Here is a 57,671-nt window from a genome sequence, read left to right as displayed (position 1 = left end):
CAGCACGGCAGCGAGACAACGGCGGTCGGAATGCCGGCCTGTTGCAGACGCTCGCGTGCCGTGACGGCCAGCGCCACTTCCGAGCCCGTCGCCAGCAATGTGACGATGCGTTTTCCGCCTTCGGCTTCGGCGAGCACATAGCCGCCGCGCGCACACAGGTTGTCGGTGGTGTGGCGTGTGCGCACGAGCGGTAGCGTCTGTCGCGCGAACACCATCGTGCTGGGCCCGCTGCGATGTTCGTAGGCAAGCGCCCAGCATTCGGCTGCCTCGACGGCGTCGGCGGGGCGAAACACCCGCATGTTCGGCATCGCGCGCAGCGACGCCAGGATTTCCACCGGCTGGTGCGTCGGCCCGTTCCTGCCGACGCCGATCGAATCGTGGCTGAACACGAACTTCACGGGAAGCCCCATCAGCGCGGCCATGCGCATCGCGGGCCGCTCGTAGTCGGAGAACGCGAGGTAGGTGACGGCCAGCGGTATCACGCCGCCGTGTGCGGCCATGCCGTTCGCCATCGCGCCCATCACGTGCTCCCGCACGCCGCAATGCACGTACGCGCCGCCGCGATCCTCGGCGGTGAATGCGTGCAGGCTGCGCTTGTGGCTCGTGGGTGCCTCGAGGTCCGCGCAACCGACCATGCGCTCCGGCAACCGCGCGAGCAGGTCGTTGATCTCGGCGGAAATCATGATGCCGGCCTGGCCTTCGCCGCGCTCGACCGCCTGTTGGCGATAGTCGTCGAGCACGCGTTGCCAGCCGTCGGGCAGCCGGCCGGCGTGAATGCGCTCGAATTCGGCGCGGGCATCGGCGGGCAATGCGGCGAGACGTTCGTGCCATGCGCGATAGTCGCCCTGGCTGCGCTCGCCGGCAGCACGCCACGCGTCGAGCACGTCGCACGGAATCTCGAACGGTGCATGCGGCCAGCCGAGTTCGTTGCGCGCGGCATCGGCGTCGGCGTCGAACAGCTTGCCGCTGTGTCCGCCGCGCTGTCCCTGCAGGCGTGCGATGCCGCGGGCAATGACGGTGCGGCACGCGAGCAGCGACGGGCGCGGATCGCGCCGGGCTTCGTCGAGCGCGGCGGAAACGGCCTCGATGTCATGACCGTCGACCTCGATCACGTGCCAGCCCGCGACACGAAACCGCTCGCTCACGTCCTCGCTGATCGACAGCGACGTGCTGCCGTCATCGGTGATGCGGTTGTCGTCCCAGCAGAGGATCAGCTTGCCGAGCTTCAGGTGTCCGGCGAGCGAGATCATTTCCTGGCCGACACCTTCCTGCAGGCAGCCATCGCCGACGAACGCATACGTATGGTGATTCACGAGGCCGTCGCCGAATTTCGCGTTCAGGTAAGCCTCGGCGACGGCCATGCCGAACGCGTTCGCGATGCCCTGGCCGAGCGGGCCCGTCGTCACCTCGATACCGGCGGTCGTATCGAATTCGGGATGCCCCTCGCAATGCGAGCCCATTTCACGGAAGGTCTTGATCTGGTCGATGCCGAATTGCGCGTAACCCGTCAGATGCAGCAGCGCGTAGAGGAGCATCGAGCCGTGCCCGTTGGACAGCACGAAGCGGTCACGATCGGGCCACTGCGGATCGGCGGGATTGAACTTCAGATGTCGCGTGAACAGTGCCGTCGCGATGTCGGCCATGCCGAGCGGCACGCCTTGGTGGCCTTCGCCGGCGCGCACGATCGCGTCGATGGCAAGAAACCGGATGGCGTTGGCGAGCGGTCGCATGTCGCCCGACGGCATGAGAGTGGACATGACTTCTCCTTGCCGCGTCGCCCTGTCGGGCGGCGGCTGTCACATGATCAATGGTGGAAAGCGGGAAGAGCGCCGCGCCGGTTGCCCTGACGCAGCGCAAGGCGTCAGTGCAGGAAGCCGATCGAGATCCACGGCACGGCGGCCACGACGATCAGTCCGATCACGAGTGCCGCGATGTAGCCGACGATCGGCTTCATGCCTTCGTCGGGATGGATGCGGCTGACCGCGCAGGCCGAGTAGTAGCCGACGCCGAACGGCGGCGCGAAGAGGCCCACGCCCATCGACAGGATCACGACCATCGCATAGTGCACGTCGTGAATGCCCATCTGCCGCGCGATCGGGAACATCAGCGGGCCGAACAGCACGATCGCGGGGATGCCCTCGAGCACGCTGCCGAGCACGATGAACACCAGCACGGACGCCACCATGAACATCGCCGCGCCGCCCGGCAGGGCCGCCATCGATTGCGCGAGCTGCCCGGAGAAGCCCGACTGCGTGAGTGCCCACGCCATGCTCGTGGCCGCGCCGATGATCAGCAGGATCGCGCCGGACAACGCGGCGGTGTCGATCAGCATCGGCTTCAGGCGCGCCCACTCGAAACGCCGGTAGATCAGCAGGCCGGCGAGCACGGCATAGGCGATGCCGATCGTCGACACCTCGGTCGCCGTCGCGACACCTTCGACGACGGCGAGGCGAATCACGAACGGCAACGCGAGTGCGGGTATCGCGATGGCGAACTTGCGCACGATCTCGCCGCGGGTCGCACGACGCACGCCCGACAGGTCGTCGCCGCGATAGCGCCACCAGACGACGGCGCACAGCGTGATCCCGAGCACGACGCCCGGCAGCATGCCGCCCGTGAAGAGCGCCGAGATCGAGACACCCGTCACCGAGCCGAGCGTGATCAACACGAGACTGGGCGGAATGGTCTCCGTCTGTGCGCCCGTGGCCGCCAGCAGCGCGACGAGGTCGCCGGGCTTCGCGCCGCGTGCCTTCATCTCGGGGAACAGCACGGGCGCGACCGCCGCCATGTCGGCGGCCTTCGAGCCGGAGATGCCCGACACCAGGTACATCGCGCCGACCAGCACGTACGACAGGCCGCCGCGCACGTGGCCGAGCAGGCTCGCGAGGAACGCGATCATGGCATTGGCCATGCCCGTCATCTCGATCAGCTGCCCGAGAAACACGAAGAGCGGCACCGACAGCAGGATCAGGTGCGACATGCCTTCGTCCATCCGCCCGACCACCACGCTGAGCGGCGTACTCGTCGTGAGCGCCAGATAGCCGAAGGTCGCGAGCCCGAACGAGAACGCGATCGGCACGCCGGACAGCACGCACAGGGCGACGAGGCCGACGAAGAAGATCAGCAGGTTCAGGTTGCCGAGATCCTGCAGCAAGGGACTCAGCGCCACGAAACCGCCGCCGATCGCCGTCACCAGCGCAAGCGCCGCGAGTGTCATCTGCCAGTTCGCCGTGCGAATCAGGCGCAGGCACGCGACGACGAGCATCAGTACCGAACCGGTGGGCAGTGCCGCGGCGCGCCATGTGTTCGAGATCTCGAGCGCCGGCGTCGTGATGATGCCTTCGTCCTGCGCGAACTCGATGGCGGGCCCGATCACCAGTACGAGGAACGCGACCGGCGCGGCGATGGCGACCACGTCGAGAAAGGCGCGGACGGAGGGCGAGGCCTTGCCGACCAGCGCCGTCATGCGCATGTGCTCGCCGCGGCGCAGCGCGACCACCGCACCGAGCATCGCGAGCCACAGGAACAGCATCGACGCGAGTTCGTCGGACCAGATGAGCGGCGTATGCAGCAGATAGCGGCTCGTGACGCCCGCCAGCAGCACGCCGATCTCCGCGACCACCAGCAGCGCGGCCGGAATCTCGACGAGATGCCCGAGCACGGCGTCGATCGCATCGACGACGCGGCGCGGCGACGGATGAGGGAAAGTGACCGTGTGCATGGTGTTCATACCAGTTTGCCGACGTACTTTTCGAGCAGGTTCCAGCCCTGGTCGCCATACTTCGCTTTCCAGTCGCCATAGAAGCTCGTCTTGCGCAACGCGTCGCGGAACGCCTGGCGGTCGACGTCGACGACGTTGATGCCCTTGGCCTTCAGGTCGTTGCGCAACGAGCCGTTCAGCTTCGCGATGTCCGCGCGTTGCAGGAGCCCGGCCGCCTCGAATTCGCGGGTGACGATCGCACGCATGTCGGCGGGCAGCTTTTCCCACGCGCGGCGATTGCCGAGGATCCAGTAGCCGTCCCACACGTGGGACGTCATGCTGATGGATTTCTGCACTTCGTAGAGCTTGGCTGTCGCGACGATCGGCAGCGCATTTTCCTGACCCTCGACCACACCCGTTTGCAGCGCCGAGTACAGCTCGTTGAAGTTGATCGGGGCAGGGCCCGCATCGAGCGCCTTGAACAGCGACGTGAGCATCGGCGCCTGCGGCACGCGGATCTTGAAGCCCTTCAGGTCTTCCGGCTTCCGGATGACGCGCGTCGACGAGCTGACCTGTCGGAAGCCGTTGTCCCACGGGCGCGACACGGTGACGATGCCGGTCTTTTCGATCTGCGCGCGGATGTAGGCGCCGAGATCGCCGTCCATCGCCTTCCAGACGGTGTCGTAGTCGGGGAACGCGAAACCCGTGTTGACGATGCCGGCGGCGGGCGCGAGCGTCGCGAGAATCGACGATGCCTGGTTGAAGAACTCGACGCCGCCGCTTCTTACCTGCGACAGCAGGTCGGTATCCGAGCCGAGCTGATTCGCGGGGAAGACCTTGATGTCGAGCTTGCCGCCCGTCGCCGTGCGAATCTTGTCGCAGGCCTGTTGAGCGCGGATGTTGACCGGGTGCGTCGGGTCCTGGCCCGTCGCGAGCTTGTACGAGAATTCGGCGGCCGACGCGTTGCGAATCGACAGGCCCCAGAGCGGCGCCGCCGCGGCGACGGTCGCGCCCGCTTTCAGGAAGGTGCGTCGGTTGATGCCGCTGCGAGTGGTCGAGCGGTTGCTCATGATGTGCTCCTCCAATACGGATTTGTGATGTATCGGTGCGTTCTACCCGGACAACACGCTCTCTGGCGCGTTTGTCTTTGCCCGGCGGCTGCCTGCCGCGCGCGGCGGGCCGGGCCCCGCCGCGCGTCTCGTTCGCGTCAGCCGTGAATCAGCATGCCGCCGTTGACGTCGATGACGGCGCCCGTGATGTACGACGAAATCGGCGACGCGAGAAACAGGAATGCGCCCGCGACGTCGTCGGGATCGCCGAGGCGGTTCAGCGGAATGCCCGCGAGAATCTCGCCGCGCTTGTCGTCGCTGATCTTGCCGGCGTTGATGTCGGTCTGGATCAGGCCGGGCGTCACGCAGTTCACGCGAATCCCGTCGGCGCCGAGCTCGCGCGCCATCGCTTTCGCGAGGCCGAGCACGCCGGCCTTCGCCGCCGAGTAGTGCGGGCCGCCGAGAATGCCGCCGCCGCGCTGCGCCGAGACCGACGACATGCAACCGATCGAGCCGCTCTTCTGCTTCTTCATCTGCGGCACGACTGCCTGCGACAGATACAGCACGCCGCGCAGGTTCACGTCGAGGATGCGGTCCCAGCTTTCGGCATCGATGTCGAGCAGCTTCACGGCCTGCGTGATGCCGGCGTTGTTGATGAGCACGTCGATCGAACCGAAATCGGCGACGATCTGTTCGACGGCGGCCTGGCACGCCTGCCGGTCGGTGACGTCGCATGCATAGCCGCGATGCCCGGCGCCGATCGACGCGGCCGCATCGCGCGCTGCCGATGCGTCGAGATCGAGGATCGCGATTTTTGCACCGTGCTTCGCGAACATGCGAGCGGTGGCCATGCCGATGCCGCGCGGCGATGCCGCGCCGGAAATGACGGCGACCTTGCCGTCGAGAAGACGAGACTCTGACATGATGCGGTTCTCCTGATAGGGGGTTCGGTATGCGTTGTCGTGATGGCGGGTGACCCGGTTCAGCCGAGCCAGCGCTTGATGGTGTCGCTCATCGTTTCGGTCGAGATGCCGTAGCGGTCGTGCAGCGTCGGCAGCGCGCCGGCGTCGAGGAACGCGTCGGGAAGCGCGATCTGCCGGAACGGCGGGGTGACGCCGGCGCCGAGCAGCGCGCGCGCGACTGCTTCGCCGAGGCCGCCGATCACCGTATGGTTCTCGGCGACGATCACCATGCGGCCCGTGCGCTTCGCCTCGCGCAGGATGGTCGCGGTATCGAGCGGCTTGATGGTCGGCACGTGCAGCACGCCGACGCCGATGTTGTCCTCCTCCAGCGCTTTCGCGACTTCCAGCGAGCGCATCGTCATGATCCCGGACGAGATCAGCAGCACGTCGTTGCCGTCGCGCAGCAGCTTCGCCTTGCCGAGCTCGAAGCGGTAGTCGTATTCGTCGAGCACGGCGGGCACGTTGCCGCGCAGCAGGCGTGCGTAGACGGGGCCCTTGTGCGCGGCGATCGCCGGCACCATCTGCTCGATGTCGAGCGCGTCGCACGGATCGATCACCGTCATGTTCGGCATCGCGCGCATCAGTGCGAGGTCCTCGGCGGCCTGGTGGCTCGGGCCGTAGCCCGTCGTGAGGCCCGGCAGCGCACAGACGATCTTGACGTCGAGGTTGTCTTCCGCGATGGTCTGATGGATGAAGTCGTACGCGCGGCGCGTCGCGAACACCGCATAGGTCGTGACGAACGGCTGCGCGCCTTCGTGCGCGAAACCGGCCGCGGCGCCCATCAGCAACTGCTCGGCCATGCCCATCTGGTAGTAGCGCTCCGGAAATTCCTTCGCGAAGATGTGCAGGTCGGTGTACTTGCCGAGGTCGGCCGTCATGCCGATCACGTTCGTCTTCACGCGCGCTAGTTCCGACAGCGCATGGCCGAACGGCGCGGGGCGCGTGATCTGGCCTTCGCCCGCGATCGACGCGATCATCGCGGAGGTCTTCAGGCGCGGCTTCTTCGCGACGGTGCTCATGCTTGCCTCCCGGCGTCGAGCGCATCGAGCGCGAGCTTCCACTCGTGCGCGTCGACGCGGATGAAATGGTTCTTCTCGCGTGCTTCGAGGAACGGCACGCCGCAGCCCATCTTCGTATCGCAGACGATGATGCGGGGTTGCGCGCCGGAGTGCCGGCGGGCGTTGTCGAACGCGTGCGCGACGGCTTCGATGTCGTTGCCGTTCACGCGCTGCGTGTACCAGCCGAACGCCTCGAGCTTGTCGACGAGCGGCTCGAACGCCATGATCTGCGTCGACGGGCCGTCGGCCTGCTGGTTGTTCACGTCGACGATCGCGATCAGGTTGTCGAGCTTCCAGTGCGCGGCCGACATCAGGCCTTCCCAGATCGCGCCTTCGTCGAGTTCGCCGTCGGAGAAGAGCGTGTAGACGAACGCGTCCGAGCCCTTGCGCTTGAGGCCGAGGCAACGGCCCACCGCGATCGTCAGGCCCTGGCCGAGCGAGCCGCCGGACATCTCCATGCCGGGCGTGTAGCTCGCCATGCCGGACATCGGCAAGCGGCTGTCGTCGCTGCCGTAGGTGTCGAGTTCGTCCGCGGGGAGGATGCCGGCTTCGAAGAGCGCGGCGTACAGCGCGATCGCGTAGTGGCCGTTCGACAGCAGGAAGCGGTCGCGTCCTTCCCATTCGGGATCGTCGGGGCGGTAGCGCATCGCGCCGAAGTAGGCGACGGACAGCACGTCCGCAATGTCGAGCGCCTGGCCGATATAGCCTTGCCCCTGTACTTCGCCCATCAGCAACGCATTGCGGCGGATGCGGTAGGCGTGTTCCGCGAGTTGGGCGGTGCGCCCGGCTTCGCTCGTATTCACGCGTGTCTCCTTCTTGCGGCGCCCGGCCTGTACAAGGCCGCGCGCCGGGTGATTCGTGGCGGGATGTTTCGTCCTGCTCGCAGATTCGGGTAATCCCTTGCTTCAGGTGTGCTGCGAGTGAGAGAAAGCGTATCCGCTTGAATCGATCGGCTCAAACGAATTAAAGTGGCTCATCGCTGAATTCAATTCATCCGAGCGCTGCAATGCACAACAAGGTCACACTCAAGTCGATACAGGCTTTCGAGGCCGCCGCGCGGCTTTCATCGTTCGCGCTCGCAGCAGACGAACTGTTCGTGACACCGTCCGCGATCAGTCATCAGATCAAGCTGCTGGAGGACCAGTTGAGCGTTCGCCTCTTTCATCGCGTGCATCGCGCGGTGATCCTCACCGATACGGGGCGGCGGTATGCGGAGGAGATCGGCGCGGCGTTCGCGCGCATCGACAAGGCGACGCGCGACATCGGACGCGTGGAGAAGAGCGACATCCTCACCGTGCATGCGACGCCCAGCATCGCGACGCAATGGCTGATGCCGCGGCTCGCCCGCTTCAGCGCATTGCATCCGGATATCGACGTGCGGCTCAATGCATCGTCGGCGCCGGTCGACCTGATCAAGGAATCCGTCGACATCGATATCCGCTACGGCGCGCGGCGGCTGCAGCCGGCCGGCACGATGGTGCTCGACCTGCCGCTCGAGACGATCGTGCCGCTTTGCGCGCCGCGGATCGCGAACGGCGAGCATCCGATTCGCACGGTCGCGGATTTGCGGCATCACACCCTCATCCACAGCGAAGGGTGCCTGGTCGGGTGGCGGGACTGGATGCGGCTGCACCGCAAGGTCGTGCTCGACATCACGCGCGGTCCGCGTTTCGATCGCTCGTTCATGGCGATCAGCGCGGCGGTGGACGGGATGGGCGTGTGCCTGGAAAGTCTGCTGCTCGTGCAGCGCGAACTCGAAATGGGCACGCTGGTGGCCCCGCTCGGGTTCGACGGATTGCGCGTGAACGGGTACACGCTCAATCTGCTGAAGTCGCGGGCGGACTTGCCGAAGCTGAAATGCTTTCAGGACTGGCTGTTTGCCGAGCTGGAAGGGCACGAATAGCATTCAGCGCGGAAGCGGCGATCGCGCGTCACGACATTCCCCGGCGTGCCACGCCATGTGACGAAACTCGGCACCGTGTTGCTCGCGAAGATCGCCGGGATGGAGTCGCGGCTGGCGACGGTGAAACGCTGAACGGGGGGCGCGCGCCGCGCATGGCGCGAAGCACATGTTCCGCCTTTATCTATTTTCGAGATAGTCCATATTCCGGATATCGCGTTGCGGGATAGCACGCGCCACCGCCAAACTTGCGCAAAATCAATTCCACCCGGAGACATTCATGCGTACGCAAGTCGGCATCATCGGCGCTGGGCCCGCGGGCCTGCTGCTTTCCCATCTTCTTCATCTGCGCGGCATCGAGTCGGTCGTCCTCGAGTCGCGCAGCCGCGAACAGATCGAATCCACCATCCGCGCCGGCGTGCTCGAACAGGGCACGATGGACGTGCTGGCCGAATCGGGCGTCGGCGACCGGATGAAAGCGGAAGGCGCGCTGCATCACGGCTTCGAGCTGGCATTCGAAGGCAAGCGCCGCCGCATCGATCTCACCGAACTGACGGGCAAGGCGATTACCGTCTATGCGCAGCATGAGGTGCTGAAGGATCTCGTGGCCGCTCGTGTCGCGGCCGGCGGTGCGCTGTATTTCAACGTGTCCGGGACGACGATTTCCGGCATCGACACCGATGCGCCGTCGATCCGCTTCGTGCACGACGGCGTCGCACAGACGCTCGACTGCGACTTCGTGATCGGCTGCGACGGCTCGCAGGGCGTGTCGCGCACGATGATCCCCGCCGCGCTGCGGCAGGACTACGAGCGGGTCTTTCCGTTCGGCTGGTTCGGCATTCTCGTCGACGCACCGCCGTCGTCGGACGAATTGATCTATGCGCGTCACGAACGCGGCTTCGCGCTCGTCAGCACGCGGTCGCCGAACGTGCAGCGCATGTATTTCCAGTGCGACCCGAAGGATTCGGTCGACAACTGGTCCGACGATCGCATCTGGGCCGAGATGCATGCGCGCGTCGACTCCGCCGACGGCCAGCAGGTCGTGGAAGGCCGGATCTTCCAGAAGAACATCGTCGGCATGCGCAGCTTCGTGTCGACGACCATGCAGCACGGCCGCCTGTTCCTGGCCGGCGACGCCGCGCATATCGTGCCGCCGACGGGCGCGAAGGGCCTTAATCTCGCGGTGTCGGACGTGCGCATCCTGACGTCCGCGCTGCAGGCGTTCTACGACGAAGACCGCACCGACCTGCTCGACGCGTACAGCGAAACCGCGCTGCGCCGGATCTGGCGTGCCGAACACTTCTCGTACTGGATGACGCGCATGATGCATCGCCTCGACGACGCATCGCCGTTCGAGCAGCGTCTGCAGGTCGCGGAGCTCGAGCATGTGACGACATCGCGCCCGGCGGCGATGGCGATGGCCGAAAACTACGTCGGCGCGGTTGCGGTCTGACGCGCGGCCACCGAGTCGGCTGTCCCGGTCGCGGCATCCACGAGCCGCGACCGGCCCCGAAGCGAGAAACGGACCGGCTCACGACCGACCGGGCATCAGGTCGCGATAGGCCGATTCCCTGAACTCGCCCGGCGTCATGCCGGTCTGCTTGCGGAAATAGCGGCTGAAGTACGCGCTGTCCGCAAAACCCATCTCGTGCGCGATCTGCTTCACGCTCAGATTCGAATAAACCAGATCGCGCTGCGCTTCGCGAATCAAGTGCGCGTTGACGACCGCCGTCGTCGAGATCCCCAATTCCTCCCGGCAAACGCGCGCAAGCTGCGCGGCCGTCACGCCGAGCCGGTCCGCATAGAATTCCACCGGCCGATGCTCGCGAAAATGCGTGTCGATCAGTTCGCGAAAACGCCGCAGCAAGGTTCCGCGCCGGTCGGTGCCGGCATGCGACGGCGCTGCCGCGAGATCGCCCAGGCGCGCGACATGAACGACGAGCGCGACCAGCAATGCCATCCCGGCCGCGCCGCGCCCGCGTGACGTGCTGCGGAATTCCTGTTCGAGCAAGGCGAACAGCGGCATCAGCATCGCCACGCTTGCGTCCGCCCCCTTGACCGGGATCACCGCCGCCCGTTGCAGGATCGACAGCGCACCCGGTGCGGCGGTCTTGACCAGCGTTTCCAGCGCGCGCTGCACGACCGTGATCACGAGCCCGTCGATGTGGGGCGAGAACTCGAACGCATGGACCGTCTGCGCGGGCAGCAGCACGAGGCACGGCGGCGCGAACGTGTGCTTCTCGCTCTCGATCACGACATGCCCGTGCCCGCCGCGGATGTACAAAATCTGCAATAGCGCATCGTGACGGTGCGCGGCGATATGCCAGTCGTTCGGCCGGCTGCGCTCCGGTATCCATTCGAAGTTGAACGCGTCGTACCAAGGCGGACGAGCTGATTCGCCATACAGATCGTAGTTAGGGATTCTCCTCATGCCGCGCGGCCTCCTGTGTACAAATTGTCCTGTTGCTTGCGGCGTTTGTCCAATTTCCGCGCGATGCGCGCTTCTATACTTTTCTCATCGACGTAGCGCTTGCAGTTAACCCATCGCGCGACGTTCGGGCAGCGTGTACCGGATCGATCCGGACATTTCCAGCCTATTTCAAAAGGAGACCTAATGATATCGCAAGCAGACATTCGACAGCGGGACTGGCTTCGTCTCGACGGGCAGGTGTGTGTCGTGACCGGGGCGGCGGGGGGCATCGGTACGTCGATCGTCGAGGCGTTCGTGGCGGCCGGCGCGCGGGTCGCACTGCTCGACCGCGACGCGGACGGGACCATCGCGCTCGCCGAGCGGCTGAGCGCGGCAGGCGGCGATGTCGTCGCAATCGGGTGCGACATCGGAGACCCCGCCAGCGTGACCCAGGCCGCCGAACGCGTGGAGCGCGATCTCGGTCCCGCGGACGTCCTCGTGAACAACGCCGGCCTGTTGCGTGCCGGCGGCATCGAGACCATCGGCCTCGACGCGTGGAACGCGATGCTGCAGGTCAATCTCACCGGCTACATGCTGTGCTCGCAAGCGTTCGGGCGCGCGATGCTGGCGCGCGGCTCGGGCGCGCTGGTGCATGTCGCGTCGATCGCGGCCCGGTACCCGCAGACACATAGCGGCGCGTATAGCGCGAGCAAGGCGGCGGTCGCGATGCTGGCGCGACAACTCGCGGCGGAGTGGGGGCCGCGCGGCATTCGCAGCAACACCGTGTGCCCCGGGATGATCCGCACGCCGCTGTCGGAGTCGTTCTATGCGAGCGGCGATATCGAGGCGCGCCGCAGCGCGATGACCGCGAGCCGCCGCATCGGCCGGCCGGACGACATCGCGAACGTCGTTGCGTTTCTCGCCAGTCCGCGTGCCGCGTATGTGAATGGCGCGGAACTGGTGGTCGACGGCGGCCTCGACGCGATGCTGATGGATCTCGTGCCGCGGCCGGGCTACGAGGCCGGCGCCGACGCACGCTGATTCAACGACCTTGCCGTGCCGCACGCGCGGCTCGAAGCCCGGGCTGGGCGAAGCGGCGGCGCGGTTATTCCAGAGACGGAGGAAGACATGATCAACCATCAGCAGCGTTCGACGCACGTCACGTGCGATCTGCTCGTGATCGGATCGGGAGCGGGCGGCTTGTCCGCCGCCATTACCGCACGAAAGGCAGGCCTCGACGTGATCGTCGTCGAGAAGGAAGCGTGCTTCGGCGGCACGACCGCGTTTTCCGGCGGCGTGCTGTGGATTCCCGGCAATCACCACGCGAGCGCCAACGGCGTGCACGATACGCGCGACGCCGCGCGCACGTATTTGCGCGGCGAAACGGGCGCGTTCCGCGACGATGTGGCGATCGAAGCCTTTCTCGAGCACGGCCCGCGCATGCTCGAATTCTTCGAGCGCGAAACGGACGTGAAATTCGTCCCGACGCTGTATCCCGACTATCACCCGAACGTGCCCGGCGGGGTCGACATCGGCCGCTCGGTCGTCGCCGCGCCGTACGATGCGCGCCGGCTCGGGCGCGATCTCGAGCGCCTGCGCCCGCCATTGAAGACGATCACGTTCATCGGGATGATGTTCAATTCGTCGAATGCGGACCTGAAGCACTTCTTCAACGCGACGCGCTCGCTCAAGTCCGCCTGGTACGTGACGAAGCGGCTTGCCGCGCATCTGAAGGATCTCGCGCTGTACCGGCGCGGCGTGCAGATCACGAGCGGTAACGCGCTCGCGGCGCGACTCGCGAAGTCCGCGCTGGACCTCGGAATCCCGATCCTGACGAACACGCCGGCCCGCGAACTCGTGACGGACGGCGGACGCGTCGTCGGTGCGGTGGTCGGGGAGGACGGCGCGACGCATCGCATCACCGCGCGCCGTGCGGTCGTGCTTGCGAGCGGCGGCTTCTCGCACGACGTCGCGCGAATCGCGCGTGCTTACCCGCACGTCGCGCGCGGCGGCGAGCATGTGTCGCCCGTGCCGACCGGCAACACCGGCGACGGCGCGACGCTCGCCGAGCGGGCCGGCGGCCGTGTGGAGATTCGCTATCCGCAGCCGGCTGCATGGATGCCCGTTTCGCGCGTGCCTCTCGGCGAAGGCCGCTTCGGGGTGTTTCCGCATCTGCTCGATCGCTACAAGCCGGGCGTGATCGGCGTGACCCGCCGCGGCACGCGTTTCACGAACGAATCGAATTCGTACCACGACGTCGGCGCGGCGATGATCGCCGCATGCCGCGACGAAACCGAGACGGCGATGTGGCTGGTGTGCGATCGCGCGACGATCCGCAAGTACGGGCTCGGTTTCGCGAAGCCCGCACCGGTGCCGCTTGGGCCGCTGCTGCGCAACGGCTATATCGTGCAGGGCCGCACGCTGGCGGAACTCGCCCGGCGGGCCGGCATCGATGCGGCGAATCTGGAGGCGACCGTGCGGCGCTACAACCACGACGCCGTGCGCGGCGAGGATCCCGAATTCGGTCGCGGCACGACATCGTTCAACCGCTATCTGGGCGACGCCGATCATCGTCCGAATCCGTGCGTGGCGCCGCTCGGCGACGGGCCGTACTACGCGCTGAAGGTCGTGATGGGCGATCTTGGTACCTTCGACGGAATCCGTACCAATGCGGTCGGCCAGGTGCTCGCCGCCGACGACCGGCCGATCGCCGGCCTGTACGCGGTCGGCAACGATCGCGCCAGCATCATGGGCGGCAACTATCCGGGCGCGGGGATCACGCTCGGCCCGATCATGACGTTCGGCTACCTGAGCGCGCGCCATATCGCGGGGCTCACCGACCTCACCGACCTCACCGACCTCACCGAACCGATGCAGCCCGCAACCGCGGCGCATCCCGCCGACACGCGCGCGACCGCCTGAACCCGGAGCAGACCATGACTACCGCGAAAGCATTCGTCGACCATCGCATCTACACGATCCGCCCACGCGGCATGGCGGAGTTCATCGAGATCTTCGACCGGCTCGCGATGCCGATCCAGGTGAAGCATCTCGGTGCGCCCGTCGGCTTCTACATGAGCGACATCGGCGCATTGAACCAGGTCGTCCATCTGTGGGGCTACGACAGCATCGCCGACTACGACGCACGGCGCACCGCGCGCGATGCCGATCCGGACTGGCCCGCGTATCTGCAGGCGTCCGGTCATTTGATCGTTGCGCAGGAGAGCCGCATTATCCGCCGCGTCGCGTTCCCGAGCCTCGCGTACCTGACGCGCTGATTCCATGACGACGACATCATCGGAACACGACATGAACGACACACGCTTGGCGAGGGTGGCCATCGTGACGGGCGGCGCGGACGGCATCGGCCGGGCGTGTGCGCCCGGCTGACCTGCACCGCGCATCCGAAACCGGATTCACAACGAAACATGACCATGGAGATGTCCGCGCGCATGCGGCGCATCCGCGCCGTCTTGCGCCCGGACCGAAGGAGACACACGATGAAAACCCCAACGCGTACACTCGACGTGCAGTCGTTCATCGACGCCGAGCGCTTTTCCCCCTGTCAGTGGCTGATCCTGATCCTGTGCTTTCTGGTCGTCGCCGCCGACGGCTACGATACGGCCGCGATCGGCTTCATCGCGCCCGCGCTGACGCACGACTGGGGCATCGCGCGCAGCGCGCTCGGCCCGGTGATGAGCGCGGCGCTGGCCGGGCTCGGCATCGGCGCGCTCGCGGCCGGACCCTGCGCCGACCGCCTCGGCCGCAAGACCGTGCTCGTGCTGTCGGTGGCCTGCTTCGGCGCGTGGAGCATGGTGTCCGCGCACGCGCAGTCGATCGAAGCGCTGACCGCCTTTCGCTTCCTGACCGGGCTCGGCCTGGGCGCGGCGATGCCGAACGCCGTCACGCTGATGTCGGAATATGCGCCGGCGCGAATCCGCGGCGTGGCCGTCAACGCGATGTTCTGCGGGTTCTCGTGCGGGCTCGCGGCGGGCGGCATCACGTCGGCATGGCTGATTCCCCATTTCGGCTGGCAAAGCGTGCTGACCGCGGGCGGCATCGGGCCGATCGCGCTGGCGATCGTGCTCGTGATGCTGTTGCCCGAGTCCGCGCAGTATCTTGCGGGACGCCAGGGCACGCATGCGCGCATCGCGAGAATCCTCGCGCGGATCGCGCCGAACGAGCGCTTCGACGACTGCACGTTCGCGGCCGCCGGCGCGCGCCCGCAGGCTGGCGGGGCGTCCGCGCTCGCACAGGTGCTGTCCGCGCAGTTTCGTTCGCGCACGCTGATGCTGTGGGCGGCCTACTTCATGGGGCTGCTGATCTATTACCTGCTGACCAACTGGATGCCGACGCTGCTCCGCGACGCGGGCTTCAGCGCCGAAGGCGGTGCGCTGATGACGTCGCTGTTCCCGCTGGGCGGCGTGCTCGGCAACCTCGGTGTCGGGTGGCTGATGGATCGCTTCAATCCGAACCGGACGATCGTCTGCGCGTATGTCGTGGCCGCGCTGCTGGTGCTCGTGGCGAGCCGCACGATCGGGCATGCCGCGTGGCTCGGCACGCTGATCTTCCTGTGCGGCACCGTGGTGACGAGTGCGGTGACGTCGATGTCGGCGTATGCGGCGAGCCTGTATCCGACGCGGTGCCGCGCGACGGGCGTGGCCTGGATGCTCGGGATCGGACGGATCGGCGGCGTGGCCGGGGCCTTCGCCGGCGCGCTGCTGATGGGCCTCGGCTGGCGCTTCGGCGATGTGTTCAGCCTGCTTGCGGTGCCGGCGCTCGCCGCGGCCGGTGCGTTGTACGCGATCGGTCATTGCCGCACCGAAATCACGGAACAGGAGCGGGCGAGCGGGGCGGCCGTGCAGCAACACTGATGCGGCGGGCGCCCGTCGAGCGCGCGCGGATGCGCGATCGCCACGCGGGGCGCGGACAAGAAAAAAGCCACGGATCGCTCCGTGGCTCTTCCTTTCCATCACGCGACCGTGTCACGGCCGCATATCGCACGGCATCGTGCGAGCGCGCTTACGCGATGCTCTTCGACCAGTTCGCATACCAGTTGCGGAACAGCGTGTACTGCGCTTCCGCGTAGTTGCGTTGCGCGTCGCTCAGTGCATCCGTTTCGTTGAAGTGCAGCGTGTATTCCTTGTCGCCGTTCAGCACCATCAGGTGCTTGTAGAACAGGACCAGGTCGCAGCCTTCGTCGAACGACGACAGCACGGCCAGCGCGGCTTCCAGTTCCTTCGCACGCACGCGCGCCACGGCATCGCCTTGCGCGGCCTTCTTGCACAGGTCGACCAGTTGCAGCACTTCGCGCGGCAGCGCGTTGCCGATGCCGGTGATCGCGCCTGCCGCGCCGCAGTTCACGAAGCCGTGGAAGACTTGCGTGTCGACGCCGGCCATCAGCGTCACGCTGTCGTCCTGCGACGTGATGTTCTCGGCTGCGTAGCGCATGTCGGCGGCGCCGCCGAATTCCTTGAAGCCGATCAGGTTCGGGTGCTGGCGACGCAGTTCGAAGAACAGGTCGGCGCGGGTCGCGAAGCCGTAGTACGGGCTGTTGTAGATCACGGCCGGCAGGTTCGGCGCGGCGTTCAGGATCGCGGCGAAGTGCGCCTTCTGTGCGGCCGGCGATGCGCCGCGCGACAGCACGCGCGGGATCACCATCAGGCCGTGTGCGCCGACCTTCGCGGCATGCGCGGCGTGCGACACGGCTTCCTTCGAATTGACCGCGCCGGTGCCGACGATCGTCGGTACGCCGGCTTCGACCAGACGCGCGACGCCTTCCTGGCGCTGCGCTTCGGTCAGCAGCGGCCAGTCGCCCATCGAGCCGCAGTACACCACCGCGCGCATGCCGAGTGCCACCAGTTCCTTGCCCTTCTTCACCAGCGCGTCGAAATCCGGCTGACGGTCAGCGGTGCACGGCGTCATCAGGGCCGGAATGGTGCCGGTAAAAATGTTGTCGCTCATCTCGTTTCCTCACATTCAGATAGGGTCAACTGCCATTGCTGGCAACGTGGGCGGTACGCGCGCTCGCCGTCTCGTCGGTGCTTCACGTGATCCGGACGGCGGCTGGCCACCTCTTGTTTGCCTCGGTGCCGAAACGTTGCCTCCGGTTTCGCCCGAGAGTCAGCCATCGACGAGTGCATTCTAGCCGGATCGCATATTTTATACAATATAAAATTAAAAGGGCGCGACGAAGGTCGTCGTTCCGGGGCGTCGGGGAGGGCGGAGAACCGCGCCGCGGCAGCCTTCGGCAGGGATGGTGGGCGATTCCGGCGAAGCAGGCCGATGTGCGTCCCGGCCTCGTCTGACGGCGTTCGAAGCCTGACGGGTGTGCCGCAAGCCTGATCCCCGCCGCACTTTTATCCGACCGGAGTCACTCACCCCGCAGGCGCCCGGCCCTGTCGTCCAATACCGTCCGGCGTGTCGCATTTCTGCCGAAGGCATTTTTGAGATTGCGTGGATCGCGTATTGAATATTGTATAAAATCGTTCGGCGCGCTTACTCGCGAACCAGCCCGTCAAGGGAAATGGAAGACAACGAGAGGAGATTCGGAGATGACAAGTCAGGTCGGCGAGGCAGTCTCGCCTGGTGGTGCGGCAGCCGTGCAGGACACGGCATCGAAGCGGGAGTTGAAGCGAGTCGTCGCGGCGTCGATGGTCGGGTCGGTGGCGGAGTGGTACGAGTTCTTCCTGTATGGCACGGCGTCGGCGCTGGTATTCGGCACGCACTTCTTCAAGAAGACGGGCAACCCGATCGACGGTTTGCTCGCCGCGTTCGCGCTGTATGCGGTGGGGTTCGCCGCGCGTCCGATCGGCGGGCTGGTGTTCGGCTACTACGGCGACAAGTTCGGCCGCAAGTATCTGCTGCAGGTCAGCCTGATCGTGGTCGGCATCACGACGTTCCTGATGGGCTGCCTGCCGACCTTCGATGCGATCGGCTACTGGGCGCCGGTGCTGCTGGTGTCGCTGCGCCTGATCCAGGGCTTCGCGTTCGGCGGCGAGTGGGGCGGCGCGATCCTGCTGGTCAGCGAACACAGCCCGGACAACCGCCGCGGCTACTGGGCCAGCTGGCCGCAGGCCGGCGTGCCGGCCGGCAACCTCGTTGCGACGATCATCCTGCTGGTGCTGTCGAGCTCGCTGTCCGAAGCCGACTTCCTGGCGTGGGGCTGGCGCGCGGCGTTCTGGTTCTCGGCGGTGGTCGTGCTGATCGGCTTCTGGATTCGCCGCAAGGTCGACGACGCGCCGATCTTCAAGGAAGCGCAGGCGCGCCGCGCGCGGAAGCAGGAGAAGCAGCTCGGCGTGGGCCACGTGCTGAAGTATCACTGGCGGCAGGTGCTGATCGGCATCGGCGCGCGGTTTGCCGAGAACATTCTGTATTACATGGTCGTCACGTTTTCGCTGACCTACCTGAAGCTGGTCGTCGGCTTCGACACCACGCGGATCCTGAAGCTGATGTTCGCGGCCAACGCGATCCATTTCTTCTTCATTCCGCTGATGGGGCTGATGTCGGACCTCGTCGGCCGCAAGCCCGTGTACCTGACGGGCGCCGTGCTGACCGCCGGCTGGGGTTTCGTCGCGTTCCCGATGATGGACACCGGCAACGACTGGATCATCATGGCCGCGATCGTGCTCGGTCTGTTCATCGAATCGATGACCTATTCGCCGTATTCGGCGCTGATGACCGAGATGTTCCCGACCAACGTGCGCTATACCGCGCTGTCGCTGTGCTACCAGGTCGCGCCGTTGATGGCCGGCTCGCTCGCGCCGCTGATCGGGCTGTCGCTGCTCGAGCGCTATCACTCGTCGACGCCGATCGCGCTGTACCTGGTCGCCGCGGCGGTGATCTCGATCGTGTGCGTGGGGCTTGCGAAGGAAACGCGTGGGAAGTCGCTGCGTGAGGTTGATGCGGAGGCTGGGCGGCGGACCGGCGTGTGACGTATGCGACCGAAGCCTGGTTGGACGCACGGAAGCCACCCGCAAGGGTGGCTTTTTTGCGGTTCATCGCGGATTGCCGGGGAGCGCGGCAATCATGCCCGCGAATTCTCCTGCAATCACCCGGATGTAGTCTAAGCTGCTTGCATCAGGTACGACGTGCATGAACGATCGACAGGAGGTTCGTATGCTCGTTGTCACGAAGCGCAATGCGTATTTTGTTCACCTTCTATCGATCTGGTTGACGCTTCTGGTTGTCGGCTTGCCTCGAATGGTCTGCGCGCAAGTGGCGCGAATGGAGGTGATCCCGTTTCAGTCCATCACATTGACCGACGAGGCGTTTTTGAGCGGTCACGGTTCTGGAAAACCCGTGACGGTCGCTGGTGAACTCCGAGTTCCGCGCGGCGGAACCGAACGTTTTCCGGCGGTGATCCTGCTCCATGGTTCTGGCGGTGTGTCCGGATATGTAACGGACTGGGAGCAGGAATTTCTTGCGATGGGTGTTGCCACGTTCGTGATCGACAGTTATTCCGGGCGTGGCGTCGTCAATACGAACGATGACGAATCACAGTTGGGTCGACTGGTAGAAACCGAGGACGCGTACCGCGCGCTGGTGCTGCTTTCAAAACACCCACGGATCGACCCGGACAGGATCATGCTGATGGGTTTTTCAAGGGGGGCGCAGGCTACGCTTGTTGCCAGTCTGAAACGGATTCAGCGCGCTCATGATGCACTACGCGGGAGCGAATTCGCCGGGTATGTAGCGCTCTATCCAAATTGCAGTTGGAAATATCGCGACGACGCAAACGTTGCTGACAAACCGATTCGTGTCTTCCAGGGAAGTGCCGACGACTACGTTGCTGCTTGCCGTGCATATGTCGCCCGAGTCAGGGCAAACGGGAAAGATATTCAGTTTACCGAGTACCCTGACGCAGGCCATGTGTTCGATTGGCGAGCGCTGACGCAACCCTTGAAGCTTCCACAAGCACAGTCGACCCGAAACTGCCAGTTGGAAGAAGTAGACGATGGCCAGATCATCAATGTGAAAACGAAGCGACCTTTTTCGTACAGTGATCCGTGTGTCGAACGGGGATATACCCTGGCTTACAACGCGAAGGCATCGTCCGAAGTCAGTCGTGCGGTTCGAGTGTTGGTCATTGACGTCCTGAAACCGCGCTAGCCCAACCGATTGCCGAGCGAGGCGATCGAACGCTCCGCCTCGTGTATACCTCGGCTCCAGTCGGTAACGTGCTCGGACCGTGGTGTACGCGTGCGCAGCTTCGCGACAGGCATCGCATAGGGTCGAGCGCGCATTGGGGGGCGCTCGAAACGCTCGTAATCATCCGCCTGATCCTCGGCGCGATTGCCGGCTCGCGGTCGGGCTGTTTTCATGCCCGCGTCGGTCGCCGCTCAGGTGAGCTTTGGTGCTGACGTTCGCCACAGCCGGCGAGAAACGCGCTCGCAGACGCCGCCGTGTCGGCAAGGCGATATGTGTTCGCACTGAATACTTGTCCGCGAGTGACCGTACCGGGCGACCGGTTGACTAGGATATCTGCCGTCGTGCATCTGACGAGCCGACCGTCGGCAACGTGTCGGGTACTGCCACACACGTCAGGCGACTGTTGGCCTGCACCGGTCATTGGCGTCATTTCCCTCAACGTCCGAATGCGTGCGTGTCGCCGACATCGCATGCTGTAGAGCAGCACCCGCCCTGGGCGGGTGACCCACATTGCGATCGGACGCTCGCTCACACTCTCCGGAAAAGGGAATCCACGCGCAACACAGGGTCATGCCGCAACACGAGTGTTCGCGGCACGTGAACGACGAACCATCGGTGAACGCGTCATTGTCAAGACGACTGTCGCGCCTGCGAGCAACAGCAGGCCAGCAATGCCGAATGCCCAGTTATAGCTGCCTGTGGCATTGATCACATAACCGGTTGCGATCGGCGCAACCATGCCAAAGGCATTGCCGCCGATGACCACGAACGCCATCGCCTTCGCGATGTCTCGAGAACTGGGCAGCAGATCGTTCAACAATGCGAAGTTCAGCGATGTCGTTGAGGCGATACCGGTCAGCGTGATCGAGAACACGACGAGCAGTGTCGCGAGGTTCGACGTGAAAGGCACTGCAAGAATCGCTGCGCCAGTGAGCATCGCAAGCGCAACGGCGTTGCGACGTCGACCGGTTCCGACGCCCCCCTTCTTGAGGTAGTGATCGCTCAGTCGACCGACCAGAATACACAGGACGACGGATGCGGCATAGGGAACCGCCGCAAAGAAGCCCGTATGCGTCAGGCTCAAATGGCGGGTTGCCTGCAGATAACTGGGCAGCCAGGTCAGAAACAGATATTGCGTGTAGACGTTGCAGCCTTGCGTGATGGCGAGCCCCCAAAGGGTCGGCGAGCGCATCAGCGCGAGCAGGCCCGTCGTCTCTGTCACGGGGCCCTCTGTACTGACAGGCTTTGCGTCGCGCTCGCGCACGATCTTTTCACGCTCTTCTCCGCTCAACCAGCGTGCCTTCTCCGGAGCGTCGAAGAACACAAGCCACGCGGCGAGCCATACAAAACCGATTCCCCCGGCGATGACGAACGAGACTCGCCAGCCGAACAGCGAGACGAGCGTACCCAGCAACACGGAACAAATGGCCGGACCGGCATATGAACCGCTGTTGAACATTGCCGTCACCATGCCGCGCTCGTTGGCCGGTATCCATTGGCGAATGACCTTCGCGCCTGCGGGGTTGCTGGTGGATTCTCCAGCGCCCATCACCAGGCGTGCGGCCATGAGCGTCACGAAGCTTGTTGCCGCGCCTGTCAGCGCCGTTGCGGCAGACCACACGAAGATCCCGATTCCCGCCATGCGCTTGGTGCCGAAGCGGTCGATCAGAAAGCCCATCGGAAGCAGGAACAACGCATAACTCCAGATGAACGACGAAAACAGATATCCCATGCCGACAGCCGTCAGCTTGAATTCGCTCGCGATCGGTTTGGCTGCAATCGAGAGCGCGATACGGTCCATGTAATTGATCATGGACAGGGAAAAGAGAAAGACGGCTATCCAGCCTCGGCGGTACGGCATGCTTGTCTCCAATGTTCCGGAACCTCGGACGCCGGAGTGGCTCAGGGTTCGCTGTTTAGCATTTTGTTATAACAAAACGCAATTATGATGATAAAAAAAGCGGTCGGCGAGGACCGCGGGAAGGGCAAGGAAAATTACGTCCGCGGCGTGAAGACCTCCTGTGCGTGAACCTTGGCGCGTCGAGCGCCCTCGATATGGTCGCGCAACAGCGCCGCCGCGCGGAGCAGATCGTGCTGGGCGATTGCGTCGAGTATCGCGAGGTGTTCAAGGGCCTGTTCCTGCCTGGGCTTGCGGGCTCTGGCCTGTCGGTACTCGACGAGGCGGCGCAGCCGATCCATCCGGCGGACCGATTGCGCAATGAACCGGTTGCCGGACCATTTCGCAATCGTTTCGTGGAACTCGCTGTTTGCTTCGAACAGTTCTACCGAATTCATGGTGAGGTAGCCGCCTTCGGCAATGAAGCGCTGCCGGCGGCGAAGCTCCTCCAGCTCGACACGGTTCGCGCTGAAAGTCGGCGACATGACACCGGTCGGCTCGATCGCGGCACGGAACAGATAGCTCTCTTCGTACGCTTCCACGGAATCGATCATCGGCATGAACTGCCAGCCGTGGCCGACTTGCCGCTCGATCCAGCCCTCCTCCTGCATACGCGACAGCACCCGGCGCAGCTCGCTGCGCGACACGTCGTACTGGCGCATCAGGTCGGCTTCAGTCACGACGTCGGGCAGGCAATGCGCGAGGCGGTCCTCCGCGATCTTCAAGTAAAGCGGATCGTCCGGCTCGTTGAAGAACTGCGCGGCGACCTCCGTCACGTCTCGCGCAGGCTTGGCCATGAAGAAGCCGCGATTCGGGTCGTAATAGATCACACCGAGCGAAACCAGGTGATGCAGGGCAACGTTGACGGGCGTGCGGGATGTGCCGATTTTCTCGGCGAGGATCGATTCCGCCAGCCGGTCGCCGATGGCGAGATCCTCGCGCCTGGCCAGGGCCAGGATTTCCCGTGCGACGCGAGTCTGAAGCGGCGTAAGTGGAGTGGCGGGCGATTCTGTGGACGGTTCCATGTCGATTGGGGGCAGCAAATGACCGTTCACGACCGCCGGATGCGGCGGTGCAACTGAAAAGCCGGGTTGTGATTTTGCCATTGGCTGCTCCCATCGGTGACTGGGCGACGTCCTGAGGTCAGGGTAATTCCCAGGCGAGACTGCATTTGCTTATTGCGTTTTATGATCATAAAATGCACTACATCGAAACGCAAGCCGCTGAGCATTGCCTAGGAGAAAACCCCGATGTCCCGTACGCTTCCCCACCAGTCTGTCGAATACGTCAGCGTCGCCGACGCGATGCAGTCCGTTGATCCGGCTTCCTTTGCACGCATGCCTTACAGCGTCCGAGTGTTCGCCGAAAACATCATTCGCAGGCAGCCCGCCTCGGAGGCTGGCCGCTACCTTCAGGCATTGTCCGAGCGTCGCCACGACGTCGACTTTCCGTACTATCCGGCTCGCGTCGTATTGCAGGACCTGCTCGGCACGCCGGCGTTGGTGGACCTCGCCGGCATGCGCGACGCGATTGCGGAAGCAGGCGGAGACCCGACGACCATCAATCCGGTCGTGGCGACACATCTGGTCGTCGATCACTCGCTGAACGTGGAGGTCGCCGGGCACGATCCGGACGCGATGGCCAAGAACATGGCGATCGAGCAAACGAAGAACGCCGAACGCTTCGAATTCCTGGCCTGGTGCAAGCAGGCGTTTTCAAATCTCGACGTGTTGATGCCCGGCAACGGCATCCTGCATCAGGTCAACATCGAATATCTGTCGCCGGTCATTCAACTGCAGGACGGCGTGGCATTTCCCGATACGCTTGTCGGGACGGACAGCCACACGACGATGATCAACGCGGTCGGCGTGCTGGGCTGGGGAGTCGGCGGTATCGAGGCCGAATCCGTCATGCTCGGGCGCGCGGTGTGGCTGCGGCTGCCGACCATTGTCGGGGTGGAACTGAATGGATTCCGCCAACCGGGCGTGACAGCGACCGACCTGGTGCTCGCCATTACGGAATTCCTGCGCAAGCAGAAGGTCGTCGGTACGATCATCGAGTTCTACGGCGCCGGCGCCCGCGCAATGACACTGAGCGATCGTGCAACGATCTCGAACATGGCGCCAGAATTTGGTGCAACGGCTGCAATCTTCGCCATCGACGAAAAGACGCTCGACTTCATGCGTCTGACCGGGCGCTCCGATGCCCAGATCGCGCTGACGGAAAGCTATGCGAAGGCGCAGGGGCTGTGGGCGGACGATTTCGCGGGCGCCGAATACGATCGCGTTCTTTCGTTCGATCTGTCGGCGGTCGGACGCGCGCTCGCGGGGCCGTCGAACCCGCACGATCGCGTGCCGCTCGCGAGCCTCGTCTCCAGAGGCATCGCCCGACCGGACGCAACGCCCGCAGGGTTACACGCGTCCTCGTCGGCGACGCCGCTCGACGATGGTGCGGTCGTCATCGCTGCCGTCACGAGTTGCACGAACACGTCCAATCCGCGCAACATGATCGCGGCAGGATTGGTGGCCCGCAAAGCGGTCGAGCTGGGACTCGAGCGCAAGCCATGGGTCAAGACGTCTCTTGCTCCGGGATCGAAGCCGGTGGAGCGCTATCTGCGCGAGGCGGATCTGATGGCGCCCCTCGAGACGCTCGGCTTCGGCATCATCGGGTTCGGCTGCACGTCGTGCAACGGGATGTCGGGGCCGTTGCCGAAGGAGATCGAGGACGACATCGTCAGCCGTAACGTGCATGCCGTTGCGGTGCTGTCGGGTAACCGAAACTTCAACGGCCGCATTCATCCTCGCGTCAAGGAGGCGTTTCTTGCTTCCCCGCCGCTGGTGGTCGCTTACGCGATTGCCGGGACGATCAACGTTGACATCGAGAACGGTGTCATCGGAACCGACCGATCAGGCAATCCGGTCTATCTGAAAGACCTCTGGCCGAGCGACGAGGAGATCGACAGCTTGCTCAATGCAAGCCTCCATGGCGAGCAGTATCTGCGTATCTATGCGGAAATGTTCCGCAAGACCGAGCAGCTCGATGGAGCCGGTGCCGTTCCGGCACGCTTCCCCTGGCGTGAAAACAGCAACTACATCCGCCGTCCGCCATATTGGCAGCCGAGCCTGACCCAACCGGCTCGTTTCGACGGAATGCGTGCCATCGGCGTGTTTGGCGACAACGTGACGACCGATGATCTGTCTCCGTCGGGCGCGATTCTGCCGGAGAGTGCAGCCGGTGAGTACCTGATCGCGCATGACGTGAGTCCCGCCGAGTTCAATTCGTACGGCACCCGCCGTGGTGACCACCAGGTGGCAATTCGCGCGACGTTCGCGAACAACCGCCTGCACAATGAGATGGCCGGCGGCCAGGAAGGGTCGATTACCCGGATGGAACCGGAGGGCACGACGATGCGCCTGTTCGACGCGGCCGAGAAGTACATGGAGCGTGGCCAGGAGCTGATCGTGATCGCGGGCAAGAATTACGGCTCGGGATCGTCACGCGACTGGGCGGCGAAGGGCGTGCGGCTGATCGGCGTGCGTGCAGTCGTCTGCGAGAATTTCGAGCGCATCCATCGTTCGAACCTGGTCGGCATGGGCGTGTTGCCGCTCGAGTTTCCCGATGGAACCGACCGGACGACGTTGCGGATCGACGGCTCCGAAGTATTCGCGATCGACGGGCTGAGTGGTCCGGTCGCGCCGTCGATGCCGCTGTCGCTGCGGATCACGCGCAAGAACGGGGAAGTCGCCAGCGTGCCGGTCCAATGTCGCATCGATACGGAGGAGGAAGCGGAAATCTTCAATGCAGGCGGCCTGCTTCCGCGGATCGCCGACGAAATTGGCAAGGCAGCCTGATCATGTCTCGCACGTTCGCCTACGTGGGCTGCCGTACCACGCGGGAGCGCAATGCGCGAGGGACCGGTATCGTCGTGTACGAGGTAGACGATACCGGCGCCTGGGCGCACCTGCAGACGCTCGAACCGCTCGTCAACCCGAGCTTCCTGGCATTCAACGCCCGCCAGGATGTGCTCTATGCCGTGCATGGCGACGGAAGCTCGGTCAGCGCGTATCGCGTCGATCCGGCAACGGGACGCATTGCGGCGCTGAACGATCAGCCGTGCGAGGGACGCAATCCGGTCCATCTCGCGTTGTCTCGCGATGGCACATCGCTGGTTGTGGCGGGTTACGCGACGGGGACGGCGAGCAGGCTGGCGATTGCCGACGACGGCCGACTGGGCGAGGTCATTGCGCCGGTGCTCTCGTTGACCGGCAAGACAGGCCCGCATCGCATCGAGCAGACCGGATCCCACCCGCATCACATTTCTCGATACGTCACACGCCGCTTCGATACGGACTGGCATATCGTCCCGGACAAAGGCCTCGACACGGTCTTCGCCGTTTGTTGGGCCGAGGGCGCGGGTTCGCCGGTCGTGCGGAGCGCGCGCTGCCGCGAAGGGGCGGGGCCGCGCCATGCCGCGTTCCATCCGGAATTGCCGCTGATTTATGTGTCGAACGAACTCGACTCCACAGTCACCACGTGGTCATTCGAGCCGCAGACCGGGCAACTCGAACCGCTCAGCACGGTTTCGATCATCCCCGCAGCGTTCCACGGGCAGTCCCGTGCCGCCGGCATAGCGATCGCGCCGGATGGACGCGCGCTTCACGTGACCAATCGCGGGCACGACAGTGTCGCGACCGTGGCGCTGGACGCCGCGACAGGGCTGCCCGCGAGCGTTCACTGGACGTCCGCACTGGGTGTATGTCCGCGTTTTCTCTGCTTGAGCCCCGACGGTCGCTATTTGTACGTCGCCAACGAGCATTCGCACACGATCGTCCAGTACGCCGTCGATGCGGCGATGGGCCGACCGGTACCGACTGGTCGCGTCATCGAGACTGGCAGTCCGGTCTGCATCCTATTCAAGACAAACGAGGAGTAATTCATGGGGCAGTACAGCATCCCTGCCGTCTACATGCGAGGAGGTACCAGCAAAGGCGTCTTCTTTCGTGCCGACAACCTGCCGGCGGACGCCGCTCGGCGTGACGAAATCCTGCTTCGGGTGATTGGCAGCCCGGACCCGTACGGCAAGCAGATCGACGGGATGGGCGGCGCGACTTCGAGCACGAGCAAGGTCGTCCTGGTGGGGCCGTCGACGCGACCGGATTGCGATGTCGATTACTGGTTTGGCGCGGCATCCATCGAGAACCCCGTCATCGACTGGTCGGGCAATTGCGGGAATCTGACATCGGCGGTCGGCCCCTTTGCGATCGCTCAGGGCCTCGTCGACGCACCTGAAAACGGCGTGGCGACGGTGCGCATCTGGCAGGCGAACATTAACGCGAAAATCATCGCCCACGTGCCGATGAAGAACGGTGAAGTCGTCGAGGAAGGCGATTTCGAGCTCGATGGCGTCACGTTTCCCGCAGCCGAGATCCGAATCGAGTTCCTTGATCCGGGCGGTGCTGAAGAGGGCGAGGACGTGACAGGCGGCATGTTTCCTACCGGCCGTTCGATCGACTCGATCGACGTACCCGGTCACGGCGTATTCGAGGTCACGCTGATCAATGCCGGCAATCCGGCGATATTCATCGATGCGGAAGCGCTCGGCCTGCGCGGGAACGAGATGCAGGCGGAAGTGAACGGCAACGCCGCGCTGTTGGCCAAGTGCGAGGCAATCCGCGCACACGCTGCCGTGCGAATGGGGTTGGCTGCGACGGCTGAGGAAGTGACGTCACTGCGGCCTCACACGCCGAAACTGGCGTTTGTCTCGATGCCCGCGGAATACGTTGCATCGAGCGGCAAGCGCGTCGATCCGCACGTGGTGGATATCAACGCGCGCATTCTGTCGATGGGCAAGCTTCATCATGCGATGACGGGTACGGGTGCCGTCGCGCTGGCGGTCGCGGGCGCCATTCCCGGTACGATCGTCAACCGCCTCGTGAGCGGCAGAACGCTATCGCAACTCCGGTTCGGCCACCCGTCAGGAACGATGGCAGTGGGCGCGGAAGCGGAGCAGCGTGACGGAACCTGGGTCGTGACCAAGGCCATCATGAGCCGAAGTGCCCGCCGATTGATGGAAGGTTCCGTTCTGGTTCCGGCGTCCGCCGTGAATGTTGAATAAGGTCGCGGCGCAACCGCCCCGATATAGCGCGGCGCATCCGGCGTCGATCAATAGGAGGAGACATTTCATGCATCGAGTCATTCGTCGTAGCGCCATCGTCGCAGCAACTCTGTGCGCGTTTCACGGAGCCAACGCTGTCGCGGCAGAAAAAATCACGATACTTGTCGGAGGCATCAACAAGCTGATCTATCTACCGCCGAAGCTGGCTGAAAATCTCGGCTACTTCAAGGACGAAGGTCTCGACGTCGAACTCCAGTCGCAGCAAGCTGGCGTGGATGCCGAGAACGAGCTGCTCGCGGGCGCCGCGCAAGCGGTGGTCGGCTTCTACGATCACGCGATCGATCTGCAGGCGAAGGGGAAGGAAATCGAAACCATCGTTGTGTTCGGGCTCGTGCCCGGCAGCATGGAGATGGTTCGCTCGGATGTCGCCGGTCAGATCAGAAGCATGGGCGACATCAAGGGGAAGACGCTGGGTGTGACGGGGCTTGGATCATCCTCGACGTTTCTCGGTCAGTATCTGGCCGCTCGCCACGGCCTCAACACAACCGACTATTCGATGTTGCCGGTCGGTGCGGGTAACAGCCTGATTGCGTCGTTGAAGCAGAAGCGTGTCGACGTGGCATGGACGACCGAACCCACGACGTCTCTGCTGCGAGCGGGGGGCGATGCGAAGGTGCTGGTGGACCTGAGTAGCATCGATGGCACCAAAGCGGCGCTCGGTGGGCTTTATCCTGCCTCCAGTCTGTATGTCCAGCGCACGTGGGCGGACGCGCACAAACCGGAAACGGCGAAGCTCGCGAGAGCGTTTGTCAGAACGCTGCAGTTTATCCACACCCATTCCGCTGACGAAATCGCCGCAAAGATGCCGGCGGATTACTACGGCGGCAACAAGGTACTTTATGTCCAGGCGCTGAAAGCCTCGCTGCCGATGTACTCGTCGGACGGCAAGATGCCTGCAGGCGGCCCGGAAACCGTGCTCAAGGTGCTGAGCGATTTCAATCCCAATATCAAGGGGAAGCATATCGACCTGTCCAGAACGTATACGAATGACTTCGTGAACCGCGTCAAGTAACGCCACGGACAGGATGGCCGGATGCAGCGGGCTGCGTCGAGCCAATCGCATGAAGCAGGTCGTCGAGACAATGCATACGACATCGAACAGCATGTATGTGACTTCGCAGGGCATCGCCGAACTGACACCGGCCGGATGCGTTCGTGCAGCCATTAATTTCGGCAATCCGATTCTCGCCCATCGTGATCCGGAGTCGGGCGAAGCGAAAGGCGTCTCCGTCGATCTGGCTACGAAACTGGCCGGGCTGCTCGACGTTTCGCTCCAACTCGTCCTGTACGACGCAGCCGGCGACGTGGTGGCCGGCTGCGAGCGCGGCGAGTGGGACGTTGCGTTCGTCGCTCGCGACCCCGTACGTGGCAATGCGATGGATCAGACTCGCCCTTACGTCCTGATCGAAGGGGCCTATCTCGTGCCCGAGGTCTCTCCTGTCCGCTCCAACGAAGCGGTAGACGAAATCGGCACCCGTGTCGTCGTCGGCAAGGGAAGCGCGTACGATCTATACCTCACACGCATGCTTCACAATGCGACGATCGTGAGGTCCGCGACCTCGCCGGCCGTCGTCGACACAATGCTGGCGCAAGGGTGTGAAGTCGCGGCTGGCGTCAGGCAGCAACTCGAATTCGATGCAAACAGGTTGCCCGGTTTGCGAATGCTTCCCGGCCAATTCATGGTCATCGAGCAGGCAATGGGAACACCCAAGGGCAGACCGGCCGCATTTCGCCTTCTGAATGAGTTTGTCGTGCAAGTGATCGCGTCCGGCTTCGTGTCGCACGCTCTGGTCGAACACGGAATACTCGGTGCTACCGTCGCGACGGTCTGATCCACCGGGTAGGTTCGACCGCAAACTCGAGCATCAGAGAAAAGCGCGACATTCTGGCGCGGGCCGCGGAGTTCTTTTAATGGTGCACGCCGAGTACGGCAGTGTATCGATTCATCACGACGCGGCATCGTAAATCCGCCCACCGTGAATCTTGCAGCGACCCGAGTGTCCGGTTGTCTCGACATCCTGTTTACTCGCTCCATTCTGCTGCTCCACTGCGAAACCCGCCCGATGCGCGACGCGCGCTTGCCGATTAATGCCCTCATACGGATAGCGGTCCTGAGCAGGTTTCAGTCAACCTTGGCGATCCGACGCCGTGTCTGTACCCGACGCCGTCAGTTGATGTCTATTGTTCTCGCCCGTTGAGGTCGCAGAACCTGAGAGACCAGGGGACGACTGCATCGACGGACGACAATGATGGCCGGGCCCACATGAACCGCTATTAATTGAACCGCCACGCTCACTGAGCCCGCGGGCGCGCGTGCATAAACATGGTGCCGATCCCGCTGACCGCGATCACGATCATTCCGGCAACGGTCCACAGGTCCGGAACCTTCCCGAACAGCAGCCAACTGAAGAATGTGGCGAAGGCAAGTTGAGCGTAGCCAAACGGAGTCAGCACGGCAAGCGGCGTTCGACGCAACGCCTGAAGCATAAGCAGATGACCCGAAGTGGCAAGCGATGCCATCAAGATGACCAAAAGCCAGCTCCCAGCAGTGACCTCGCGGATCGCAGGAAGAAGAGTGGCCTGGTCGACCCATAGAAGCGACGCTAATGCGATGCTCGCGATCAGTGCGGTATAGAAATTGGTTGTAACAGGGTCGCCAGATGTCGACAACTTGCTCGAGACAACCTGGAAGCACGCAAAGGTTGTGGCAGCGCCGATAGGAAATGCAACCGCCCAACTGAACTCGCCGCTGCCTGGTCTGACGACGATCAGCATCCCGATGAAGCCTAGCGTCACCATGGACCACTTGGCCTTCGACACTTCTTCGTTGAGCAGCGTCGCCGCGAGCAACGTCGATATCAATGGCGCCATCATCGCGAGCGACGTACTGACCGGCAGTGCCAAAAGGCGCAATCCGGCAAAAGTGCAGGCTGAATTAAGGAGCAGGAGAAAAGCGCGCAACACCTGAAGCTTCAGCGTACCCACGTGGCGGAACCGACTGATTCCGCCTCTAGCCTGCCATGCACCGAGAGCGATTGCCTGGAATATGTAGCGTCCAAGAAGAATTGCTGTCAAGGGGACCGCCGTACCGATTACTTTAACGACGGAATCGCTCGCGGCAAAGGTCGCGGTCGTGACTACCATCAGCGCGACGCCAGCCTCGGCTGTCATTGGGACGTTAGCTAAGCGGGTAACAGCCATTCAGTTCTCAGTGCGTTCTTGGGTCGGCCCGGTTTGATACCCGGCAATATGTCCAGCGATCGTTGACCATGGCGATCTGTATCATCGCCGATTCGACTCTGCAATCGTTCATCCAGGTTGTGGGTCGTACGAGGCGCCGCGGCCACGGCGCCCCATTATGCTGCAATGTTGCTGTAAACCGATCGGAACGCAGGCTGGCGACGAGTCCGACGATGTCACGCTCCGGGCTGACAAGTAGCCTGGTGTCTGGTCCGACTGATCAGTTTCAGGTGTTCTTTCATGCGTCGCTCGTCTGGCGAGACTCCCGTGAACAGACGAAACTGCTCGGCGGCCTGCGAAAAGAACATGCCTTCGCCGTTGTGTGTTCGGGCTCCCTTGAGGCGGGCTGCTCCAAGCAGTTCTGTCTCCGCAGGCGAGTAGATGAGGTCGGCGACCCACAGGTCGGGGCGCAATAGATGTGTCGGGAGTGGGCACCCGGGATGTGCGTCCATACCGATGGGTGTCGCATTGACGAGCCCGTCCGCACCGGCAATGGCCATGGCCAGGTTGTTGACAAGACCGATCCGGTCGGCGCCGTGAACAGCGGCGAGACCGTCGATTACAGGCTTTGCCTTTTGCGGATTGCGGACCCAGAGATCCACGCGCTGAACTCCGCACGTGAGTAAAGCATGGGCGACGGCCTTCCCCGCGCCACCTGCCCCCAGTTGAACTACCCGATGAGTTCTGACACCCGCCATGTCACGCCGGAACGAGTTCGCGAACCCAAACCAGTCAGTGTTGTGACCGATCCACTTGCCGTCTTCGAGCACGACCGTATTCACGGCGCCCAGCAACCGTGCATCGTCAGATAGTTCGGAAAGGTGCGGAAGAATAGCCTCCTTGCAGGGATGGGTGACGGCAAAGCCGTTGAAGCCGAGCTGTCGTCCCGCCTGGAGAAGGTTCGGCAACGCATCATTACCGAGACCCAGCGCGGTCAGATCGATCAGGCGATAGACGTAGCGCATTCCGCAATTTTCCCCTTCCTGCATATGAACCTGAGGCGCTTTGGAAAACTGAAGGTTTGCGCCGATCAGGCCGATCAGGATCGCGGGTTTCGTTTCGGGCATGATGTCCTCCATGAATCAGATAGGCTGAGGCGCGAAGTCGGCCACGTCGACGGGTGCCGCCGATTTGAGCAAAGCAACCGAGCGGCGCACCCCTTCGATACGTGACATCAGCACGTCTTCATGTTCGATGGAAAGCCAGCCATCGTAGCCATTCACGCGCAGGCGATAGCAAAAGTCTTTCCACCAGGCTTCCGGGCGCCCATAGCCGAGCGTGATATAGCTCCATGCACGCGCTGCGATGTTGTCGAGAGGACCGTTCTCGAGTAACCCCGTCGTGGCGCACCGGGCCGCGTTGATTCGGGTGTCTTTTGCGTGGACGTGATAGATCGCGTCGCCAAGGGCATCGACGGCTTCCAGCGGATCAGCCCCCATCCACATCAAATGACTTGGATCGAGGTTTGCACCGACGATTGGACCCACCGCCGCACGAAGCTTCAGCAGTGTCGGAACGTTGTAAACGAGTTGATTGCCGTGCAGTTCGATACACAGCTTGTTGATCCCCTGTTCCGACGCGAACTTCACGAGCGCGCTCCAGTACGGCAACAGGACTTCGTTCCATTGCCAGTCGAGTACCTGTTGCGTTTCCGGAGGCCACGACGACACGATCCAGTTTGGCGTGCGATCGCCGGGTGCACCGCCCGGTAGACCCGACATGAGGCACACCTTGTCGAGACCCAGCTCGGCGGCGAGCCGGATCGTGTTGCGTATCACCGCCGATTGTCGCGCTCCGTCCGTCGGATGAAGCTGATTGCCATTGCAATTCAGGGCGATCAGGGAGAGGTCGCGACTGTCGAGGGCATCGAGAAATGCGCGTCGCTTGTCACTGCTGACGAGCAAGCCATCGAGATCGACGTGCGGGGCCGACGACCAGTTGCCGGTGTTGATCTCTACGCCTTCGATTCCTGTCTCTTGTGCTGCCTGGAGCAGATCTTCCAACGAGAGGTGGGACAGACTGTCGGAAACGAGCCCGATCTTCATTTGTTGCCTCTTCAAAAGGGGTGAATCCATCGACGGGCCTTTCGTGCTCGCCTTCCTTACGCGGCTTCGCTCCCTTCCACGGTAGGGGATAGGGGATGCGTCGAATGCGGAACGAGTCCAATTGGCGGCCGCTACGAAAGTGTGACGACCTGACCGGTCGCAGCCGCTTCCTTCACTGCAAGAGTGGCCGCCAGCGTTCTGGCCGCGCCACGCGCGTCGAGCAGAGGTTTCGTGGTACCGCGGATGACCTCGCAAAAATGTTGCATCTGGTTGGACAACGGATCACTGGTCGACTGCAATGTGAACGGATCCTGTTCGGGCACAGCGGCCCGCTCTGAGCGCAGGGGGGACCACCAGCTCAAGTCGGTTCCATGACTCCAGAGCTCAAGACGTGGAACCGACAGGGAGCCCTCCATGCCCGCTATGAAATAGCAGGCTTCATCTGTTCGAGGAAAAGCCCTGTTCTCGCCCGCCGTCATCTCCCAGTTCCATGGTGCCGCGGCAGCATCGGAAATTGCCAACGTACCGATGGCACCGTTGCGGTATCGCAGGATGATGCCGACGGTGTCTTCGACCGGAAAGCCACGCGCCGCATTCGACGCCGCCGCCTGCACGCTTTCGATGTCGCCGCAGAGGTTCCGAAGATCGTCAATGACGTGAATGAGATTCAGAAGCAGGACGCCGGCACCGGGCTGACCGCGCCATGCGGTCTTCCCTTCGAAGTAGTCCCTTGGCTTGAGGAACCAGCAGAATCCCTGCACAGCCGTGATTCGCCCCAGTCGTCCCGAGTCGATGATGGCCTTCGCGCGTTGCGTGAGCGGGCTGTGACGCCGATGATGACCAACGAGAACGGGAATGTTGGCCTGCTCGGCTGCGTCGGCGAACCGGATAGCCTCGGCGACGGAATCGCAAACTGGCTTCTCCATCAGCATCGTCACCCCATGCCTGACCAACTGCATACCTGTCTGGAAATGAAGCGGGTTCGGCAGTCCGACAACGACGCCATCGGGCTTGTCAGTAGCCAACATGACTTCCAGATCCGGGTACCAGGCGACTTGAAGGCTATTTGCTTGCTCTTTTGCTTTCGGGGCAGGGTCGACAATGGCGGCCAGCCTGGCACCCGGCGTCGCGAGAACCCGTTTGATGTGCTCTTGCCCAATCAGGCCGGCACCTGCTACTGCGATTCGGACCGACTTGTCGTTGTCTGCTGTCACGTGAGTCTCCTCGTGATGGACGTAACGCGGTAGGTGAATTGAGCGTGGCGGAAGTTTCCAGGCCACGCGCGGTGCAAGGCGTGGGGCTCGCTCAGTCAGGAACGTTCCCGGTTCATTGCTTTATCTCCGGTGATCGAGACGTCGAGGGCCTGCCGTGTCGCGATCAAACAGCAGGGCTGGTTCGAATCAGGAGTGTCCGTGTTCTTCAGCGAAGGGCTGGCTGGACGGGACTTTGCGGATCGCTTCCTTTCGGATTAGTTCGTACTCGATCTTGTCGACTGGTATCGCATGCTTGTTGCCAAGGTCTTCCATGCGAACACGATATGTCTCGCGTGCGCTCCATGCGGCGAACGCCGCAAGACAGGCGACCGCGAAGGCAATCGCACCGACCCTCATCGGAATATTGGACGTGCCCGGCGGAGCGACGGCCACGAGCAAAATCGGGATGAAGGAGCCAAGCACGACACCGATGTTGTGAGAGATCGCGTTGCCGGCAACCCGGAAGCGCGTCGGGAAAAGCTCGGGCCAGAAGCTAGGTACGATAGCGTTGTAGCCTTGATAGACCACACCCCACGCGATCATCGAGACGATAAACGTGAGCATGACGCTGTGAATGCTGATGGCGTAGAGGTAGAGAACAGTGGCAATGCCGGAGCAGATCATGCCGATCACGAACGTCGGCCGACGACCGATCTTGTCCGAGAGAGCGCCCGCGAACGGTATCGTGACAACGGCAATTACATTACCCAGCACTGGAATCCAGAGGAACAGTTCCTTCGGGAACCCGATTCCATAGGCGGGCTGTGCAGCATAGGCGGCTCCGAACACCGTAATCGTTGCCGGTACAACGTAAGCGAGTGCCATCCCGATCACTCTCAGCATATCCGGCCATGCGAAACGGAAGGTCTCGAGAATGGGCGCTTTCGAGACCTGACCGGACATCTGTTCTCTCGTGAACTCCGGGGTTTCGTCGACCTTCCGGCGAACGAACAGGCCAACGATCACGATTGCCACGGAGAACAGGAACGGAATCCGCCAGCCGATGCTATAGAACATCTGCTGCGGCATGAAGTGAAGGAGCGGCAGGAAGACGCCTGCGGCGAGAATCTGCCCCGCCTGCGTGCCTTGCGCGATGAAGCTTCCATAGAAGCCACGTCGGCCGAAGGGCGCGTGCTCAAGGACCATCGAGTTGGCGCCGGGCTGTTCGCCGCCCAGTGCGAAGCCTTGAATCAGGCGCAAGATGATGAGCGTCGCCGGAGCCCAGACACCTACCTGCTCATAGGTCGGCAAGAGGCCGACACACGCAGTAGAAATCCCCATCAGGATCATCGAGAAAACGAGCACGCTCTTCCGACCGTGCCGGTCGCCCCAATGGCCGAGAAAGAACGCGCCGAACGGTCGAGCGACGAAGCCAACGGCATAGGTCGCCAGCGACGTCATGATCGCAACCGTCGGATCGCCCTTGGGGAAGAACAACTGCGGAAAGAACAGCGCCGCCGCTGTGCCGTAGACGAAGAAATCGTAGTACTCGAGTGCAGATCCCATCCAGCCGCTGGCTGCTGCCTTGTTGACCTGAGATTTACTGCGGGTTATGCGTTCTGATGACGTGCTCATGTCTCATCTCCTCCAACTGTTATCCCTTCGCTAGTTCGCTCAGGTGTTTGCCCGTTTCACTTCAACCCCGATCACTTCCTCGAGAAGCTTGATAAGGCACTGGTTGTCGTCCGTCGGATACCGCGTGTTGGCCGCCTGGAAGAACTGGGTCGCCACGCCGGTGGTCATCATCGGCACGCCGTTCTCCTGCGCGAGGGCCATCGTGATGGTCAGATCCTTGTACGTGTTGTAGATGTTGGATCCGCTTCCCGTGAACTTGCGATCCATGATCACCGGCACGGTGTTCTGGAAAATCGGTGTATTGGCAACGCTCGTGCCGATGACGTTGAAGATCGACTCAGCCGAAAGACCCGCCTTCACGCCGAGTGCGAGTACCTCGAAGATCCCGGAGTAGATACAGCCGACGAGGCCCTGCAGACAGGCTTTCATGACCTGGCCCTTACCGATTTCTTCGCCGATGTAGTTGATATTCTTCGCGATGGCCTTGAATGCCGGAAGGCACATTTCGTAGGCTTCCTTGTTGCCCGACATCATGAGCGTCAGTTCGCCCGCGTCGGCTCCGATTCTTCCGCCGGAGACGGGCGAATCGATGACGTGAATCTTGTATTCCTTCGCGGCTTCTCCCATTTCGCGAACAGCGGGACTGCCGATCGTAGCGGTGAGCACCACAACGGATCCCGGTTTCATCGAGGCGAGAAGCTTGCCGTTTCCGACCAATACATCCCTGGTCTGTCGAGCATCGACGACCATCACGAATACGACGTCCGACGCCGCGCCTACCGCAGCAACGTTCGCGCTGGCTTTGCCGCCGTACGCGACGAAATCGTCCAGCTTGTCCTTGCTCATGTCGTAGGCCGTGACTGCGAATTCGCCTGCGACCAGGTTTTTCGCCATGCCCATACCCATGTTTCCGAGCCCAACCACACCGACTTTCTTCATGATTCAATACTCCTAAAAGACATAAATTTATGTCGAGGCTGCTTGAAGCTTTCAAGAACAGCTTCGACCTGTGACTGCGCGACTATTCGCTCGTCGCGACGCTCTTCCGAGTTTCCTTGTGACCTGTCGATTCCGGGGCAGAGCCAAACACTTCGATGAATCGTCCCACTGAGCGACGGAAGCTTTCTTCGAGGGTATCGCCCACGGGGCGGTAGACGTTTTCCAGCGAGACCACGCCGTCGAAGTTGTCGGCGCGAAGTGCATCCGCAAGCGGCACAAGATATTCGGCCAGATCGCCTTCGCCCAGTGCGCAAAATTCGACGGTGCCGTTCTTGACGTCCACGCGCGCGTCCTTCAGCTGGATGTGCACGAGATAATCGCGAATCTTCTCGTAGGCTTCCGGATAGGGCGTCTCGGTCGAATAGAGGTTGTTGCCGGTGTCGAGCATGATGCGCAGATGCTTCGATCCCATTTCCTCGACCATACGTGCGGCGAGGGAACAGGAACTGAGCATCGTATCGAAGCCCGTTTCCACTGCGATCACAATGTCGTTCTCTTCAGCGATACGCAATGGCTCCTCGTATAGCCGGAGCAAGCTGGGCCACGCACGGTTCTGGTTTGCGAGGAACCGTTCAGCGCCGTGTGCACCGAAGATTACCGGTGGTCGCTGAAACGGCATCGCACGCACGAGCCGGGTACCGAGCCGCTTTGCAAGCGCAATCGACTTGCGGAATGCGGCGAGATCCTGCTGATACTCCGCGTCGGCGACATCGGTCGTGAGAACCGGAAGCATGTAGAACGAGCGCGGCGAGACGGCCGATACAGGGCACCCTGATGCCTTGACAAGTCGCACGATTTCCTCTGTCTGCACTTCATCGTGACAGCCGGCGGAGAGGTTCCACGCGCCGCAGAATTCTGCGTAAGGGAGGTTCAACTCGCGCAATACCTTGAGACCGTACTCAAGGTCTTCGCTAATGTGGTTTGTGATGGCACCAATCTTCATTCGACGACTCCTCATGCTCTGATTTTTCGGGTTGCCTGTCAGCCGTGAAACGCCGAAAAAATGGTTCTGAATCTGGCGAGCTCGGCTTCGCAATCGCCCGGCGCAAATGCCTCGAGGCCGACGCTGCAGTCGTATCCAAGCTTGACCATCGCGTCGACGATGTTGGAATAGTGGATCTCTCCGCGACCGGGAACGTCACGCATGGGCACATCGGCAATCTGGACTTCTCCCACATAGCCACGGCACCTTTCGAGCAAATCGACCAGGTTTCCGCCATCCTTTTGTGCATGAAAAAGATCAAGGTTCATGCGGATACGAGGGCTGTTGACCGATTTGACGAGCGCGAGAATGTCAGTCGCCCTGTGGAAGGGGACGCCCGGATGATCCAATGGATTCAGATTCTCGATCGTGAAATCGACGTCGTGCTGGTCGCCTAGCTCGGCGATCCGGCACAGCGTGCTCCTCGCGTTCATCCACATCTCACCTGTTACGTGCCAGATGGGATTCACCGCGGGACCATCCTTGGTCAGCTTGCCGCCGTGCAGATTCAGCGACGGTCGTCCGATGGCCTTGGCAAGTGGAATTTGTTCCGCAATTGACGCGATCATCGCGTCGGATGCGTCGGACACTGCCAGGTTACCGCGGCCGCATCCGTCGATCATCGAATAGGTCGCACCCGTGTCGGCAAGCCGATCGACATCGTAGCCGTCCAGGCTCCACAGGCCCACGCGAAAGCCTAGATCGTGCAAGCGTCCGATCCGCTCGTAGAAGGGCAGATCCGTGAACGTCATTTCCGCGTTAACCGCAAGCTTTGGCCGGCTCATTGCTTTTCCTCTTTCGTTGCCGTCGCATCGAGGCGTTTTCTGTCCCGCACGGCGATCCAGTCGTGATCGGGATCGTTCGCAAAATGCCAGGTGCGCTTGTCTCCGGCCATGACGTTCAGGTAGTAGCTGTCGTAGCCATAAGGGACGACAACCGGGTGATAACCGCGCGGCACCATCACGACGTCGTGGTTTTCGACAGTCATCGTTTCGTCGAGATCGCGGTTGTCCGTATACACGCGCTGAAACGCGAACCCCTGCGGCGGATCAAGGCGGTGGTAGTACGTTTCCTCGAGCGAGCTTTCGATCGGCACGTTGTCCTGATCGTGTTTATGGGGCGGGTAGCTCGACGAATGGCCCCCTGGCGTTATCACCTCGACAACGAGTAACCCTTCGGCGGGCTCGGTCTGAGGGAGGATGTCGCAGACGTAGCGGGTGTTCGCACCCGTCCCGCGTGTCGTGCGCTTCATTTGGTCGGGAGTGATCAGGCGCGGTGGGAAGACGCCTGTCCCGGGTGCGCTGGCAACGCCTATTTCGGCTGCGCTTTCGGCGTACACGCGTCCGGGAAGGCCGGGCGGAAGATACAGGGCATACGGTGCCTGATTTTCAAAGACGCTTTGTCGAGTACCGATTGACTCCCAACGCTGTTCGCCAGCCTCGACGCTCACACTTCCGGTGAGAACCACGATGCATACTTCGCGCCTCGGCTCGTCGATCGTCACGGAACTGCCTTGCCCGATACGATAGGCGGCAAACCCGACATGCTTCCAGTTAGCCGACTCAGGCGTTACCCGACTAATGGTCTGTCCTTTGTCAGACCCCTTTACCAGCAGGCTCATCGTCATTCTCCTCGCGCAGCTCGTGAACGCTTTGCGCGTGCGGCCAGCGCGCTTTCGTAACCCGTTCGCGCGTCCCGTACAGCATCGCGCTGGGAGACCGCGGGGACTGCAACTTCCCACCAGCAGCCGCCGTCCTTTGACGGCCGGTTGGGATCGGTGTCGATGCAGATGAGATAGCTTCGATCGGTCGCGCGCGCGCGTCGCATCGCGGCGTCGAAATCCTTCTGGCTGGCAACATGCTCTGCGAGAGCGCCCATCGATCTTGCGTGCAGTGCGAAATCGATGATCGGGGCGCCGTCGGGCCCTTGCTGGCAATCGTCAAGCAGGTTGTTAAATGGAGCGCTCCCGCACGCTTGCTGCAACCGGTTGATGCAGGCAAAGCCGCGATTGTCGAGGAGAACGACGATCAGCTTGGCGCCGAGCATCACCGAAGTAGCGAGTTCGCTATTCATCATCAGATAGCTGCCGTCGCCCACCATCACGATGACTTCGCGTTCTGGTCGGGCGAGCTTCACGCCCAGTCCACCGGCGATCTCGTAACCCATGCATGAGTAGCCGTATTCCATGTGATAGCCGCCTGGCGTGCTGGTGCGCCAGAACTTCTCGAGATCCGCCGGGAGTGTTCCGGCCGCGCAGACCACGATGTCGTCGCTGGCAGATCGCTCACTCGACCGTTGGACCGCTCCGATGACGTCGGCTTCGTTGGGAAGACGTCCGTCAAGCCACGTATGAGTGACCAGAGCGACGGTGTCGCGCCAGCGTTGCGCGCGCCGCTGCGCACCGGCCGTCCACGGCGAGGGGGCACGCCACTCTCCCAACGCGGCGCTCAAGGTTTCGAGCGCGGCGCAGGCATCGGCTTCGACCGCGATGCCGTTCTGCTTGATGGCATCGAAAGCGTTCGCGTTGATGCTGATCAGTCTCGCCCCGGCGAATAACGAGTTCGATCCCGTCGTAAAGTCCTGCAGTCGGGTGCCGACACCAACAATGCAATCTGCTTCGGCGGCAGCCTCGTTTGCGGAAGTGGCGCCGGTCACACCGACGCCGCCGAGCAGGAGAGGGTGATCCCACGCAAGCGCGCTTTTTCCGGCCTGCGTCTCGGCAACAGGAATACGATGCCGCTCGGCAAATTGACGCAAGGTATTCGCGGCCCCGCCGTACAGCACGCCACCGCCGGATACGATTAGCGGGCGTTCGGCGTGGCGCAACAAATCGGCCGCACGCTCGATCTCACGAGGTACCGCTTCTGGTGCATGAAACTCGACGACACGCGGCTCGAAGAACCATGCCGGGTAGTCGAATGCCATCGTCTGTACGTCCTGTGGCAGTGCAAGTGTCACGGGGCCACACATCGCGGCGTCGGTGAGTACACGAATGGCACGCGGCAACGCGCTCAGCAACTGAGCCGGGTGGATGATTCGATCGAAGTACCGCGATACGGGCTTGAGCGCGTCGTTGGCCGAGACACCGCCGTCGTGGAAGTCTTCGATTTGCTGCAACACCGGATCCGGCGCTCTCGATACGAAGGTATCTCCAGGAAGAAGCAACACCGGCAACCGGTTGACGTGTGCAAGCGCGGCGGCAGTAACGAGGTTGGTGGCCCCGGGACCGATCGAGGTGGTGACGGCCATCATGCGCCGGCGCATGTGTGCCTTCGCGTAGGCGATGGCGGTGTGCGCCATCGCCTGTTCGTTATGCGCGCGATAAGTCGGCAACGTGTCGCGGTATTGATAGAGCGCTTCCCCGATACCCGCGACGTTGCCGTGACCAAAGATCGCAAAAACCCCGCCGAAGAGCGGTTCCCCCGATTCAGTCCGGAGCGCGCCGAGATAGCGTACGATAGCTTGTGCAACGGTGAGACGAAGCGTCTGGCAATCAGCATTTTCGTCTCGTACTACGGCACGGCGTTCGACGCGATTCATGCTGTACGCTCCTGCGACACCAGGCTTTCGGCATTCGCGCGTGCAGCGCGCCACGCCTCGATCAAGGTCTCGAACGTCTTGCGTACGCGGGCGATCAGCTCGCTATCGTCGATTTCACCTGCGAACCAGGCACGGCTCGGTTCGTTGAAGATCGTCCGACCTACCGTGAAACCGCGACACGTAGCGGACGAGGCTGCTGCCTTGAATCCCTCACACACCTTGTCGATCGGCGCGGACAGACCGAGCAACACGACACCGCGGCAGTAGGGGTCACGCTCTGCGATGAGCCGGTCGATGTCATGCCACTGAGCGCGGCTCATCGATTCAAGCTTCCACCACTCCGGGAAAATGCCAATGTTGTACAAACGGGTGAGGGCCCGGTACACCGTATCGTCCTTGATCGCAGGACCATTTTTAGGGACGATGACTTCGAGCAGCAATTCGTTGCCGCTCTTTTTCACTGCGTCGTAGAGCGCCTGGATCTGGGTCTCTTGCTCGAGCAGCAACTCGGCGGGGTGATCCGGATGATATTGCACAAGGCACTTCGCGATGTGTTCTTGCGGCCAGTCGATCAGCGTTGTTCCAACGGACCTACCGTGGTCGAACGCAAGTGGAACGGAACCTGGCAATTCGACGGGGCGACCGATCCACCAGCCGCGCCCCGTTGCAGCATTCAGGGCGTCCTGGCCATAGCGCCCGTCGATCAGCACGCCGATTCTGCCTTCCAGAGCGAGGTGCTTTTCGGTCTGAGCGGTAGCCTCCACGAAGAGCGCCTTCAATGCGGCAATTCTTGTTTCGTCTGCGCCGTTTTGCCGCGCCATTTCGAGGAATTGCGGCCGATGGTCAAAGGCGAAGCCAAGCACTTCGGTCCATTCCTTGCGGGCCGGCGATACCCGGTGCAGATGCGCGAGTCTGGAGTCGAGATCCGGACGAGTCATTCGAGCAGGCTCTTGCGCTGCCGCTTCAAGAAAGTGCGCCAGTTCCGCGGGGGTCGGCATGGCGGGCGCGCAGCCGTGACGCGACACGACGAGGGCGCCGCATGCGTTTGCCATGCGCGCGCACGCATCAAGGGGTTCGTCACGCAACCAGCCCGAGAGAAAGCCGGACGCGAATGCGTCACCGGCACCAAGCACATTCAAGACCTCGACTCGGACCCCACCGTGAATCGGCGCGTCGTCGATCGACATCGGCACCGCGCCTTCAATGATCTGACAGCCGAGGGGGCCGTGTTTCACGATGAGTGTTGCGTCAGTCACGGCGCGAACGGCAGCGAGCGCCTGTGTCAGATTCTGAGTTGCTCCAGCGATGAGAAACTCTTCCTCGGTCCCGATGACGAGGTCGAACAACGGGAGGATGTCCTGCAGATGCTCGGAAACGCTTTCATTCGCGACGAATCGGGTTTCTCCGTCGGCCTTCCCGGCCAGTCCCCACAGAACCGGTCGATAGTCGATATCGAGGACTGTGCGAACCCCATTGCGGCGTGCGTATTCAAGGGCGCGACGACTTGTGCGATTCACCTGATCTGTCGAGAAATGCGTGCCGGTAATCAACAGGGCCTTTGATGATGCGATAAACGACTCGTCGAAGTCCGATTCGTCGATCGCCATGTCGGCGCAGTTGTCACGGTAGAAGACAAGAGGGAAGGTGTCGCGGTCTTTCAGTCCCAACAGGACTAATGCAGTGAGGCGCTCCGCGTCGATGCGGACATGGCTCACATCACAACCCTCGTTCATCAGCGTCTCGGTCAGGAAACGACCCATGTGATCGTTCCCGACGCGAGACAGCATTGACGAATTAAGTCCGAGACGGGCGCAGCCAAATGCGATGTTCGCTGACGAACCGCCGAGGTACTTGGCAAAGCTCGAGACGTCCTCCAGGCGCGCGCCGACTTGCTGCGCGTAAAGATCGACCGCCAGTCGGCCGAGACACACGACGTCGACGGAGCGTCCAGCAGAAAATCGGCTTTTTTCAATGTTAGGCATACTAAGTTCCATGATTTTATCGATTTCAGGTATCGATCACCCTGTGATCGGATGAGCCGCATTTGGTCAATAAGTTGGAAACGCGGAAAAAGCCGATGGCTAGGAGGCGAGATCTGTCGCCAGGATGCGTCGACGGTGAACGTCGGGAAGCACGGTTGCGTGAGCGATTCCCGTGCTTCGCTCGCGCCTTATGGTCGGCGAGGATCTGGTTGTTGCATGTCTGTCTCTTTTCCTTTTGCTATTCCCGCGACGTCAACCGTTGGATATTGGCTTCGGCGGCCCGGCGACAACGGCCCGGATTATTGAGCGTAGGTCGGGGTCGACCTGCGTTTGACTGAATCCTAACGTCTTCTTCAGAGCGAAAGTGGGCGAGTGTCGACAAAGTGTGCGACATACGCACACTTTCGTGTCACCATGTTTTGAAAGGACGACTTGGTTTCGTCAGACCAGAGATCGGCGATCCCGGCTGAGAGTCGGGTGTGTCGGTTGAACGTGTGGAATTTTTGGGAGCAAATCTTATGAAATCCAGGGTCAAGTCGGAGCAGCCCGCGGGCAGCGAGGACATCACGTCGTCGCCGGTGGGCCTCGACCCACATTCCTATCTCGCTGGCGCGATGGCGCGGTACCGCGATGACCCCGACTTCGTTACCGCATTGGCGCGTGGACTGGCAGTGATTCTCACTTTGTCGGAGAAGCGCAAGCGGATTTCAATCGCTCAAGTCAGCTATCTGACCGGGATACCGCGAGCAGCGGCTCGCCGGAGTCTGTACACCCTGACGAAACTCGGCTTTGCCGCGATGGACGACTCCAAGCATTTCTATCTGCGGCCGCGAATCCTGACGCTGGGACACGCATACCTGTCGACCTCGCCCGTTGCCGTACTGGCTCAGCCCATTCTTGATCAACTCGGAGAATCGTTAGGCCACGGGTGCGCGCTCGCTGTGCTCGATAGCGACGAAATCGTCTATCTGGCGCGTTCGGTCTCTTCCCGCGTGCTTTCTCCGGCGCTGAATGTTGGTCGGCGTCTACCGGCCTTTTGCGCATCGATTGGTCGAACGCTACTCGCGCACTTGCCAGAGCCGGAGTTGGAAAACTACCTTAGAACCAACCGGTTCCAGGCATATAGCAAACATACGGTGACGGATCCGGACGAACTAAAGGTCCTGATTCAAAAGGTCCGTACGGATGGCTATGCATTCACGAGCGAGCAGATTGAGCCGCATCTTTGCTCGATCGCCGTGCCGATACGGGACAGCGCCGGCAATTATGTCGCTGGACTGAATATCATCATCCACGGGAATCTAATCACTGAGAAGGAGGCAGCTGAACGGTATTTCGAACCCCTGCACCAAGCCGCGAGGGTGCTGGGCAACTCCTTGATCCTTTAAGCGACCAGGGAGTGACGTGATTCTCTTCCGCAACGGGGATGATGGCTCCTTTGCAGGAAAGTCGGAGCGATGCCGGCCATCGTATGACCGCTGTCAACCCAAAAGGACCCACGGTTGGTCGACTCAGTGACCGTCCGCTGAGGGTTGGCAAGCGATATCCGCGGAAATCCACGAAGAACCTTTTTGTCGGCCGCCCGCAGGGCGCGGCAGCGTGAAGCCATGCGGCCACCGACCCTCGACCGCAAGACCGCTCTGCTAATATTGTAGAAAATATGCAATATCCGCCGCCGCACCGGCGCCTGCCTGACCGCCATCCTCCGTCCGAACCGCAACATGAACGAGAAACGCCCTGCTCTTGTCTACGCCACGCGCGCCGAAGCCGCAGCGAATGAATTGCGCCGCCGTATCCTGACAGGGGAGTATGTCGACGGCTACCAGCTTCGCCAGGATGCGCTGGCGACCGAGCTCGGCATCAGCCGCATCCCGCTGCGCGAAGCCCTCGTGCAGCTGGAGAGCGAGGGGCTCGTCAAGATCCTGCCCCACAAGGGAGCGATCGTCTCGGAGTTGTCCCCGGAGGACATCACCGAACTGTTCGAGTTGCGCGCGCTGCTCGAACCCGTGCTGCTGAAAAAGTCGGTTCCGAAACTGACCGCCGAGGATTTCGCGCGGCTCGATGCGATCCTCGAGGAATACAGCGCGGTGCTGCACGCGAGCCAGTCCGGACGCTGGGGTGAACTGAACACCGAGCTGCATCATGTGCTGCTGTCGCGCGCCGACCAGCCGAAGACGGCGGCGATCGTCGCGTCGCTGCTGCAGCAGACTGACCGCTACACGCGCGTGCAGCTGTCGTTGTCCGAGGCCGCGCGCGACGTGGCCGAATCCGAACATGCCGAGTTGGTCGCATTGTGCCGCAAGGGCGATGCGCGCACGGCGGCATCGCTGCTCAAGCGTCACATCGAACATGCGGGCGGCGAGTTGAATGCGTTTCTGCGGGATCGGCGTCTGGGTCGTTGAGGGCGTTCACGCGCGCGATCTGATCTGGCGGATATTCCGGCGTTTCGCGCAGCACGTATCCGGTCGAATGGCTCTTGTCCGTTGGGTGCCCGAGTGCACCCCGCTTTTGCAACGTGGCCAGCCAGTGTGCGGTGCTGGCCAGGAAGCTGTATCCGCATGGGATCACCGAACAGACGTTGCACACGATTCAAGGCCGAATCGATAAGAACATCGCTCTGCTACGCTAAAGCCGCCCGGCCCCATTCTCGAATTCACCCGGACTACCCGCCGCCGATTCCCTGCAGCACCTTGCCGGTGCCGCCACACACCACTCACTGCTGTCCTTCCACCATGCCGGTGCCGCGGCACAGGCCGCACAGATCCTCGCCGACGCCCGGCGCATCGGGCGGCCCTTCGTCGCCCGGGTTCAACGGCGTGTCCTGACTCTGTCCCGCCGGCGTTCTGGTCGTCTGCATCGCACACCTCCTGTCGCGTTTCCGATGTCGCGGCAGGCACGCATCACGCGTGCCCGCTGCGGCGACACGCGATGAAACGGGGGTGACGGGCTTCCGGCACCCGCTTTCGGCGCGGGTGGTCGCGGAGGGCGTCGCGGGTGCGGTCGCGCCGCATATGCGGTCCGGCCGGCGCGGGCTCGTGGCGTCGCGGTGCCGTGGTTGCTTCGTAGTCAGTCATCCTATAACTATGGAGATGGAAACGAAAGATAGCGTTCGGCGTCGGGAAAACGACACAACACCGGGTCGATTCAAATGTTGGCCCATTCCCGGAAAACGTTTCGCTGGCTGCCCGTCAAACAGAGAAGGCTTTTCCCCTTATCCCGCCGTCAACCCGCTACAGAGGCACTTATAGGGGTATGCACCAAGTGAGTTAAACGATTAACCGACGTACATTCGCTCCGACACGTCATACAACGTATGACTGCGATTCGGCGAAGGCCCCGCACCGACGCAGGCGGATGCCGCCCGGATTGCCGCCAAACAACGAGCAACCGCAAGGAGACTGAAGATGAAGCACCGATTCACCCGCTCCCGTACCGCACTGGCCGTCGCGCTGATGGCCGGCTTCGCGGTGTCCGCGCAGGCCCGCGTGTTCCGCTCGGCGGACGTGCACGGCGACAGCTTCCCGACCAACATGGCGGTCAAGTACATGGGCGACGAGCTATCGAAGCTGACGGGCGGCAAGGACTCGATCAAGGTGTTCGGCAACAGCGCGCTCGGCTCCGAGAAGGACACGGTCGACCAGGTGCGGATCGGCGCGATCGACATGGCGCGGGTGAACGGCGCGTCGTTCAACGAGATCGTGCCGGAGTCGCTGATCCCGTCGTTCCCGTTCCTGTTCCGCGACGTCGACCATTTCCGCAAGGCGATGTACGGCCCGGCGGGCCAGAAGATCCTCGACGCGTTCGCGGCGAAGGGGATGATCGCGCTGACGTTCTACGAGAGCGGCGCGCGCTCGATCTACGCGAAGCGCCCGGTGCGCACGCCAGCCGACATGAAGGGGCTGAAGGTGCGCGTGCAGCCGTCGGACCTGATGGTCGACGAGATCAAGGCGATGGGCGGCACGCCGACGCCGATGCCGTTCGCCGAGGTCTACACGGGCCTGAAGACGGGCCTCGTCGACGCGGCGGAAAACAACCTGCCGTCGTACGAGGAAACCAAGCACTTCGAGGTGGCGCCCGACTACTCGGAAACGCAGCACGCGATGACGCCGGAAGTGCTGGTGTTCTCGAAGAAGATCTGGGACACGCTGTCGCCGCAGGAACAGGCCGCGATCAGGAAGGCCGCGGCCGATTCGGTGCCGTACTACCAGAAGCTGTGGACCGCGCGCGAGGCATCGGCGCAGCAGACGGTGGCGAAGGGCGGCGCGAAGATCCTGCCGGCCGCGCAGATCGACCGCGCGGCATTCGTGAAGGCGATGCAGCCGCTGTGGGCGAAGTACGAGAAGACGCCGCAGATGAAGCAGATCGTCGACGAGATCGAGGCAACCAAGTGACCCGTCGCACTTCGCTGAATGGCGCCGCGGCCGTGGGTTCGCCCGACGCGGCCGCCGCGGACGGTGCGGCGCCGTGCCGGCCGCATGCGGTGGCGCCGCTGTTGCGCCGTGTGAACGACCTGCTGTTCCGCGCGCTGGCCGTGGTCGCGTCGCTGTGCCTCGCGGCGCTCACGGTGCTGGTGTTCTACGCGGTCGTGATGCGCTACGTGTTCGAGAACGCGCCCGATTTCGTCGAGCCGATCGCGCTGCTGCTGGTGATCGTGATCGCGATGTTCGGCGCGGCGATGAAGGTGCGCGACGGCGGCCACATCGGCCTCGATTCTCTTGTGCGGCGCCTGTCGCCGGGCCCGCGCACTGTGGTGATCGCGATCCAGCACCTGAGCCTGATCGCGTTCGCGATCGCGATCATGATCGGCTGCGGCAGCATGGCCGCCGAGACGATGGGCGACCACATTCCGATCATCGGGCTGCCGGAAGGCGTGCGCTACCTGATCACGATTCCCGCGGCGATCGCCATCATCCTCTTCTCGCTCGAGCACCTGCTCGCGCTTCGTCGTTCTTCGTCGGGACAATAACGCCATGGAACTCGCGATCCTGTCCGTCAGTTTTCTGATATTCCTCGTGCTCGGCGTGCCCGTGTCGTTCGCGCTCGGCATTTCGTGCGTGCTGACCTACATGGTCGAAGGGCTGCCGATCGCGACCGCGATGCAGGCGATGATCTCGGGGATGAACGCGTTCTCGTTCCTCGCGGTGCCGTTCTTCATCTTCTCCGGCGAACTGATGCTGCATGGCGGCATCGCGGACCGGATCCTGCGTTTCGCGCAGGCGACCGTCGGACACTTCCGCGGCGGCCTCGGGATGGCCAACGTCGTCGCGTGCACGCTGTTCGGCGGCGTGTCGGGTTCGCCGACGGCCGATACGTCGGCGATGGGCGGCGTGGTGATTCCGCTGATGAAGCGCGAAGGCTACAGCGCGGCTTACGCGGTCAACGTGACGACCCATGCGTCGCTCGCCGGCGCGCTGATGCCGACGTCGACCAACATGATCATCTATGCGTTCGCCGCGCAGGGGATCACCGGGATGCTGCACGGCCAGCAGGTGAGCGGCGTGTCGATCGGCGACCTGCTGTTCTCCGGCCTCTTGCCGGTGCTGTGGGTGATGGGCTTCGTGCTCGCCGCCGCGTACTGGCAGGCCGTGCGTCACGGCTATCCGCGCCGTGAAGACGGTTCGTCCGCGCTGCCGTCGTTTCCGGGCTGGTATGCGGTGCTGCGCAGCTTCGTCGGCGCGGTGCCGGGCCTGATGGTGATCGCGATCATCCTCGTGTGCGTCGCGAAGGGGATTGCGACCGCGACCGAAGCCGCCGCGATCGCCGTCGTGTACTCGCTCGTGCTGACCGCGGTCGTCTACCGGACGCTGACGGCCGAGAAGCTGCGTCGTGCACTGTCGCATGCGGCGCGCACGACGGGCGTCGTGCTGCTGCTGATCGCCGTGTCCAACATGCTGCGCTTCCAGATGTCGTACCTGGAGATTCCGGATGCGATCGAAGGGCTGCTGAAGCAGTCGACCGCCGCGCCGTGGCTGATGCTGCTGTACATCAACATCATCCAGGTGTTCCTCGGCACGTTCGTCGACATGGCCGCGCACATCCTGATCACGACGCCGCTGTTCCTGCCGATCGCGATGGCGTGCGGCGTCGGGCCGGTGCAGTTCGGGATCATGCTGCTGCTGAACTGCTCGCTCGGCCTCGTGCACCCGCCAATCGGATCGGTGCAGTTCGTCGGCTGCGCGATCGGCAACGTGTCGATCGGCGAGACGACGAAGATGGCGTGGCCGTACTACCTCGCGATCTTCAGTGCGATCAACATCGTCACGTACATGCCGTTCTTCTCCACCTGGCTGCCGAGCCTGATCAGCGGGCACGCGGTGTTCTGAGCGCGTGTTTCGCCCGTCGCGGCGCCGGACGACCGAGGTTGTCCGGCGCCGCGGTCACGTCAACGGTTTCCCTCACGCACAGCGAACCTACATGAACAAGAAGACAGCATGGCGCGCCGTCGCGGCCGCCGCATTCGCGCTGACCGCATCGCTCGCGCATGCCGCGACGTATGCGTACGTATCGAACAGCGACAGCCGCGACATCTCGGTGTTCGGCGTCGACACGTCGACCGGCGCGCTGCGCGCGATCGAAACCGTGCCGGTCGACGGCACCGTGATGCCGATGGCGGTGTCGCCCGATCATCGTCGGCTGTATGCGGCGCTGCGCTCGACGCCGTATCGCGTCGTCAGCTTCGCGATCAATCCGCTCGACGGGCGGCTGATCGAGCTGGGCCGCGCACCGCTCGCGGACAGCATGGCCTATGTGTCGACCGATGCGTCGGGCCGCTACCTGTTCTCCGCGTCGTACGGCGGCAACCTGCTCGCGGTCAACCGGATCGGCGGGAACGGCGTGGCCGGCGACGTGCAGCAGACGGTGAAGACGGGCCCGATGGCGCATGCGATCCGCCAGTCGCCGGATGGCCGCTACGCGTTCGCGTCGGTGCTCGGCGCCGATGCGTGGCTGCGTCTGCCGTTCGATGCATCGACGGGCAAGCTCACCGACACGGGCGAGCCCGCCTACCGGCTGCCGGAGAAGTCGGGGCCGCGCCATTTCGTGTTTTCATCGAACGGGCGGTTCGCGTACCTGATCGACGAACTCGACGGCAAGCTGCACGTGCTTGCGCTGTCGCATGGCGGTGCCGATGCGCGGCCGATCCAGACCGTGTCGATCCTGCCGCCGGATTTCCATGGCGACAAGCCGTGGGGCGCGGACCTGCACCTGACGCCGGACGGCAAATTCCTCTACGCGTCGGAGCGCACGTCGAGCACGCTCGCGGCATACCGGGTCGACGCGGCGTCGGGCAGGCTCGCACGGATCGGCACGTTCGCGACCGAGCGGCAGCCGCGCGGTTTCGCGATCGATCCGTCGGGCCAGTACCTGCTCGCGGCGGGCCAGCAGTCGCCGACGCTTGCCGTGTACCGGATCGACCGCGATAACGGACACCTCGACGAAATCGGCAAGTATCCGGTCGGCAAGGGCGCGAACTGGGTCGAGATCGTCACGTACGACGGGACGAACTGATCGGCTTGCGACGAAGCGGGCGGCGTCGGGCGCGTGCCCCGCGTGCCGTCCGTTTCGCGTTCGGCGCGTGCGGGCGATGCAAGGCCGCGCATCGACGGTGCGCCCGATCGACTCAAGTTGGCGAAATCGCTGTCGTTAACCGACAAGGGACAACTTCAAGAGTCGATTCACCATGCGCGATCTGAAGGTAAAAAACAGCTTGCTCGCCGTGCTGGCCGCGTTCGCCGCGATGATCATCGTCGGCGGCATCGTCGGGATCGTTGCGCTCGGCAGCGCGAACACGAATGCGAAGCGCCTGCACGACATCGCGACGCAGACGTCGCTCGTCAACGACGCGTACAAGGACAGCACCCGTACCCGCTCGGCACTCGTGCGCGCGTACTCGGCGCTGAAGGAACACAACGACCCGGCACAGCGCGACTCGGCATTGCAAAGCGCGCAGCGCACGTTCGACCTGTCCGCGAAGGAAACGCAGGCGTTCAAGGCGGCCGCGCCGATCGGCAGCCTCGGTGCCGACCTGAAGCAGGCGCTGGTCGAATCGTCGACGCATCTCGCGAGCGTCCTCGCCCGCGCGACCGACGCGCTGCGCAACGGCGACACCGCCGCGTATGCCGAGATCAACGACAAGGAAATCACGCTCGCCGGCCAGGTGTATTCGGCAAACGTCGAGAAATTCCAGCGCACGGCGAACAAGCTGGCGGAAGACACGATCGACGACGACAACGCCGCCTACACGCGCATCATCGCGATGGTCGGCATCGGTGTCGCGCTGGCGCTCGCGCTGATCGTCGCGACGCACTTCGCGCTGCGCGCGATCGTGTCGCGGCCGCTCGCGAGCGCGGCGGCGCTGCTCGACCGCATCGCGTCGAACGACCTGACCGTCACGGTGCCCGATGCCGGCCGTAACGAAATCGGTCAGTTGTTCTCGGCGATGAAGCGGATGCAGGTGGGCCTTGCGACGACCGTCACCGGCATGCGCGACAGCAGCGACGCGATCCACACGGCCGCGCGCGAGATCGCGGCAGGCAACCACGACCTGTCGAGCCGCACCGAGCAGCAGTCGGCGTCGCTCGAGGAAACGGCCGCGAGCATGGAGCAGCTGACGTCGACGGTGCGCCAGAACGCGGACAACGCGCAGCAGGCGAGCACGCTCGCGGCGAGCGCGGTGGACCTCGCGCAGCACGGCGGCGAACTGGTCGGCCGCGCCGTCGACATGATGGGCGTGATCAACACGAGCTCGCAGAAGATCGCGGAGATCACCGGGATGATCGACGGCATTGCTTTTCAAACCAACATTCTCGCGCTCAACGCGGCGGTGGAATCGGCGCGTGCGGGCGAGCACGGGCGCGGTTTCGCGGTTGTCGCGGGCGAGGTGCGCACGCTCGCGCAACGCAGCGCGAGCGCCGCGCGCGAGATCCGGCAACTGATCGGCGCGTCGATCGACGACGTGCGCGACGGCAACGCGCTCGTGACGCAGGCAGGGCAGGCAATGGGCGAGATCGTGTCGTCGGTGCGCCGCGTGGCGACGATCATGACCGAGATCACGACGGCCACCGTCGAACAGAGCGCGGGCATCGACCAGGTCGGCCAGGCGGTCACGCAGATGGACCAGATGACGCAGCAGAACGCGGCGCTCGTCGAGCAGGCCAGTGCGGCCGCGACGGCGCTCGAGCAGCAGGCCGGCTCGATGCAGGCCGCGATGTCGGTCTTCCGGGTTGCGCGGGCGGGGTGAACCGGGCGGCACACCGGGCCCATTGATGAAATCGGTCGATTACCGGGCGACGACGAAGCGAACCGGCGCACTGTGTCGCGAATCGGGCGGCGATTTGTCGTTCGCGCCGTAGCACACCTGTGCGATGATTCGCGGCGCGCGTTTTTCGCACCGCGCCACTGACCCAGCGCCCGCTTGCGGGCGGCTGCCGATCGTCGTCATACCCGGAGGCCCGATGCCCACTCGAATCGTTCATGGCAATACGCTGCACTACCAGGATCACGGCACCGGATTTCCGGTGCTCCTGGGGCACAGCTACCTGTGGGACTCGGCGATGTGGGCGCCGCAGATCGACGCGCTATCGAGCCGCTATCGCGTGATCGTGCCGGACCTGTGGGGGCATGGCGCGTCCGGCCCGATGCCGGACGGCACGCAGACGCTCGACGATCTCGCGGCGCACGCGAGCGCGTTGCTCGATGCGCTGGCGATCGAGCAGTGCGCGGTCGTGGGGCTCAGCGTCGGCGGGATGTGGGGCGCGCGGCTCGCGTTGCGCGAACCGCGGCGCGTGCGCTCGCTCGTGCTGATGGATGCGTCGCTCGAGGCCGAACCCGAAGCGACGCGGCTGCGCTACTTCGGGATGCTCGATGCGATCGCCGCCGCCGGCTGCATCGTGCCGCCGCTGCTCGATGCGATCGTGCCGCTGTTCTTCCGGCCGGACGTGAACCTGGCCGACCCGGTGCCGACCGCCTTTCGCGCCGCGCTCGCGAACCTGCCGGCCGACCGGCTGCGGGAATCGATCGTCCCGCTCGGCCGGCTGATCTTCGGGCGGCCGGATACGCTCGCCGCGCTCGCGGAACTGGATGCAGAACGCACGCTGCTGATGTGCGGCGCGGGCGACATGGCGCGCCCGCCGTCGGAGACGGTGAAGATGGCGAGCGTGATCGGCTGCCGCCATGCGCTGGTGCCGGACGCCGGCCATATCTCGAACCTGGAGAATCCCGCGTTCGTCACGCGGATGCTGCTCGACTGGTTCGGCGAGCAGCAGCTCGCGGCGGGCTGAACGCCACGCGCGATGCCGGCGGCGGGCGCCGCGCGGCGTCGCGTGACGATGCAACGGCTGGCGTTGCATCGTGACTGCGTTACGCGCGTTCGCCGATCGGCGTGAACTTGCGGTCGCGCACGCGGCCTTCGTCGGCGCCGCGGCGAATCAGGTCCTGCGCCTCCGCACGGCTCGCGACACACGGCGCGGAGCCGGGCAGCGGCCGCCGTGCGGTCTCGCGCAGCGCGAGCACCGACACGATGCCGATGAACGATGCACCCATCAGGTAGTAGGCCGGCATCATCAGGTCGCCGGTGCGATCGACGAGCCACGCGGTGACGAGCGGCGTCGTGCCGCCGAACATCGACACGGACACGTTGAAGCCGATCGCGAGCGCGCCGTAGCGGATCCGCGTCGGGAACAGCGCGGGCAGCGCCGACGGCATCACGCCGGTGAAGGTCGACAGCAGCGTGCCGTAGATCAGCATCCCGCCGAACACGGGCAGCGTCCCGCCGACGCGGATCAGCAGCAAGGCCGGCACCGACAGCACGAGCAGCCCGACGCAGCCGAACATCATCACCGGCTTGCGGCCGACCTTGTCCGACAGATGCCCTGCGTAGAGCGTCATCGGCATCATCAGCACCATCACGAGCAGCACCATGAAGAGCCCGTGCGTCTCGTTGAAGTGCAGCGTCGCCGACAGGTAGTTCGGCAGGTACGACAGCGCCATGTAGTCGGTCACGTTGAAGATCAGCACGAGGCCGACGCACTGGAGCAGCGGCCTCCACTGTTCGACGAGCAGCGTGCCGAACGACTGCTTCGGGCGCGATCGTTCGTCCGCTTCGCGCGCTTCGGCTTCCTTCTTGAACGCGGGCGTCTCCTCGAGCTTGAGCCGCACGTACAGGCCGATCAGGCCGAGCGGACCGGCGACGAAGAACGGCACGCGCCAGCCCCACGACAGCAGCGCTTCCTGCGACAGCGTCGCCGTCAGGATCGCGACGGTGGCCGCGCCGAGCGTGTAGCCGATGAGCGTGCCGAATTCGAGGAAGCTGCCCATGAAACCGCGGCGCTTGTCGGTCGAGAACTCGGCGATGAAGGTGGCGGCGCCGCCGTATTCGCCGCCGGTCGAGAAGCCCTGCACCAGGCGGGCGACGAGCAGCAGAATGGGCGCCATGATGCCGATCGACGCGTAGTCGGGGATCAGGCCGATCGCGAAGGTGCCGACGGCCATCATGATCATCGTGGCGGCGAGCACGCGCTGGCGCCCGATGCGGTCGCCGAGCGGGCCGAACACCATGCCGCCGAGCGGGCGCACGAGGAACGCGGCGGCGAAGGTGCCGAAGGTCGCGAGCAGCTGGGCGGACGGGTTGCTGGACGGGAAGAACACCTTGCCGAGCGTGACGGCGATGTAGCTGTAGACGCCGAAGTCGAACCATTCCATCGCATTGCCGAACGCCATGGCCCCGACTGCGCGCTTGAGGACGGCAGGGTCGACGATCGTAATGTCATCCAGCTTGATGGCCTTGCGCGAAGACCGGGCTTTCGCGGGGTGCGCTTGCGATGAACTCAATGAACGCTCCTGGAAGGGCCTTCGCGGCCGATCGAACGGACGCGCGGGGGCTGGCGCGGGATCGTCGGGGGAAGAAGGCGGTTGTCTCTGGATCGCCGTGATGTCGGTGGCGCGGCGCGCGGCACGCGACACCCGGCAAGGGTGTGTTGGTGTGAAGCAGTGTAGAGAAACGGGGGTCGTGGACTATCGGTCATGCGCCCGGAAAACGGTCGTAAACGACACGGATGGCGCTGCCGGGCAACTCGTCACGTCATACGCCGGGCAGGCGTTCGGCGGTCCGCGCCGCACCGATTGTAGTCTATACCGCGCTTGCGACGAGCATGCATCCAGCACGTTGCGGATCGTGCGGGCATGAGGCGGGCGATGCGTCGCGCACGGACTCGCACGCGATGGAAAGGGCGCCGAATCCGGACGCATCCCTGCGTGCCGAAATCGGCGCAATATCATTCGGACTGCGAATTCATGATGGTGGCGATTCGGCACCGAAACCGCCGCCCGCGCATCAGAACATGTGGTGGATCCCGATGTTCGCGCCGACGGTCGTGCCGGTGACCGCGTAAAGCGCGTTGTTGATCCCGAGCCCGGTGTTCATCGCACCGTGGTTGTTGACCATCGCGACCTGCGCGTACAGCGCGGTCGCCTTCGACAGGCTGTAGGTCGTGCCGACGGCCGCGAGCAGCGAGTGATTGGCCGTGTCGTTGCGATCGCTGGTGAACCAGACGCCGCCGTTCAGGTCGACGGCCGGCGTCGCCTGGTAGTCGAGGCCGCCACCGTACACGTTGTTGCTGAACGATCCGCCGACCTTGTAGCTCGCGAACGACGCCTTCGCGGTGACCGGGCCGAACCGGTACGCGGCGCCGATCGTGCGCCCGACGAACGCGACGGTGCTCGGCGTCGGCGTCGGGTTGGTGCCGTCGTTGCCGTCGTAGAACGCGGCGTCGATCATGAAGCCGCCACGCTCGTACTTGAGGCTCGCCGAATACTGGCGGCCGGCCTGGAAGTCGCCGGCCTTGCCGCCGAACGCGAACATCGCGCTGCCGGTGAGGCCGGCGATCGTCGGGCTGGTGTACGACACGGCGTTCGGGTTGAACAGGCCCGTCACGAGCACGTTGTCGACGTAGTTGATCAGCCCGCTGCCGAAGTGCGAGAAGCTGCGCGGATCCGAATCGAAGATCGCGAGCAGGAACGGCGAGTACTGCACGCCGGCCTTGACCGTGCCGAACCCGCCGTCGAGCCCGACCCATGCCTGGCGGCCGAAGAAGTTGCCGTTCGAATGGGCGAACGCGCCGTTGGTGACGGCAAAGCCGCTTTCGAGCTGGAATTTCGCCTTGAGGCCGCCGCCGAGATCCTCGGTGCCGGTCATTCCGAACGTCGTCGGCGTCATGCCGGTGTCGGTCATCGCGAACTGATGGCCGGCGTTCGCGCCGGTGGCGGCGTCGAGCGTCTTGCTCGTATACAGCAACGCGGCGTCGAGGTTGCCGTACAGCGTCACGCTGCTTTGCGCGAAGGCGCCGGTACTGGCCAGCGCGCTTGCCAGCGCGGCGCAACCGATCACGATTCTGCTTTTCATTGTGGGTGTCTCCAGTGTTGTTGTACGTCGATGCATCGAACAGGGGATGCGACGGACGCCCACGTAGCGGTGTCCGTCGCGCAGGCCGCGCACGCAGGGTGGGGCGCGGCGGGACGCACGTGCGCGGCCGGGTGGCGGCCGCGCGCGACGCGTTCATGGCCGGGATGGGCGCCGGAACGCGCGTGCGTCGAGGATGTGGGGTGGGGCCGGCCGGTGCCGGCCTCGTCATTCAGAGCGACTGGCCAAGCTGGTCGAGGATCGCCGGGTTTTCGAGCGTGGATGTGTCCTGCGTGATCGCCTCGCCCTTCGCGAGCGAGCGCAACAGGCGCCGCATGATCTTGCCCGAGCGCGTCTTCGG

General features: G+C 63.6%; 45 protein-coding genes (1 of these 45 running past the window's edge). 21 read left to right on the top strand and 24 right to left on the bottom strand.

The window, feature by feature from the left end:
- From tkt to DIE23_RS18120, 6 genes are all read right to left on the bottom strand, one after another.
- Positions 1–1,745: the 5' portion of a transketolase gene (tkt, locus tag DIE23_RS18145; RefSeq protein ID WP_124613449.1), read on the bottom strand. The gene continues 232 nt to the left of window position 1, outside the view; the window shows 1,745 of its 1,977 coding nt (coding positions 1–1,745); its start codon is at positions 1,743–1,745; its stop codon lies off the left edge, out of view.
- Between the two features lie 116 nt (positions 1,746–1,861).
- Complete coding sequence (locus tag DIE23_RS18140; RefSeq protein ID WP_124613448.1) at positions 1,862–3,721, bottom strand: TRAP transporter large permease subunit; 1,860 nt, start codon at positions 3,719–3,721, stop codon at positions 1,862–1,864.
- Between the two features lie 5 nt (positions 3,722–3,726).
- Complete coding sequence (locus tag DIE23_RS18135) at positions 3,727–4,770, bottom strand: TRAP transporter substrate-binding protein (RefSeq protein ID WP_124613391.1); 1,044 nt, start codon at positions 4,768–4,770, stop codon at positions 3,727–3,729.
- Between the two features lie 137 nt (positions 4,771–4,907).
- Positions 4,908–5,672 (bottom strand): SDR family NAD(P)-dependent oxidoreductase, encoded by a 765-nt coding sequence (locus DIE23_RS18130; protein ID WP_124613390.1) that lies wholly within the window; start codon positions 5,670–5,672, stop codon positions 4,908–4,910.
- Between the two features lie 59 nt (positions 5,673–5,731).
- On the bottom strand, positions 5,732–6,730 hold the full coding sequence (locus DIE23_RS18125) for a transketolase family protein (RefSeq protein WP_124613389.1): 999 nt from the start codon (positions 6,728–6,730) through the stop codon (positions 5,732–5,734).
- On the bottom strand, positions 6,727–7,572 hold the full coding sequence (locus DIE23_RS18120; protein WP_124613388.1) for a transketolase: 846 nt from the start codon (positions 7,570–7,572) through the stop codon (positions 6,727–6,729). Before DIE23_RS18120 ends, DIE23_RS18125 begins: the two co-directional genes overlap by 4 nt.
- A 203-nt stretch (positions 7,573–7,775) precedes the next feature.
- Here DIE23_RS18120 and gcvA point away from each other — a divergent pair, with 203 nt between their 5' ends.
- Both gcvA and DIE23_RS18110 read left to right on the top strand, forming a co-directional pair.
- Positions 7,776–8,672 (top strand): transcriptional regulator GcvA, encoded by an 897-nt coding sequence (gcvA, locus tag DIE23_RS18115; RefSeq protein WP_124613387.1) that lies wholly within the window; start codon positions 7,776–7,778, stop codon positions 8,670–8,672.
- 277 nt (positions 8,673–8,949) lie between these two features.
- A complete protein-coding gene (locus DIE23_RS18110; RefSeq protein ID WP_124613386.1) occupies positions 8,950–10,122 on the top strand; it encodes a 4-hydroxybenzoate 3-monooxygenase in 1,173 nt (390 codons plus the stop codon).
- A 78-nt stretch (positions 10,123–10,200) separates the two neighbouring features.
- Here DIE23_RS18110 and DIE23_RS18105 read toward each other — a convergent pair whose 3' ends face one another.
- Positions 10,201–11,100 (bottom strand): helix-turn-helix domain-containing protein, encoded by a 900-nt coding sequence (locus tag DIE23_RS18105; protein WP_124613385.1) that lies wholly within the window; start codon positions 11,098–11,100, stop codon positions 10,201–10,203.
- Between the two features lie 183 nt (positions 11,101–11,283).
- Here DIE23_RS18105 and DIE23_RS18100 point away from each other — a divergent pair, with 183 nt between their 5' ends.
- The 4 genes from DIE23_RS18100 to DIE23_RS18085 all read left to right on the top strand — a co-directional run bounded on the left by DIE23_RS18100 (position 11,284) and on the right by DIE23_RS18085 (position 15,953).
- Positions 11,284–12,120 (top strand): SDR family NAD(P)-dependent oxidoreductase, encoded by an 837-nt coding sequence (locus tag DIE23_RS18100; RefSeq protein WP_124613384.1) that lies wholly within the window; start codon positions 11,284–11,286, stop codon positions 12,118–12,120.
- An 87-nt stretch (positions 12,121–12,207) separates the two neighbouring features.
- On the top strand, positions 12,208–14,001 hold the full coding sequence (locus DIE23_RS18095) for an FAD-dependent oxidoreductase (protein WP_124613383.1): 1,794 nt from the start codon (positions 12,208–12,210) through the stop codon (positions 13,999–14,001).
- Positions 14,002–14,015: 14 nt separating this feature from the next.
- On the top strand, positions 14,016–14,357 hold the full coding sequence (locus DIE23_RS18090) for an NIPSNAP family protein (protein ID WP_124613382.1): 342 nt from the start codon (positions 14,016–14,018) through the stop codon (positions 14,355–14,357).
- Positions 14,358–14,579: 222 nt separating this feature from the next.
- Positions 14,580–15,953, top strand: a complete 1,374-nt coding sequence (locus DIE23_RS18085) for an MFS transporter (RefSeq protein ID WP_124613381.1) — start codon at positions 14,580–14,582, stop codon at positions 15,951–15,953.
- A gap of 148 nt (positions 15,954–16,101) precedes the next feature.
- Here the strand turns inward: DIE23_RS18085 and DIE23_RS18080 are convergent, their stop codons facing one another.
- Complete coding sequence (locus DIE23_RS18080; RefSeq protein ID WP_059525958.1) at positions 16,102–17,043, bottom strand: dihydrodipicolinate synthase family protein; 942 nt, start codon at positions 17,041–17,043, stop codon at positions 16,102–16,104.
- Between the two features lie 590 nt (positions 17,044–17,633).
- Between DIE23_RS18080 and abaF the strand changes: the two genes are divergently transcribed.
- Together abaF and DIE23_RS18070 are read left to right on the top strand one after the other, a co-directional pair.
- On the top strand, positions 17,634–19,013 hold the full coding sequence (abaF, locus tag DIE23_RS18075) for a fosfomycin efflux MFS transporter AbaF (protein ID WP_124613380.1): 1,380 nt from the start codon (positions 17,634–17,636) through the stop codon (positions 19,011–19,013).
- A gap of 184 nt (positions 19,014–19,197) precedes the next feature.
- A complete protein-coding gene (locus DIE23_RS18070) occupies positions 19,198–20,190 on the top strand; it encodes a dienelactone hydrolase family protein (protein ID WP_260436105.1) in 993 nt (330 codons plus the stop codon).
- Between the two features lie 607 nt (positions 20,191–20,797).
- Here DIE23_RS18070 and DIE23_RS18065 read toward each other — a convergent pair.
- Positions 20,798–22,090, bottom strand: a complete 1,293-nt coding sequence (locus DIE23_RS18065; protein ID WP_124613379.1) for an MFS transporter — start codon at positions 22,088–22,090, stop codon at positions 20,798–20,800.
- A 134-nt stretch (positions 22,091–22,224) separates the two neighbouring features.
- Complete coding sequence (locus DIE23_RS18060) at positions 22,225–23,232, bottom strand: GntR family transcriptional regulator (protein WP_260436104.1); 1,008 nt, start codon at positions 23,230–23,232, stop codon at positions 22,225–22,227.
- Between the two features lie 144 nt (positions 23,233–23,376).
- Between DIE23_RS18060 and acnA the strand changes: the two genes are divergently transcribed.
- The 5 genes from acnA (at position 23,377) to DIE23_RS18035 (ending at position 30,133) form a co-directional block, all read left to right on the top strand.
- Positions 23,377–25,977, top strand: a complete 2,601-nt coding sequence (acnA, locus tag DIE23_RS18055) for an aconitate hydratase AcnA (RefSeq protein WP_124613378.1) — start codon at positions 23,377–23,379, stop codon at positions 25,975–25,977.
- Between the two features lie 2 nt (positions 25,978–25,979).
- Entirely contained in the window at positions 25,980–27,059 is a 1,080-nt protein-coding gene (locus tag DIE23_RS18050) for a lactonase family protein (protein WP_124613377.1), read from the top strand.
- A 3-nt stretch (positions 27,060–27,062) separates the two neighbouring features.
- Positions 27,063–28,241, top strand: a complete 1,179-nt coding sequence (gene prpF / locus DIE23_RS18045; protein WP_124613376.1) for a 2-methylaconitate cis-trans isomerase PrpF — start codon at positions 27,063–27,065, stop codon at positions 28,239–28,241.
- 67 nt (positions 28,242–28,308) lie between these two features.
- Positions 28,309–29,313: an ABC transporter substrate-binding protein gene (locus DIE23_RS18040; protein WP_124613375.1), complete on the top strand. Its 1,005-nt coding sequence runs from the start codon at positions 28,309–28,311 to the stop codon at positions 29,311–29,313.
- Between the two features lie 49 nt (positions 29,314–29,362).
- Complete coding sequence (locus DIE23_RS18035; protein ID WP_311767822.1) at positions 29,363–30,133, top strand: ABC transporter substrate-binding protein; 771 nt, start codon at positions 29,363–29,365, stop codon at positions 30,131–30,133.
- Positions 30,134–30,593: 460 nt separating this feature from the next.
- Here the strand turns inward: DIE23_RS18035 and DIE23_RS18030 are convergent, their stop codons facing one another.
- From DIE23_RS18030 to iolC, 11 genes are all read right to left on the bottom strand, one after another.
- Positions 30,594–31,502 (bottom strand): DMT family transporter, encoded by a 909-nt coding sequence (locus DIE23_RS18030; RefSeq protein ID WP_260436103.1) that lies wholly within the window; start codon positions 31,500–31,502, stop codon positions 30,594–30,596.
- A gap of 215 nt (positions 31,503–31,717) precedes the next feature.
- Positions 31,718–32,608, bottom strand: coding sequence for a shikimate dehydrogenase (locus DIE23_RS18025; RefSeq protein WP_221623349.1), 891 nt, complete (start codon positions 32,606–32,608; stop codon positions 31,718–31,720).
- A gap of 15 nt (positions 32,609–32,623) precedes the next feature.
- Positions 32,624–33,586, bottom strand: a complete 963-nt coding sequence (locus tag DIE23_RS18020; RefSeq protein WP_124613373.1) for a sugar phosphate isomerase/epimerase — start codon at positions 33,584–33,586, stop codon at positions 32,624–32,626.
- 131 nt (positions 33,587–33,717) lie between these two features.
- Positions 33,718–34,800: a Gfo/Idh/MocA family protein gene (locus DIE23_RS18015; RefSeq protein ID WP_124613372.1), complete on the bottom strand. Its 1,083-nt coding sequence runs from the start codon at positions 34,798–34,800 to the stop codon at positions 33,718–33,720.
- A 186-nt stretch (positions 34,801–34,986) separates the two neighbouring features.
- On the bottom strand, positions 34,987–36,414 hold the full coding sequence (locus DIE23_RS18010) for an MFS transporter (protein WP_124613371.1): 1,428 nt from the start codon (positions 36,412–36,414) through the stop codon (positions 34,987–34,989).
- A gap of 39 nt (positions 36,415–36,453) precedes the next feature.
- Entirely contained in the window at positions 36,454–37,353 is a 900-nt protein-coding gene (locus tag DIE23_RS18005) for an NAD(P)-dependent oxidoreductase (RefSeq protein WP_124613370.1), read from the bottom strand.
- Positions 37,354–37,435: 82 nt separating this feature from the next.
- Positions 37,436–38,356 carry a sugar phosphate isomerase/epimerase gene (locus tag DIE23_RS18000; protein ID WP_185646483.1) on the bottom strand — a complete coding sequence of 307 codons (921 nt, stop codon included), beginning with the start codon at positions 38,354–38,356 and terminating at the stop codon, positions 37,436–37,438.
- A 38-nt stretch (positions 38,357–38,394) separates the two neighbouring features.
- Positions 38,395–39,180 (bottom strand): TIM barrel protein, encoded by a 786-nt coding sequence (locus tag DIE23_RS17995; RefSeq protein WP_124613368.1) that lies wholly within the window; start codon positions 39,178–39,180, stop codon positions 38,395–38,397.
- Entirely contained in the window at positions 39,177–40,016 is an 840-nt protein-coding gene (iolB, locus tag DIE23_RS17990; protein WP_124613367.1) for a 5-deoxy-glucuronate isomerase, read from the bottom strand. The genes DIE23_RS17995 and iolB overlap by 4 nt, the downstream gene beginning before the upstream one ends.
- Positions 40,017–40,018: 2 nt before the next feature.
- Positions 40,019–41,935, bottom strand: coding sequence for a 3D-(3,5/4)-trihydroxycyclohexane-1,2-dione acylhydrolase (decyclizing) (gene iolD / locus DIE23_RS17985; RefSeq protein ID WP_124613366.1), 1,917 nt, complete (start codon positions 41,933–41,935; stop codon positions 40,019–40,021).
- Positions 41,932–43,929: a bifunctional 5-dehydro-2-deoxygluconokinase/5-dehydro-2-deoxyphosphogluconate aldolase gene (gene iolC / locus DIE23_RS17980; RefSeq protein ID WP_124613365.1), complete on the bottom strand. Its 1,998-nt coding sequence runs from the start codon at positions 43,927–43,929 to the stop codon at positions 41,932–41,934. The genes iolD and iolC overlap by 4 nt, the downstream gene beginning before the upstream one ends.
- Before the next feature lie 506 nt (positions 43,930–44,435).
- On the opposite strand from iolC, the gene DIE23_RS17975 reads away from it, so the two are divergent.
- Together DIE23_RS17975 and DIE23_RS17970 are read left to right on the top strand one after the other, a co-directional pair.
- Positions 44,436–45,305: an IclR family transcriptional regulator C-terminal domain-containing protein gene (locus tag DIE23_RS17975; protein WP_124613364.1), complete on the top strand. Its 870-nt coding sequence runs from the start codon at positions 44,436–44,438 to the stop codon at positions 45,303–45,305.
- A 333-nt stretch (positions 45,306–45,638) separates the two neighbouring features.
- Entirely contained in the window at positions 45,639–46,319 is a 681-nt protein-coding gene (locus tag DIE23_RS17970) for a GntR family transcriptional regulator (protein ID WP_124613363.1), read from the top strand.
- 311 nt (positions 46,320–46,630) lie between these two features.
- Here the strand turns inward: DIE23_RS17970 and DIE23_RS39585 are convergent, their stop codons facing one another.
- A complete protein-coding gene (locus DIE23_RS39585) occupies positions 46,631–46,774 on the bottom strand; it encodes a hypothetical protein (protein ID WP_185646482.1) in 144 nt (47 codons plus the stop codon).
- A 547-nt stretch (positions 46,775–47,321) separates the two neighbouring features.
- Here DIE23_RS39585 and DIE23_RS17965 point away from each other — a divergent pair.
- The 6 genes from DIE23_RS17965 (at position 47,322) to DIE23_RS17940 (ending at position 54,194) form a co-directional block, all read left to right on the top strand.
- Positions 47,322–48,308: a TRAP transporter substrate-binding protein gene (locus tag DIE23_RS17965; RefSeq protein WP_124613362.1), complete on the top strand. Its 987-nt coding sequence runs from the start codon at positions 47,322–47,324 to the stop codon at positions 48,306–48,308.
- Entirely contained in the window at positions 48,305–48,883 is a 579-nt protein-coding gene (locus tag DIE23_RS17960) for a TRAP transporter small permease (RefSeq protein WP_124613361.1), read from the top strand. Before DIE23_RS17965 ends, DIE23_RS17960 begins: the two co-directional genes overlap by 4 nt.
- A 4-nt stretch (positions 48,884–48,887) precedes the next feature.
- Positions 48,888–50,240, top strand: coding sequence for a TRAP transporter large permease (locus DIE23_RS17955; RefSeq protein ID WP_124613360.1), 1,353 nt, complete (start codon positions 48,888–48,890; stop codon positions 50,238–50,240).
- Between the two features lie 91 nt (positions 50,241–50,331).
- Positions 50,332–51,423 (top strand): beta-propeller fold lactonase family protein, encoded by a 1,092-nt coding sequence (locus DIE23_RS17950; protein WP_124613359.1) that lies wholly within the window; start codon positions 50,332–50,334, stop codon positions 51,421–51,423.
- A 172-nt stretch (positions 51,424–51,595) separates the two neighbouring features.
- Positions 51,596–53,155 (top strand): methyl-accepting chemotaxis protein, encoded by a 1,560-nt coding sequence (locus DIE23_RS17945; protein ID WP_124613358.1) that lies wholly within the window; start codon positions 51,596–51,598, stop codon positions 53,153–53,155.
- A gap of 214 nt (positions 53,156–53,369) precedes the next feature.
- Positions 53,370–54,194, top strand: a complete 825-nt coding sequence (locus DIE23_RS17940) for an alpha/beta fold hydrolase (protein ID WP_124613357.1) — start codon at positions 53,370–53,372, stop codon at positions 54,192–54,194.
- Between the two features lie 79 nt (positions 54,195–54,273).
- Here DIE23_RS17940 and proP read toward each other — a convergent pair whose 3' ends face one another.
- Together proP and DIE23_RS17930 are read right to left on the bottom strand one after the other, a co-directional pair.
- Entirely contained in the window at positions 54,274–55,743 is a 1,470-nt protein-coding gene (gene proP, locus DIE23_RS17935; protein ID WP_124613356.1) for a glycine betaine/L-proline transporter ProP, read from the bottom strand.
- A 502-nt stretch (positions 55,744–56,245) separates the two neighbouring features.
- Positions 56,246–57,313 carry a porin gene (locus tag DIE23_RS17930; RefSeq protein WP_124613355.1) on the bottom strand — a complete coding sequence of 356 codons (1,068 nt, stop codon included), beginning with the start codon at positions 57,311–57,313 and terminating at the stop codon, positions 56,246–56,248.
- Between the last annotated feature and the right edge of the window lie 358 nt (positions 57,314–57,671).

This window comes from Burkholderia sp. Bp9143 (genome assembly GCF_003853645.1).
Taxonomy (GTDB): domain Bacteria; phylum Pseudomonadota; class Gammaproteobacteria; order Burkholderiales; family Burkholderiaceae; genus Burkholderia.
This window is presented reverse-complemented; position numbering and strand designations above follow the sequence as displayed.

What these genes read in the sequence shown, in the direction of transcription:
- DIE23_RS18065 (WP_124613379.1), bottom strand. Translation starts at nt 22,090, where the DNA reads ATGCCGTACCGCCGAGGCTGGATAGCCGTCTTTCTCTTTTCCCTGTCC.
- DIE23_RS18125 (WP_124613389.1), bottom strand. Translation starts at nt 6,730, where the DNA reads ATGAGCACCGTCGCGAAGAAGCCGCGCCTGAAGACCTCCGCGATGATC.
- DIE23_RS18080 (WP_059525958.1), bottom strand. Translation starts at nt 17,043, where the DNA reads ATGAGCGACAACATTTTTACCGGCACCATTCCGGCCCTGATGACGCCG.
- DIE23_RS18030 (WP_260436103.1), bottom strand. Translation starts at nt 31,502, where the DNA reads ATGGCTGTTACCCGCTTAGCTAACGTCCCAATGACAGCCGAGGCTGGC.
- DIE23_RS18040 (WP_124613375.1), top strand. Translation starts at nt 28,309, where the DNA reads ATGCATCGAGTCATTCGTCGTAGCGCCATCGTCGCAGCAACTCTGTGC.
- DIE23_RS18085 (WP_124613381.1), top strand. Translation starts at nt 14,580, where the DNA reads ATGAAAACCCCAACGCGTACACTCGACGTGCAGTCGTTCATCGACGCC.
- prpF (WP_124613376.1), top strand. Translation starts at nt 27,063, where the DNA reads ATGGGGCAGTACAGCATCCCTGCCGTCTACATGCGAGGAGGTACCAGC.
- DIE23_RS17940 (WP_124613357.1), top strand. Translation starts at nt 53,370, where the DNA reads ATGCCCACTCGAATCGTTCATGGCAATACGCTGCACTACCAGGATCAC.
- iolC (WP_124613365.1), bottom strand. Translation starts at nt 43,929, where the DNA reads ATGGAACTTAGTATGCCTAACATTGAAAAAAGCCGATTTTCTGCTGGA.
- DIE23_RS17995 (WP_124613368.1), bottom strand. Translation starts at nt 39,180, where the DNA reads ATGAGCCGGCCAAAGCTTGCGGTTAACGCGGAAATGACGTTCACGGAT.
- DIE23_RS18135 (WP_124613391.1), bottom strand. Translation starts at nt 4,770, where the DNA reads ATGAGCAACCGCTCGACCACTCGCAGCGGCATCAACCGACGCACCTTC.
- DIE23_RS17945 (WP_124613358.1), top strand. Translation starts at nt 51,596, where the DNA reads ATGCGCGATCTGAAGGTAAAAAACAGCTTGCTCGCCGTGCTGGCCGCG.
- DIE23_RS18090 (WP_124613382.1), top strand. Translation starts at nt 14,016, where the DNA reads ATGACTACCGCGAAAGCATTCGTCGACCATCGCATCTACACGATCCGC.
- acnA (WP_124613378.1), top strand. Translation starts at nt 23,377, where the DNA reads ATGTCCCGTACGCTTCCCCACCAGTCTGTCGAATACGTCAGCGTCGCC.
- DIE23_RS17965 (WP_124613362.1), top strand. Translation starts at nt 47,322, where the DNA reads ATGAAGCACCGATTCACCCGCTCCCGTACCGCACTGGCCGTCGCGCTG.
- DIE23_RS18140 (WP_124613448.1), bottom strand. Translation starts at nt 3,721, where the DNA reads ATGCACACGGTCACTTTCCCTCATCCGTCGCCGCGCCGCGTCGTCGAT.
- gcvA (WP_124613387.1), top strand. Translation starts at nt 7,776, where the DNA reads ATGCACAACAAGGTCACACTCAAGTCGATACAGGCTTTCGAGGCCGCC.
- DIE23_RS17970 (WP_124613363.1), top strand. Translation starts at nt 45,639, where the DNA reads ATGAACGAGAAACGCCCTGCTCTTGTCTACGCCACGCGCGCCGAAGCC.
- DIE23_RS18110 (WP_124613386.1), top strand. Translation starts at nt 8,950, where the DNA reads ATGCGTACGCAAGTCGGCATCATCGGCGCTGGGCCCGCGGGCCTGCTG.
- DIE23_RS17955 (WP_124613360.1), top strand. Translation starts at nt 48,888, where the DNA reads ATGGAACTCGCGATCCTGTCCGTCAGTTTTCTGATATTCCTCGTGCTC.
- iolB (WP_124613367.1), bottom strand. Translation starts at nt 40,016, where the DNA reads ATGAGCCTGCTGGTAAAGGGGTCTGACAAAGGACAGACCATTAGTCGG.
- DIE23_RS17975 (WP_124613364.1), top strand. Translation starts at nt 44,436, where the DNA reads ATGAAATCCAGGGTCAAGTCGGAGCAGCCCGCGGGCAGCGAGGACATC.
- DIE23_RS18020 (WP_124613373.1), bottom strand. Translation starts at nt 33,586, where the DNA reads ATGAAGATCGGGCTCGTTTCCGACAGTCTGTCCCACCTCTCGTTGGAA.
- DIE23_RS18070 (WP_260436105.1), top strand. Translation starts at nt 19,198, where the DNA reads ATGCTCGTTGTCACGAAGCGCAATGCGTATTTTGTTCACCTTCTATCG.
- DIE23_RS18060 (WP_260436104.1), bottom strand. Translation starts at nt 23,232, where the DNA reads ATGGCAAAATCACAACCCGGCTTTTCAGTTGCACCGCCGCATCCGGCG.
- DIE23_RS18105 (WP_124613385.1), bottom strand. Translation starts at nt 11,100, where the DNA reads ATGAGGAGAATCCCTAACTACGATCTGTATGGCGAATCAGCTCGTCCG.
- DIE23_RS18035 (WP_311767822.1), top strand. Translation starts at nt 29,363, where the DNA reads ATGAAGCAGGTCGTCGAGACAATGCATACGACATCGAACAGCATGTAT.
- DIE23_RS18000 (WP_185646483.1), bottom strand. Translation starts at nt 38,356, where the DNA reads ATGAAGATTGGTGCCATCACAAACCACATTAGCGAAGACCTTGAGTAC.
- DIE23_RS18005 (WP_124613370.1), bottom strand. Translation starts at nt 37,353, where the DNA reads ATGAAGAAAGTCGGTGTGGTTGGGCTCGGAAACATGGGTATGGGCATG.
- DIE23_RS18100 (WP_124613384.1), top strand. Translation starts at nt 11,284, where the DNA reads ATGATATCGCAAGCAGACATTCGACAGCGGGACTGGCTTCGTCTCGAC.
- DIE23_RS18050 (WP_124613377.1), top strand. Translation starts at nt 25,980, where the DNA reads ATGTCTCGCACGTTCGCCTACGTGGGCTGCCGTACCACGCGGGAGCGC.
- DIE23_RS17950 (WP_124613359.1), top strand. Translation starts at nt 50,332, where the DNA reads ATGAACAAGAAGACAGCATGGCGCGCCGTCGCGGCCGCCGCATTCGCG.
- DIE23_RS39585 (WP_185646482.1), bottom strand. Translation starts at nt 46,774, where the DNA reads ATGCAGACGACCAGAACGCCGGCGGGACAGAGTCAGGACACGCCGTTG.
- DIE23_RS18010 (WP_124613371.1), bottom strand. Translation starts at nt 36,414, where the DNA reads ATGAGCACGTCATCAGAACGCATAACCCGCAGTAAATCTCAGGTCAAC.
- abaF (WP_124613380.1), top strand. Translation starts at nt 17,634, where the DNA reads ATGACAAGTCAGGTCGGCGAGGCAGTCTCGCCTGGTGGTGCGGCAGCC.
- iolD (WP_124613366.1), bottom strand. Translation starts at nt 41,935, where the DNA reads ATGAATCGCGTCGAACGCCGTGCCGTAGTACGAGACGAAAATGCTGAT.
- DIE23_RS17930 (WP_124613355.1), bottom strand. Translation starts at nt 57,313, where the DNA reads ATGAAAAGCAGAATCGTGATCGGTTGCGCCGCGCTGGCAAGCGCGCTG.
- DIE23_RS18130 (WP_124613390.1), bottom strand. Translation starts at nt 5,672, where the DNA reads ATGTCAGAGTCTCGTCTTCTCGACGGCAAGGTCGCCGTCATTTCCGGC.
- DIE23_RS18025 (WP_221623349.1), bottom strand. Translation starts at nt 32,608, where the DNA reads ATGCCCGAAACGAAACCCGCGATCCTGATCGGCCTGATCGGCGCAAAC.
- DIE23_RS18095 (WP_124613383.1), top strand. Translation starts at nt 12,208, where the DNA reads ATGATCAACCATCAGCAGCGTTCGACGCACGTCACGTGCGATCTGCTC.